Origin of the sequence: Desulfovibrio sp. ZJ369, from assembly GCF_011039085.1 — a bacterium.
GTDB lineage: Bacteria > Desulfobacterota > Desulfovibrionia > Desulfovibrionales > Desulfovibrionaceae > Desulfovibrio.
The window spans coordinates 1-57,671 of the sequence record NZ_JAAKEI010000015.1; the positions used below are offsets into that span (position 1 = coordinate 1).

The following is a 57,671-nucleotide window of genomic DNA, read 5'->3' on the forward strand; positions in this document are numbered from 1 at the left end:
GAAGGCCCGTACCCATGAAGAGCTTTATGCGGTAGTAGCGAAAGCCCTGAGCATGATCACACAGAATGATGCCCAGGGCTGGTTTGAATCGTGCGGGTATGAAAAAATTTAAAGTTAATCTGCTCTAAAAGCAATGGAGAAGACAGGCAAATGGCTTGCGCAAAACGTTGCCTCATGCAAAAATGTTTCTCTGGCCAGGACAAAACTGCCGACTGATCAGGCAGGTTTCTGTTCCTGCATCTGCGGTATGCCGCGAGAACCGTTCCGTTTTGGCATTGCTTGCAACCGTTTTTGCGGCGTCTGTATCCACAAGCGTCTCTGGACTAAACGCTTTTTCGCGGCAACCTGCCGAAAGGCGAACATTCTTCTGCACCGTCAGCAAGGAGCACTCATGAGTTACAGCAAAATTCTTTTGCCGGTGAGCGGCAAAACCCGCGGCGAACGCGCGAACAAAGCCTTGCAACATGCCATGCAGCTTTGCGCGGGCGAGATTATCCTTCTGCACGTCACGCAGCCGCTGTCGCAGATGGTGGGCGGCGAGGCCCATGCCCAGTTGAAGCGGGAAGAAAACGCCCAGGGCCAGACCTGCCTCGGCCCGGTGATCCAGGAGCTGGAAAAAGCCAAAATCCCCTTTCATGCGCGCGTGGAAGAAGGCACCCCCGCAGAAACCATTGTTCGCGTGGCTCACGAGGAAAACGCGGATCTGATTATCATGTTCACTGACGGACGGGACGGGCTTGAAGATCTGCTCATCGGCTCCATAACCGAACGGGTTCTGCGCAATACTGACACCGCGCTGCTGGTCGTGCGCCGTTAGCGGCCAGGCCGGGAGCGACGATCTTGCTGATCCTGCTGCTGGAAGTCCTGGGCCTGGTGGCCGTCCATGCCCTTTCCTGGGTGGCGGTGAGCCATGCGCTGTTGACCAAGCGCGATCCGCGCTCGGCGCTGGGCTGGACAGTCACGGCGCTGCTCCTGCCCATCCTTGGGCCCCTGCTCTATGTCCTGTTCGGCATCAGCCGGGCCGAGAGCCGCGCCAGCCGGATCATGCGCCAGCAGGCCGCCATTGAGCCGGAATACGCGCATCCTGTCTGCCCGGCGGAACCGCCGGAGTTTGTGCCTGACAATATTGCGCTTATGGAGCATCTGGGCCGCCGCCTGACGGATCAGCATCTGTGCGGCGGCAATGCCCTTACGCCCCTGCACAACGGCAACGAAGCCTACCCGGCCATGCTTCAGGCCATCCAGGAAGCCAGGCGGCAGGTTTTTCTCGCCACATACATTTTCAATGCCGGAACCACGGGCGCGGCCTTTGCCGAAGCCCTGGCCGCGGCGGCCGCGCGCGGCGTGGACGTGCGGGTGCTCGTGGACGGCATCGGCACGCTCTATTCCTGGCGCAAACCCTGGAAAAAACTCCCGGAATACGGAGTGCGGGTGGCTCTTTTTCTGCCACCCAAGCTTTTCCCCCCCAATCTGAGCATCAACCTGCGCAACCATCGTAAAGTCCTGGTGTGCGACGACATCGGCTTTACCGGCGGGATGAATATTTCCGACGACAATATCCTGAGCAATCGGAAAAACTGTGTGCAGGATGTGCATTTCCGCTGCCTGGGACCTGTTGTCAACCAGTTGCGCCGCGCTTTTCTGCTCAACTGGGGCTTTTGCACCGGCGAATATGGCTCGCTGCCCCCGTCTTGCCCCAGCCCCGTGGGGGACAGCCGCTGCCGCATCCTCATGGATGGCCCCGGCTCCCAGGCGGATATCCTGAATGATCTCTTTTGCGGGGTTATCAACGGCGCGCGGCGCTCCGTGCGGATTATGACGCCCTACTTTCTGCCCTCCCACGAGCTGATGTCCAGTCTGCGCTCCGCGGCCCAGCGCGGGGTAGACGTGCGCGTGGTGCTGCCCGGCAAGAACAATCTGCCCTATGTGCACTGGGCCACCTTCAGGATTTTGCCGGATCTGCTGTCCGCCGGAGTGCGCATCTGGTACCAGCCGCCGCCCTTTGCGCACACCAAGCTGCTCGCTGTTGACGGCTACTACAGCCAGATCGGCTCGGCCAATCTGGACGCCCGCAGCCTGCGCCTCAACTTCGAGCTGAATATGGAAGTCTTTGATCCCTCCTTCCACACTCTGGTGGCCGGGCATGTGAACAGCACCATTGCCCGCAGCCGCGAAATCTATCTGCGGGATCTGCAACGTCAACCCTTGTGGGTCAAGTTGCGCAACGCTGCCTGCTGGATTTTTTCACCCTATCTCTAGATGTAGAGCATATTTCTTTGCAACGCTCGCTCCGGCGCTTAACTGCGCAAGTAAATTGCTCCTGTGCCTGTCTCTGCTGTCGTCAGCCGTAAGGCGGCACAGCCGCCTTCTTATTCCACTGTCACGCTCTTGGCCAGGTTGCGCGGCTGATCCACGTCCTTGCCCAGATAATCCGCGGTTTCGTAGCTGAAGAGCTGGAGCGCGGGCAGTGCGACAAAAGCGGCCAGGGGCGCAGGCAGCGCGGGGATAATCCAGGGATCATCCACCGCCAGATCCAGCCCCTGGTTGGTCAGGGCAATGACTTTGCCCTGTCTGGCCTGCACTTCCACAATATTGGATTTCACCTTGGGAAAAAGCGCGTCGTCCAGGGCCAGAGCAAAGGTGGGAAAGGACGGGTCAATCATGGCAATGGGCCCGTGCTTCATCTCGCCTGCCGCGGAACCTTCGGCATGAATGTACGAAAGCTCCTTGAGCTTGAGCGCCCCCTCCAGGGCCAGGGGGTAGCAATGCCCGCGGCCCAGATAGAAGAAGTTGCGGGCCTGCGCGTACTTGCGCGAAAGCTCGCGCGCGCGTTCGTGCATGCCGGGCAGGGCGTCGCGCAACAGGGCGGGCAAAGATTCCAGCCGTCCGATCAACTCACGGCGCCGATCTTCGGACAGGGTAGTGTTGCGGCCGCTCCAATACAGGGCCATGAGCGAGAGCGTCAGCATCTGGCTGCTCATGGCTTTTGTGGAGGCCACGCTGATTTCCGGCCCGGCCTGGGTATAGAGCACGGCCGAAGCCTCGCGCGCTATGGACGATCCCACCACATTGCACAGCCCGAGCACGGTCACGCCCCGCTCCCGCGCAATGCGCAGGGCCGCCAGGGTGTCGGCAGTCTCGCCGCTCTGGCTGATCACGAGCACCATATCTTCCCTGTCCAGCAAGAGGGTCTCGCGATAGCGGAATTCCGAAGCGATTTCCACCTGCGTGGGCACGCCGGCCCAATGCTCCAGCAAATGTCGTCCCCAGAGCCCGGAATGAAAAGACGTGCCGCAGGCCACAATATGCAGGCGGCGCGGCACGGGGAGCCGATCCAGCTCAGGCAGGAGCACGCGGCCGTCGGGGGCGTTGATCCGCCCTGTGAGCCCGTCGGCAATCACGCGCGGCTGCTCGAAAATCTCCTTGAGCATAAAATGCCGGTAGCCGCCCTTTTGCGCGGCCTGCATATCCCATTGGATAGTCTGCGCCGCATGCTCCACCGGGCTCAAATCCGCAAGGCGCAGTATGTCATAGCCCGTGGCCGTGGCCCGCACCAGCTCGCCGTCCTCCAGAAAGACCACCTGACGGGTATAGGGCAGAAAAGCCGGGATATCCGAAGCCACAAAATTTTCGCCCGTGCCCAGGCCGAAAATCAGCGGCGCGGACATGCGCGCGGCATAGAGGCTTTCCGGCTCGTCGCGGCTCATCAGACAAACGGCATAGGCGCCGCGCGCTTCGCGCAGGGCCGCGGCAAAAGCGTGCAGCAGATCCGGCTCGCTCTTGCGCCGTTCGGCGATCAGGTTGATCAGCACCTCGGTGTCTGTCTCGGAATGGAAGACATAGCCTTTGGCCCTGAGTTCCGCCTTGATTTCCTGGTAGTTTTCAATGATCCCGTTGTGCACCAGGGCCAGGGAGCCGTCATTGCAGAGATGCGGATGGGCGTTGCGCTCGGCCGGAACCCCGTGCGTGGCCCAGCGGGTATGGCCCATAGCGCAGGTGGCTGTAATTGTGGCTTCCTGCGCGAGCTTTTCTTCCAGAGCCGTCAGTTTGCCCTCGGCCCGCACCACGCGCAGTCCGCCCTGCCGGAGAAAAGCCGCGCCCGCCGAGTCATAGCCGCGGTATTCCAGACGGCGCAGGCCCTCCACCACGACAGGCACTGCCGGGCGGTGCCCCGCGTAGCCGATAATTCCGCACATATTTCCTCCTGGAACAGAGCGCGTTGAACGTGCGGCAAAATCCCGATGCTGATGCCGCTCTCAGCCTTTGACGCGAAAAAAATCAAGGTCGCGGCACTGGAGCATTTAGCTCATTTCATGAGCAAAACGCTCTACATATCCTTGCGATCCACCACATCCTGATTGACCACTTCCACTTTGGCTTTGGAAACAAGATTCTGCAGAAAAGCCTGATAGAGGCCGTCCACCCGCTCACGGGTGACGCCGTTGAGCATCAGATCCTGCACGGTGTTCCATTCCGCGGCGTCCGGCGGCTGCACCGCGTCCACCCGAACGAGCAGCGCGCCCGGGCCCTCGGCCGTGCCGTTCACGGCAAAAGCCGCAGTCAGCCAGGTTCCCGGCCGGGCGGCAAACACGGCTTCAGCCAGGGCCGCATCCGGGGCGAAATCCGCCAGCGCGCCGCCCCGCTCCATTGCCGGAGCGGTCTTGCAATGCAAGCTCTTTTTGAGCGCTTCAGGCAATTCGCCGTCAGCAAGCTCCTTGCGGCGGGCCGCGGCATTTTCCATGGCCGCCTTGAGGGCTTTTTCCGAAGTCAGGGCGGCTGTGATCGTCTCCTTCACCGCGCCGAGCGGCCGGGTAGAAGCCGGCTCAGAGGTGATGACCCTGGCCACCAGGTATTGATCGCCGGCTTCAAGAGCGGTATCCACGGGCGCGCCCGCGGGCGTGGCAATCAGCATGGCCGCGGCTTCGGGGGCAAGGTTCAGTTTTTTCTCCAGCCCGGCCTGATCCGCAAGGCCCGTCCGCTGCGCCGCGAGGCCGAAGCGGGCCGCGCCGGCGCTCAGATCCTTGCCCAGAATATTGTCTTCAATCAGGCTGTCCAGCACATCGTGCAGTTTATCCACGCCCTGTTCCTGGGCCAGAGCCTGGCGCACCTCGGTTTCCACCTCCGTGAAGGGCCTGAGACCGGCGGGCTTCTTTGCTTCCACCTTGATCAGATGCAGCCCGAACGGACTGCGCACCGGCTCTGAAACCTGGCCGGGCGCAAGGGCAAAGGCCGCGTCTTCATAGGGCTTGACCGTTTTGCCGCGCGCGATCCAGCCCAGCTCGCCGCCGGGACCGGCGGCATTGGCTTTGTTATGGGCATCGGCAACAGTCGCGAAATCCTTGCCGCTTTTGAGCTCGGCCTGAATGGCGGCCATCTCTTTCTCGGCCTTTTTCACCTCATCGGCCGGAGCATCCTGGCGTAACGGCACCAGAATGTGCGCGGTCTTGACCTGCTCAACCTCTTCAAAGCGATTTTTATTGTCCGCGTACCATTTTTCGGCCGCCGCGCGGCTGATGCTCTCAGGCTTGACCAGGGCCTCAGGCTTCACTGCCACATACTCCACGTCCACCTTGCGCGGGATGGCAAATTCCTGCTTATGGCTTTCATAATAGGCCGCGACTTCCTGCTCCGTGGGCCTGGAGCCGGCCGCGAAATCCCTGGCCGGAATAAACAGATAGTCCACTACGCGCTTTTCCCGCAAAAAGTTATAACGGTTGCGGGCTTCGGACGGGTCCACCCAGGCCGGGGCCGTGACCAGGGCGAAGATTTTTTCCCGCAGCAGGCTGTTGCTGATGTCCTGCTCGTACTGGGCAGGGCTGATGCGCTGCGCGGCCAGAACGCGCTTGTATGCCTCGGGATCAAAACGGCCCTGCGCGTCCTGAAAAGCCTTGTTTTGGCCCACGGCATACCGCAGTTCCAGCGGGGTCACGGAAATGCCCGCGCGTTGGGCCTCCTGCGTGGTGAGCGCCTGCAGAACAAGATCCTGCAAAACACGGCGGCCCAAATGCTGTTCCTTGAGCTGCTCGCGGGTCACGCCGGGATTGTTGCGCAGGATGGATTCTTCCGCATTGCGATACGCCTGCTCAAACTGCTGAAAAAGAATGGGCTCCCCATTGACCACGGCCACCACATTGACTGCGCCCCTGTCGGTAAGGCTGCCCACGCCCCAGAACACAAACACCAGAATAATGATGCCGAACGCCAGTTTGACGCCAAAAGACTGGGCATTGGAACGGATATAATCAAGCATGCGCACTCCGGAATGCGAGATTTTCCCAGGAACTTTGTACAGATCCGGCCGCATTTTCGTCGGACCGGGGCAAGCCGGGCACAGGAACAGGTCATGCCCAGGACATGCCGCTTCCGGGAGAAGCTCTTCTTATAGGTGGAATTGCGCACAAACTCAAGAACGGGATAGGCATGTACAGGGCTGCCGCATAAGCTGCGTCAGCCCGGTCTCAGCCCCCGGAACGTTGCGTGGAGCGTTTTGCTCATGAAATGAGCTAAACGCTCTGGCATGTGCGGATCTTCATATGGGCATGGCTTGCCGTGAGGGGGCTGCCCGCAACATTGATGACCAGAATATAGACTTTGACTTTTAATAACGCTAAGACTATACTACATCCCAGCATGAGACTGCGCGGGCGGTTTTCAGAGAAAAATATTCTGAAGATTGTCGAGAGCAGCGGAATTATGAATTTAATCTTTGTGCAGGGAGACAGGCCATACACTGCGTTGCAGGTTTGTCCGCTGTTATTTGCAGTGCCGACGGCAAATTTTTGCGAGTGCCGCTTGTGGTTTTCGCAGGCGGTGTTGCCCCGGCGGCATTCTTGCCGGAGCCAACGCCGGCAACCAACGGAAAAATCCGCCAGGCTCCCGCGCACTGAAGACAAGCAAAAAAGAAGGAAAGTAAAATGGGCATTATATCATGGATCATTTTCGGCCTGGTGGCCGGGGCCATAGCAAAATTCATCATGCCGGGCCGCCTGGACAGCGGCATCATCCTGACCTCGCTGCTTGGGATCGTCGGCGCGGTCATCGGCGGCTTCATCGGCACCATGCTCGGTTTCGGCCGGGTGGACGGCTTTAACCTGCCGAGCTTCGTGATAGCGGTCATCGGCGCGCTTATCTTTTTGTTCGTTTATGGAAAACTGAAATCGCGCTAGAGCGTTTTGCCAGAGCGTTTTGCTAATGAAATTAGCTAAGCGCTCTGGCATGTTTTTTCTCAACGCCCCCGTAAGCGCCAGATGTGACCGTATCCACCAGGGCATGCCGGCCGGGCCGGAGCTTGCAGCCCGCGTATCGGCCCGCGCGTCAATCCACAGGATGCCCAAGAGAACGGTATTCGTTGAGCTTGTTGCGCAAGGTGCGCACCGAGATGCCCAGCAGTTCCGCAGCCTGGGTGCGATTGCCGGAAGTGGCTTCCAGGCCTTTGATGATCATGATCCGCTCCATTTCATGCAGCGGTATCACGGGCCCGGCAAAATGGCTTTGCCCGGCGGCAGTTGCCGCCATGCCCGAAGCGCCGCCCTGCGCCGGAGGCCGCGCCGGGGAAGAAGCTGTTGCCCCGGACTGCGCGGCCTGCTGCTCCGCGCCGTCCTCGCGGGCATTGTCTTCCTCAAACAAGGGCCAGTCTTCATTTTCAAGCAGAAAATGGCGGGGTTCGATGGGCTTGCCGTTCGCCAGGAGCACGGCGCGTTCCATGAGATTTTGCAGCTCGCGCACATTGCCGGGAAAATCATACCTTTTCAGCCAGGCTATGGCGGATTCCGAAAGCGGCGCGGGCGGCAGCGCATATTCGCGCACATACATGTCCACAAAAAAGCGGGCCAGATCCAGCACGTCGTCGCCGCGCTCGCGCAGAGAGGGCAGGCGCAGGGGGATGACATTCAGGCGGAAATACAGATCCTGGCGGAACTTGCCCTGCCTGACCCAGTCTTCCAGGTCGCGGTTGGTGGTGGCCAGCACCCGCACATCCACGCGCACGGTTTCCGCGCCGCCCACCCGGTCGATCTCGCCTTCCTGAAGCACGCGCAAAAGTTTGGCCTGCAGGGCCAAATCCATTTCGGAAATTTCATCCAGCAGAAGCGTGCCGTTGTCGGCCAGCTCGAACTTGCCCAGCTTGCGGGCAATGGCTCCGGTAAAGGCCCCCTTTTCATGGCCGAACAATTCGCTTTCCAACAAATGTTCGGGCAGGGCCGCACAGTTTACGGCCACAAAGGCCTTTCCGGCCCGCTTGCTCATGGCGTGCAGATAGCGGGCGAACATTTCCTTGCCTGTGCCCGATTCGCCGGTAATCAGCACTGTGGCCTTGGAGCCGGCCACCTGCCGGGCCAGTTGCAATACTCTCGCAATGGCCGGATGCCGCCCCACAATGCGCGGACCCGTCTGACCCTCCACAGGCTGCGGCCTGCGGCCGCCCAGCGTTGAGGAAGCCGGAACAGGCGCCGCTTTGCGCGGCTCGCGCGCCACAGCCATGATCCGTTCCACGTTCAGAGGCTCAAGCCAGTAGTCGCGCGCGCCAAGGCTCATCAGGCGCTCGGCCTCTTCCGGGCTGCCCTTGTCGGTGGTGACGATCACCGGCGGAAAGTCAGGGTCTCCCGCGCTCACGGCCAGCAGATCTTCCACCCGGAAACCGGGCAGCGTCGGGCGCGCGAAAATCACGCCGGGACCGGACTTGCGAATAAAGAGCGAAGCCCCTTTCAGGTTTTCGGCAATGCCCAGCTCGTATCCGGCATCGCGCAAAGGCGCAAAAACCGCGGTTACGGCCTGGGCCGGAGCAAGAAAAAGCAAACGGCGCGTTGACATGGTGCTTTTTGTACCGTGTCGCGCCTCACAATGCAACCGCGTCTTCCGTGGGCGTCAGGGCAAACGCACACAATGCGCCTGGCCCGAAGGAGATACAAAGTATTGCCCAGGCCTCAGGCTTCACGAGAAGGAAGTGCGGCATTTACCGGCCTTTCTGCCAACATGCCGCTCTTTTTGCCTGGATTTTTCCGTTGCCTCAGCCCTGCCGGGCGCATGAAAAAAGCTGACAACAGCATTGCTTTGCCCTATGCATAAACTCATGCAGAAAAGCAGTATTCGCCATATTCTGGATCTGGTTGCGCAAGGTCGTCTCGACGCGGACGAAGCTTTGGAGCGCATGAGTTTTGAAACCGCGCGGGACGCCCTGCACGGCCTGGATCTGGACCCGCAGCGCGAATTGCGCTCTGGTCTCGGCGAAGTGGTTTTTGCCCAGGGCAAAAGCGACGAGGTTCTGCTGGCCGCCGTGGAAGGGCTGCGCCCTCACGGGCCGGTGCTGGTCAGCCGTGTAGCCGCGGCACAGGACCGGCTGCTGCGCGCGCATTTTCCCCAGGGCCTGAGCTGGCCCCAGGCGCGGCTTTTCGTGGTGGGCGACGCGCCCCGATTGAAAGCAAACATGACGCCGCCCTGGCCCCGGCAGGGCGAGATAATGGTGGTTTCCGCCGGAGCCGCGGATATCCCCGTGGCCTTGGAGGCCTTTGGCGCGCTGTCCTTCTGGGATCATGACTGCGGCTGCGTCACGGACGTGGGCGTGGCCGGGCTGCACCGGCTGGCCCCGCATCTGGATGCCCTGCGCAAGGCCAGGGCGATCATTGCCGTGGCAGGCATGGAAGGCGCGCTGCCGGGCGTGCTGGCCGGTCTCGTGCCCTGCCCGGTGGTGGCCGTGCCCACCTCGGTGGGGTACGGCGTGGGCGCGCACGGTTTCGCAGCCCTTTCCACCATGCTTTGCACCTGCGTGCCCGGCGTGGCCGTGGTCAATATCGACAACGGCTTTGGCGCGGCGGCCTTTGCAGTCAAAATGCCGGGAAAACAATAAGGGACCCTGCATAGGAAAAAGCTTTTCTATTTCGCGCTCCTGGCGCGCTTTGCCGCTAAAGGCGCCTCCACGATAAACATTTACCCGTATGCGCTGATAATCGTGCCCATGCCCAGCATGTTTTCCGCCACGGCCCGCCATTCATCCTGCATAAAGGATCGCGTGCTGGCCGAATCCGTCAGTTGGGCCACTGCGGCCGTACTGTCGCTGAGCACTGAAGGCGGGTAGGAAATCACCGTGACCTGATCCGGGGGCGTCTTCTGAATGATCGCGGTTGTCTGTGAAATGGGATCATACAAGACCATATGGGCCTCCGCGGAGCGGGACGCAGCCCGCTCCGACCTGCCACGCGTTGGATGCTACGACGTACTCAACTCCGGCGGCGTTTTTTGCGCCGTTCCGGTTTCTGCTCTTTGCCGGTATCGGGCGCGTTTTCCGTGAGTGCGATTTTTTCCGGCACCACGCTGTCCACAGTATATCCGGCCAAAGCTTTCTGCCCTTTGAGATAGGCCAGCTCCTGGGCCATGACTTTTTCAAATTCAGCCCGGCGTTTTTTGGAAACCGGCGCGCTGCGCGGGTTGATGGCCTTGGTGGGATTGATGAACCTGCCGTTCTGGCGCAGGCGGAAGTCGAGATGAGGGCCGGTGGAAAGCCCTGTGCTGCCCACAAAACCAATGACCTGGCCCTGACGCACTTTCTGGCCCTGACGCAGCCCGCGGGCATAGCCCGAAAGATGCGAATACATGGATTCCAGTCCGGCAACGTGTTTGACAATGATCTGATTGCCGTACCCGCCGGCCCAGCCGCGCCTGGTCACCACGCCATCGCCGACGGCCTTGACCGGCGTGCCGGTGGGCGCGCCGTAATCCACGCCCATGTGCGGCCGGGTATGGCCCAGAATGGGATGCCTGCGGCGCATGGTAAAGCGCGACGTCAGGCGGGTAAAGGCCAGGGGGGCCTGCAACAGCGTTTTATGCAGGTTTTCTCCCTTGCGATTGTAGTACTGGGCCCTGGCATTGCCGTCGCGAAAGAGATAGGCCTCAAACGTTTTGCCCTTATTGGTGAAATGCGCGGCCAGAATGCGGCCGTAGCCTTTATATTCGCCGTCGCGGTAGCGTTTTTCAACCAGTACGGAAAAGCTGTCGCCTTCCTGCAGATCGCGGATGAAGTTAATCTCGGATCCAAAAAGCTCGGCCAGGTGCAGGGCCATCTGCGGGCTTTCGCCCGCATCGGCCACGGCCTGAAACAAATTGTCGCTGATCGTTCCTTCCACCGCGCCGAGCAGGGTAACGTAGTCAATGAGCTCCACCCTGGCCACGGGTTCTTCAATGCCTTCCACAACCAGCCTGCGGCTGTTGTCTATTTCGTATTCAAAGCGCTTGACCCGCCCTGAAGCAGAATCCGTGATGATCACATAGGGCTGACCTTCCCGGAAGGAACGCATGGAAAAAACCTGCCGCGCCGCGCTGACATACTGATAGACGCCCTCGCTGCCCGTGTTTTCCAGAATTTTGCTGACCGTGTCGCCCTTTTCCACCGTGCCTTTGACGACTTCCTCGCCCACGGCGGCAGCCGGATCGCTCAGGGCAGCAGCGGATTCGGCGGGCAGCGGCCGGGCAGTGGGCAGATCCTGATTTTTCTCCTCCGCGGCCGATGCTTCAGCTTGTGGCTGGGGCAGCCGCGCATGCGCGCCATCCCCGGCTGCGGCGGGCATCCGGCCGGGCACATTGCCCGGCACAGCCGCATGAGGTTCATGCGCATTGTCGGCCTTGGCCTCCAGGGACAAGGCCGGGACTTCTTGAGGATTGACTTCCTGGTTTTGCGAGGAAATATCCGTTTTTCCGGTATGCCTCACCAATACGACGCCCACCAGCAAAACCAGTAAAACCCCCACCAGACAGAGTCGTTTCATCGGCAACTCCATTTGATCACTATATCCGGCACTCCTGGCATTGTCCAGCGTGGCTCTTTTTACGACCAGGGCTACGCAGAAGATGCGTCAGCTCTGGCGGCAATGCGACAGCATCGCCCGAAGCCGCAGGCGAAATTTTCTTGCGCCATGAAGCGCCGGTACCTCATTCCCCCACTGGTTTGCATTCCGCTCTATCCACAGGCGTCCACAGGTCCGCGTCGTGCGCAATGTGGATGGGATCGCAGGGTCCGGTCCTGCGGCACTTGTTGAAAGCAATATTTTATGGTACATACATACCTTGTTCCCGCACTGCGGGAGGGAGGGAGCATCCGTTGCCCGCGTCTTCCGGACGCCCGGCCCCACTGTTTATCCACAGGACCACGCGAGGGCGCACGCCGCTGCCGAGGCCATGCTGAAAAACGTATTGCGGGACATACTCACGCCGGACAAAAACCGGGAACCGGAAGACTGGTTTGAATGTCTGATCCTGCGCGAAGAAGAAAACAGGCTGCGGGTCGTTTTCCCTCACGTTTTTTTTGCCGCCTGGTTCGCGCGCCACAAACGCGCCTTGTTTGAAGAAGCCGTGCGGCGGCATTTCGCAGGCAGGCCGCTGCCGGAAATCGTCTATGAGCAGGCTTTTTGCAAAACAGGTTGCGGCAATCCGGCTGAAGCGGCTCCCCCGGCTCTGCCCCGCTTCGGCGGCCAGGCACAAGGGCAGACAGTTTGTGACGGATTCCGGCCATCCGGGCCGCAGACAACGGAAAAACAGGATTTCAGCACCTTCATCTGTAACGGAAAAAACGCCTTTCCTCTGGCCGTAGCCAGAGAAATAGCCGAAAAAAAGGCGGGCGAGGCCTATAATCCCTTTTTGCTCTGCGGACGCAGCGGCACGGGGAAAACCCATCTTTTGCAGACCCTGGCGGCCGCTTTTGAGCAAAAAACCAAACCGGGCCGCGTGATTTGCCGCAGCGCGGCGCGCTTTTGCGCTGAAAACCCGCAGTGGCTGCGCTGCCCGGAAGCCTTCTGGCGACAATGCGACGTGCTTTTGCTGGACGACATGCAGGATCTGATCGGCCAGACACTGTGGCAACAAAAGATGATAGCCTGCATGGACGCCTGCCCCGGCGCAACAGCGGAACCGGGGCGCCAGATGGCTTTTGCCTTTGCCGGTTCCGCGCAGGCCCTGAAAGCCCTGGACGAACGCCTGCGCTCCCGGCTGGAAAGCGGCCTTGTGGTGGAACTCATGGAGCCTGATCTGGAAGTGCGCCTGCGGTATTTGCAGACCCTTTGCAGGCAACGGCATCTGAGCTTCAACAGGGAGCAGCTTCTTTTTCTGGCCCAGCGTTGCGCCCAGTTCCGGCTTTTACAGGGCCTGCTGCTGAAAGTGGAAGCCTTTGCCGCCATGCACGGCAGGCCCCTGACTCCGGCGGATCTGGAGAACATCCTGCGCACCGGCGGCGCCGAACGGCCGCCGGGTTGCCGGGAAATACTGACAGAAGTGGCGCGCGGGCTCAATCTCCGGCCTGAAGACATTCTGGGCGCCAAACGCCGGCCGGATCTGGTTCTTGCCCGGCAGGTGGCCATGTATGTATGCCGCCAGAAGCTTGGCCTTTCCTATCCGGAGCTGGGCAGGGCATTCGGGGGCAGGGATCACAGCACTGTCATTCATGCCATTAAAAAAATTAAGAAATTGCTCATTAGTGACAAAGCTGTGCAACGTTTGGTGACAGAGCTGGAAATCAAGACCGTCTGAGCCGGAAAAAAAGTTCGACTGCGGCCGGAAATGTGCGCCCCGTTCCTTTCCCGCGCGTCGGATCCGATCTAAAAAACGCTGTTTTTTCAAAAGGCTGGGGCAGTTGCTCACAAAGGAACAGACCTCAATAATATTAATATTCAAGGAAAAATGTATGAAACTTATTGTCAATAAAGAGCAAATCATTGAAGGCCTGCAAAAAGCCGCGGCGATTATTCCGGCCAAGGCAGGCGCGGCCTATTTGCGTTCCATCTGGCTCAAGGCCGAGCAAGGCAGTCTTTCTGTGATGTCCACGGACGCAAATATTGAATTCACGGGTCGTTATCCGGCTGAAGTGAGTCAGCCAGGGCTGATCGGCGTGCAGGGCAGGGCATTTGTGGATCTGGTGCGGCAACTGCCCGCGGGCGTGCTCAACCTCACTCTGGATGAAGCATCGGGCAATCTGCTGCTGGAGCAGGGACGCCGGGCCTACAAACTGCCGGTGAGCGGTTCCGAATGGTTTCAGAATTTTTCGGAATTCCCGGCGGAAAACATTGTCACCTGGTCCGGCGATTTTTTGCAGGACGTGCTGGACAAAGTGACCTTTTGCATCAGCGACGACGACGCCATGGACGCCATTGCCTGCCTGTGCATGAAGCCGCGCGAGAACGGCCGCATTGATGTCTGCGGCCTCAACGGCCATCAGTTTGCTCTGGTTTCCTTCACGCATGACGAATTGGCCGCGCGCCTGCCCGCCCAGGGCATTCTGATCCAGAAAAAATATTTGCAGGATATCAAAAAATGGCTGGGCCTGGACGAGATCGAACTTAATATTACAGAGAAGCGCCTCTACCTGCGCAGCCTGGACGGCGCTGAAACCCTGAGTCTGCCCCGCGCGGCGCATGAGTATCCCGATTACAATGTTTTTATGGATAAACTGAGCGGCGAGGGCGTGAGCGCCATGACGCTGGATCGCAAGGAAGGCATGGAAGCCCTGGGGCGCATCCTGATTTTCAATACGGAAAGTGATCGCTGCACCTACATGGATCTGCACGAAAACGAAGCCCGGCTTTCGGCGCAAGGCCAGGATGTGGGCTCGGCCTCGGAAAGTCTGGAAGTCAGCTACAAGGGCGAGATTTCGCGCATTGCTTTTCCGACCCGCAATCTTCTGGACGTGTTCGGGCATTTCGTTTCCGCCAGGGCGGATATGCTGCTGACCGGCGCGGAAGGGCCATGCGGCATCCGGGGCGCCGAAGATCCGGACTACACGGTGATCATCATGCCCATGAAGGTTTCCGAAACGACGTATTACAGCGAGGAAGACGTTTAGGGACTGATGAGACTGATTCCGGTTTGAAAACAGCCCCCAAGGCGTCCCGGCAACACTGATTGCAAAAGGAAAGATGAATGGTTCCCGAAACTTCCGGCAGCGGTAGCTATAACGCTTCTTCCATCACTATTCTGGAAGGGCTTTCGGCCGTGCGCAAGCGCCCGGCCATGTATATAGGCTCCACGGACAGCCGCGGCCTGCATCATCTGGTGTATGAGGTCGTCGACAATTCCATAGACGAGGCCATGGCCGGCTACTGTTCGCGGATTACCGTCATCCTGCATGCGGATAACAGCGTCACGGTTCGCGACGACGGCCGCGGCATTCCGGTGGACATTCATCCCAAGGAAGGCGTGCCCGCGGTGCAGGTGGTCATGACCAAACTGCATGCCGGCGGCAAGTTCGACAATTCCAGCTACAAGGTCTCCGGTGGGCTGCACGGCGTGGGCGTATCCTGCGTCAATGCGCTTTCCGAAGAATTGACCGTCACGGTGCGCCGCGACGGCAAGCGTTACCGTCAGCATTACGCGCGCGGCGTGCCGCTGGATCAACTGGTCGTGATCGGCGAGGATGTGGAAGGCCACGGCACAACAGTGCGTTTCAAGCCGGATGAGGAAATTTTCGAGGTTCTGGAATTTTCTTATGAGACGCTGAAAAAGCGTTTTGAAGAGCTGGCCTATCTGAACAAGGGCCTGAGCATCGAATGTGTGGACGAGCGCAGCGGCGAAACCCATATTTTTCACGCCGAAGGCGGCATTCGTCAATTTGTGACGGATCTTAATTCCGGCGAACAGGGCATTCACGGCATCATTTCCGGCGAAGGCGTGGTGGACAACGTCACTGTGGAATTCGCCCTGCAATACAATGCCGGCTACAAGGAAAATATTCTTACCTTTGCCAACAATATCCGCACCAAGGAAGGGGGCACCCATCTGGTGGGCTTTCGCACAGCCCTGACCAGGGCCATTAACGGCTACATCAAGGGCCAGCAGGATCTGACCAAAAAGCTCAAGGGCACCCAGCTTTCCGGCGATGACGTGCGCGAGGGCCTGACCTCGGTGATCAGCGTCAAATTGCCGCAGCCGCAGTTTGAGGGCCAGACCAAGACCAAACTCGGCAACAGCGAAGTGGCCGGGGTGGTGGCAGGCGTGATTTATGATCGCCTCACTGTTTTTTTTGAGGAAAATCCCAAGGATATCCGGCTGATTATCGATAAGGCCGTGGATGCGGCACGGGCCCGTGACGCGGCGCGACGCGCCAAGGAGCTGGTGCGGCGCAAAGGCGCGCTTTCGGACAATGCGCTGCCTGGCAAGCTGGCCGACTGCCAGAGCAAGGATCCCTGCGAATCCGAACTTTTCATTGTGGAGGGCGATTCGGCAGGCGGCTCGGCCAAGCAGGGGCGCAATCCCAAAAATCAGGCCATATTGCCTTTGCGCGGCAAAATTTTGAATACCGAGCGGACCCGCTTTGACAGAATGCTGGCCAACAAGGAAGTCAAGGCCCTGATCACGGCCATGGGCGCGGGCATCGGCCAGGACGACACGGATCTGGAAAAATTGCGTTACCACAAAATCATCATCATGACCGATGCCGATGTGGACGGCGCGCACATCCGCACCTTGTTGCTGACCTTCTTTTTCCGCCAGTATCAGGAAATGGTCAAACGGGGCTTTGTGTACATCGCGCAGCCGCCACTCTACCGCGTGCACAATGCGCGCATGGAAAAGTTCATCAAGGACGATCCCGAACTCAACGAGTTTCTGCTCAACAGGGTCAGCGAGGATGTGACCGTGGTGGCCCAGAACGGCAAAACCTTCACGGGCAGGGCTCTGATTGAGCTTATGGAACGTATTGAAAAACTTTCCGGCCGGGTGAACGACGCGGAAGGCAGCGGCACGCCGCGGGATCTTTTTCTGGCCCTGACCACCTACCCCGTGCGGGTGGAGGCAGGCATGCTGGAAGATCAGAACAGCGAATTTACGGCCTGGCTCAATGAGCACGGTTACCTTTTGACCCTGGAACATGAGCGCAGCGAGGAAGATGACGAGGATCGTCTTTTCGCAGTCTTTGAAAATACCGGCAGCCACCATACCCGGCGCGGCATGGAATTTTTTGCTTCCCGTCTCTATAAGCAGACCTGGCAGATGTTCCGGGACTTGCGCGACGAATGCGGCGGCCTGCGCTTCACCATGCAGCGCAAGGAAATTGAAATACCCGCGGGCGATGTCTTCAGCCTTATGCAGCTTGTGCTGGATGAAGCCCGCAAGGGCATTAACATCCAACGCTACAAGGGCTTGGGCGAAATGAATCCGGAACAACTCTGGGTGACCACCATGAACCCGGACAATCGCATTCTTCTCCAGGTTTCCGTGGAGGATGCCATTTCCGCCTCGGAGGCTTTTGAGGAATTGATGGGCGACAGGGTGGAGCCGCGCAGGGAGTTCATTGAGCGCAATGCCCTGGCCGTGCAGGATCTGGATATTTAGAGCAATTTCACTTTGAAATTGCTTTAGAGCGTTTTGCTCATAACAATCCGTGGCCGCGGAAGAAATTTCTCAAAGAATTTCTCTAATTTTTCCTCAGCAGCGAGGCAAACGTGTCAGAAGAACAGCCGCAAATCAACATCGAAAAAGAACTGCGCCAGTCCTATCTGGAATACTCCCTTTCGGTGATCATCGGGCGTGCCCTACCCGATGCGCGCGACGGGCTGAAACCCGTGCACCGGCGGATCATGTTCGCCCAGTATGAGCTGGGCAACAGTTATAACCGCCCGCATAAAAAATCCGCGCGCATTGTGGGCGACGTCATCGGCAAATATCATCCGCATGGCGATTCCGCGGTGTATGACGCGCTGGTGCGTCTGGCCCAGGATTTTTCCATGCGCGATCCCCTGGTGGATGGCCAGGGCAACTTTGGCTCCATTGACGGCGACTCGGCCGCGGCCATGCGCTATACGGAAGTGCGCATGTCGCGCCTGGCCGGGGAGTTTCTGGGCGATCTTGACAAGAATACCGTTGATTTCCGGCCCAATTACGACAATACCCTGCAAGAGCCCGCGGTGCTGCCCACCAAGGTGCCCAACCTGCTGCTCAACGGCTCTTCGGGCATTGCCGTGGGCATGGCCACCAATATTCCGCCGCACAATCTGGGCGAACTTTGCGACGCCCTGCAGCTTTTGCTGGACAATCCCCAGTGCAGCATCGACGACCTCATGGAGCATGTGCAGGGCCCGGATTTTCCCACCCGCGGCTTTGTCTACGCGGGCAAGGGTCTTTACGACGCCTATCACACCGGCCGGGGCACCGTGAAAGTGCGCGGCCGCCTGGAGGTGGAGGAGCGTAAAAAAGGCCTGCAAGCCATTGTGATCAAAGAAATTCCCTATGGATTGAACAAATCCTCCCTGGTGGAAAAAATCGCGGCTCTGGTCAATGAGCATCGGATCGACGGCATTGCGGATTTGCGCGACGAGTCGGACCGCAACGGCATCCGGATCGTCATTGATCTCAAGCGCGGGATGATTCCGGACATTGTGATCAATGCCCTGTACAAGTTCACACCCCTGGAAACCAGCTTCGGCATCAATATGCTGGCCGTGGTGGACAACCGGCCGCAATTGCTCAACTTGAAGACCGCCCTGACCTGCTTCACGGATCACCGGCGTGAAGTGGTCATCCGCCGCACGCGCTATGATCTGGAAAAGGCCGAAGCCAGGGCGCATATTCTGGAAGGCCTGCGCATTGCCATTGACAACATTGACGCCGTGGTGGCCCTGATCCGGGCTTCAGCCAATCCGGACGAGGCCCGCGCCGGTCTGATGGCAAAATTCTCGCTCTCCGAAGTGCAGGCCAGGGCCATTCTGGAAATGCGCCTGCAACGGCTGACCGGCTTGCAGCGTGAGGAATTGCTGGCCGAATACAAGGATCTTCTGCAGAAAATCGAATTTTTCAAATCCGTGCTGGACAATCCGGAAGTGCTGCGCAACGAAATGAAGCGCGAACTGCGCGAACTGCGCGAAACCTTTGCCACGCCCCGGCGCACGGAAGTGCTTGCCGAGGCTCTGACCGGCATCGACATTGAAGATCTGATCCCGGACGAGGAAGTGGTGATCACGCTTTCCCGGCGCGGCTACATGAAGCGCACCAATCTGGAGAATTACCAGCAGCAGAAGCGCGGGGGCAAGGGCATTGCGGCCCTGCATACCTCGGAAGACGATTATGTGCAGGAATTTCTGACCACCACCAATCATCAGTATCTGTGCCTGTTCACCAATAAGGGCCGCATGCATCAGCTCAAGGTCCATCAGGTGCCCGAGGGCAGCCGCACGGCCAAGGGCGTGCATATCAACAACCTTCTGCCCCTTGAGGAAGGCGAATGGGTGACCACGGTGCTGGCCTTGCGCGAGTTTGCCGAAGACAAATACTTTATGTTCGTGACCAGGCGGGGCATGGTCAAGCGTTCCTCGGCTTCGCTGTACGCTCGTTGCCGCAAAACCGGGCTGATGGCCGTTGGCTTGCGCGAGGATGACGAGCTTGTGCTGGTGCGCCCCATGCGGGAAGACAGCCATATCGCGCTGGTCACGGCCGACGGTTTTGCCATCCGCTTTCCGTGCGCCGACGTGCGGCCCATGGGCCGTGTGGCCACCGGGGTCAAGGGCATTGCCCTGCGCCGCCAGGACAGCGTGGTGGCCGGCGTGATTCTCAAAGACGTGGATCAGACCACAGAAATCATGTCCATTTCCGCCAAGGGCTACGGCAAGCGCACCAGAGTGGATCTCTACCGTTTGCAGTCGCGCGGGGGCAAGGGCATCATCAACTTCAAGGTCACATCCAAAACCGGGCCGGTGGTGGGCGCCATGCCCGTGCGCGACAATGACGGGCTGGTGCTTCTGACATCGACCAACAAGATTGTGCGCATCAGCGTGGACGAGGTGCGCAGCAAGGGCCGGGCCACCATGGGCGTCATGCTGGTGCGTCTGGATGAAGGCGCGCGCGTGGTGGGCTTTGACCGTGTGGATGAAGGCGGCCAGACGGGGCGCAGCCTGGAACTGGAAGTGGACAATGCCCTGAGTGAGAGCGCGGCGGCAGCATCCGCCGCCAGCATGCCCGTCCCGGACAGGGCGACTCCGGCGGAGAATGACGACCGGGATCGGGAAGATGAGGCGTAACGCAGGGGGTCTTTGAAATGTTCGGCATTTCAAAGATCCTGTTGTGCCGCAAGCCGCATATTCTGCCAGAATCCGCGCAGCCTTTGGGACTGGGTCCTTTGCGGGCGACACAACAACATTCCCGGAACAGGCGGCCCGCGGCCGCATGGCGGCTTGTCGCGCTTTGTTGCTCTCTGGTCCTGGCAGCTTTTGTCGGGGCGTGCAGTCAGGACTCCCTGATCAGCGACGATCTTGAAGCCGCACGCGCGGCCGTGGGCAAGCGGGACTGGCCCCTGGCCGAACGCCTGCTGGAGCGTTATCTGCGCGAAGAGCAGAAGCCGGACAAACGCTGGGAGGCCTGGCAACAACTGCTGACCGTCATCAACTTCTCAGGCGTGGAGCCCCGCGCAAGCCTGGAATATCTGGAAGCCATGCTGGAGGAGTTTGCGGACAACGACGCCCGGAACAAGGTCATTCTCAAGCGCATCGGCGAGCTTCATGAAAATCTGCGGCATTACGAACATGCCGCCGACGCCTGGAGCGCCTATATCGGGCTGGCCGGCCTGACTGCGCCGGAAACCGTGGAGGCGTACAGGCATCTGGCGGGCACGCAGTTCAGCCTGCGGCGCTTTGAAGCCGGGGAGGAAGCGTTGCAGCAATGCCTGGCGTTGCCGTTGCCGGATCATGACAAGATCATGTGCATGTATGATCTGGCGGATCAGAACATGGCCCGTGAGCGCTGGCAGGAAGTGGCGGATCTCTCCCAGCAGATCCTGGACAGCGAGCCGGATGTGAACGTGCGCGGGCTGGCCGGGTATCTGCTGGCCGATGCGCTGGAACAACTGGGGCAGAAAAAGGAGGCGCTCAAACAGTTTGAACTGGCGCGTGACGATTATCCCAATCCCGCGGTTATTGATAATCGCATTGCGCATTTGCGCAAAAAATTGAAACAATAGACCGCCGCGCGGCGGTTGAGGTTGAGCTGACATGATTCGGCATGAATGCGGTCTTTTCGGTATTTACGATCATGAGGATGCTGCCCGCCTGGCTTATTTCGGTCTCTACGCCCAGCAGCACAGGGGTCAGGAAAGCGCCGGCATCGTCACCCTGAATACGGACGGCGTGCACGAGCACAAGGGCATGGGTCTGGTGCCCGATGTTTTTTCGGAAAACATTTTGCGCGCGCTTCCCGGCCGGATCGCCGTGGGGCATGTGCGTTATTCCACCACCGGGCGATCCTCAAGCTGTAACGCTCAGCCTTTTCTGGCCCGCTACAAGGGCCGGGACATCGTGCTGGCCCACAACGGAAATCTGGTCAACGCCGCCGAGTTGCGCGCGGAGCTGGAAAACGAAGGGGCCATCTTTTCCACAGGCAACGATACGGAAATCTTCATACATCTTCTGGTGCGCTCCCTGCGCCGGAACAGCCTGCCCGAAGCCCTGCGCGAAGCCTGCTCCCGCGTGCGCGGGGCCTATTGCCTCCTTGTGCTGGCCGACTCGACCCTGATTGCCGTGCGCGATCCCTTTGGCTTTCATCCGCTGGCTCTGGGCCGTCTGGACGGCAGGCCGGTCTTCGCGTCCGAGACCTGCGCCTTTGATCTGCTGGAAGCCGAATACGAACGCTCGGTGGAACCCGGCGAAATGATCATTGTGGATGAAAAAGGCGAGCGCAGCGAGCAACTCCGCGGGCCGCTGCCGCAAAAACCGCGCCAGTGCATTTTTGAACTGGTCTATTTCGCCCGGCCCGATTCCTATGTCTTCAACGAGCAGGTCTATCTCTGCCGCAAGCAGATGGGCTGGCAACTGGCGCATGAATCCACGCCGGATGTGGATTTTGTGCTGCCTTTTCCGGATTCGGGCGTTTACTCGGCCGTGGGCTTTGCCCAATGCGCGGAGCTGCCTTACGAACATGCCATGATACGCAATCATTATGTGGGCCGCACCTTTATCCAACCGACGCAGAGCATGCGCAATTTCGGCGTGCGCGTGAAGATCAACCCGGTGCGGGCCATGATCCAGGGCAAGAAAATCTGTATTGTGGATGATTCCATTGTGCGCGGCACGACCATGATCACCCGGGTCAAAAAGCTGCGCGAACTGGGCGCCAAAGAAGTGCATATCCGCATTTCCTGCCCGCCGGTGAAATATCCCTGCCATTACGGCATTGATTTTTCCTCGCGCGGCGAGCTTATCGCGGCCCAGTGCAGCCTGCCGGAGATCGTCAGCCGCCTGGATGTGGATTCCCTGCATTATCTGAGCATTGACGGCTTGCTGCGTTCGGTCATGCATTCGGACAGTTATTGTCTGGCCTGCTTCACGGGTGAATACCCCGTGCCCTGCGGCGAGTGCGGCAAGTACCGCCTGGAGGGACAGCAGCCAAGCAATGTGGCGTGATGCCGCGCGGGGCAGGGAAGGTCTTTTCCGAGCGGGCTCCGGCTTCCCGCGCATTGCTTTCTTCCGGGCAACTTGACGCCCGCGCGCTTCCACGATAGAGGCCGACCCGGCTCCGGAACCGGTCGCGGCAGCAGAGGACAGTATGAGCAGCACAGGTTATACGCGCAGTAAAGGTTTTGCGGACATGTTTCCGCCGGAGAGCGACAATTTCACGCGCATGGAAAATTGCGCGCGGGAAATTTTCGGCCGTTACGGTTTTGTGGAATTGCGCACGCCGCTTGTGGAGTATACCGAGCTTTTCCAGCGCTCCATCGGCGCGGAAACCGATGTGGTGCAAAAGGAAATGTATACCTTTCCCGACCGCAAGGGGCGCTCCCTGACCCTGCGTCCCGAGGCCACGGCCGGGGTCATGCGGGCCTATATCGAAAGCGGCCTGCACGCCCGCGAGCCGGTAAGCCGCCTGTTCACCACCGGGCCCATGTTCCGCTATGAGCGGCCGCAGAAGGGCCGCATGCGCCAGTTTCATCAGATCAACTGCGAATGTCTGGGCACACAGAGCCCCCTGGCGGATGCCGAATTGATCGGCATGCTGATGTCTTTTCTGGGCGCTCTGGGGCTGAGGGAGCTGACCCTTAAACTGAATTCCCTGGGCTGTGCCGCGTGTCGCCCGCGCTTCACGCAGGCTTTGCTGGACTATCTGCGCAGCGTGGATCCGGCCGGGCTTTGCCCGGACTGCGCCCGCCGCGCGGAAAGCAATCCCTTGCGCGTGTTGGACTGCAAGCAGCCGGGCTGCCGTGCGCTCACCGACAATGCGCCCAAACTTCTGGAGTACATTTGCCCGGAGTGCAAAGCCCATTTTGAGACCGTGCTCGGCCTGCTGCGTGCCGAAGATCTGCCCCTGGAGCTGGATCACCGTCTGGTGCGCGGCCTTGATTACTATTGCCGAACCACCTTTGAGGTGGTAAGCGGGAACATCGGCGCGCAGTCGGCCGTGGCCGGCGGCGGCCGTTATGATGGCCTTGTCAAAAGTCTGGGCGGGCCGGATGTGCCCGGCGTGGGCTTTGCCTGCGGCATGGAGCGGCTGGCGTTGCTTCTGGGCGGGGCCCCGGCCCGTGGTTTGGATTTTTATGTGCTGGCCCTGGATGAAAGCGGGCAGGCGCAGGCTTTTGCCCTGGCGCGGAAGTTGCGGGCGCAGGGCCTGGCCGGGGAAATGAATTTCAGTACGGCGGGCTTTAAAAGCCGGATGCGTCAGGCCGGCAAGTCCGGCGCGCGTTTTTGCCTGATCATCGGGCCGGATGAAGCGGCGCAAGGCGCGGTGACAGTGAAAAATCTGAACAACGGCGAGCAGACGGGCATGCCGCAGGCCGACGCCATCCATTATCTTGTCAACGGGAAGAGCAATGACTGAACAAACGCAGGATGTACAGCAGGAACACCGGAAATTCATTGAAGATCTGGGCGGCTGGCAGCGCAGCCACAATTGCGGGGAGCTGACCCTGGCCGAAAACGGCGCGGAGGTCTGCCTGATGGGCTGGGTGCAGTACCGGCGCGACCACGGGGGCTTGATTTTTGTGGATTTGCGCGACCGCGAGGGCCTGACCCAGGTGGTCTTCAGCCCGGATATTGCGCCCGCGGCGCATGAAAACGCGCACATCCTGCGTTCCGAGTATGTGCTGGCGGTCAGGGGCAAGGTGCGCCCCAGGCCTGAGGGCATGGTCAATGCAAATATGGTCACCGGGGCCATTGAAGTGGTGGCCCATGAGTGGAAGCTCCTGAATACCTCCAAAACGCCGCCCTTTGCCATTGAAGACCGCTGCGAAGCCGGTGAAAATCTGCGTCTGGCCTGGCGTTATCTGGATTTGCGCCGCCCCCGCATGCAGGCTAATCTGCGTCTGCGTCACAAGGTCACCCAGAGCGTGCGCCGTTATCTGGATGAGGGCGGTTTTGTGGAAGTGGAAACCCCGGTGCTCACCAAATCCACGCCCGAGGGCGCGCGCGACTTTCTGGTGCCCAGCCGTCTGAATCCCGGCGAGTTTTACGCCCTGCCCCAGTCTCCCCAGCTTTTCAAGCAACTGCTGATGGTGGCCGGCCTGGATCGCTATTTTCAGGTGGTGCGCTGCTTCCGCGACGAAGACCTGCGCGCGGATCGCCAGCCTGAATTCACGCAGATTGATTTGGAAATGAGCTTTGCCGACGAAAACCAGGTCATGAGCATAGCCGAAGGCCTGATGGCCCGCGTGTTCAGGGAGGTCATGGATCGGGATCTTCCGCTGCCCTTCCCGCGCATGTCCTGGGACGAAGCCATGCGGCGTTATGGTGTGGACAAGCCGGATACCCGCTTTGGCCTTGAACTTGTGGATATTACGGACATTGTGCGCAACTCCGGCTTCAAGCTTTTTGCCACGGCCCGGCTTGTCAAGGCCATGAAGGTGCCGGGCGGCGAATCCCTGACCCGCAAGGAAATCGACGCCTTCACCGAATTTGTGAAAATTTACGGCGCGCAGGGGCTGGCCTGGATCAAGATTAAACCCGCGGAATGGCAATCGCCCATTGCCAAGTTTTTGTCCGAGGCCGAGCGCAACGGCATTGCGCAAGCCCTGGATCTGACAGCAGGCGATATTGTCTTTTTCCAGGCCGGGGAGCCGGAAATGGTCAATGCGGCCCTGGGCAATCTGCGCGTGCATCTGGCCGAACACCTTGACCTGATTCCCAAAAACAGCTTCAATTTTCTCTGGGTCACGGACTTTCCGCTCTATGAGTATGATCAGGAAGAAAAGCGCTATGTGGCCTGCCATCACCCCTTTACCGCACCCGCGCCGGGTCATCTGGAATTGATGCGCAGCGATCCTTCCCGGGCCAAAGCCCGGGCCTACGATATGGTGCTCAACGGCAGCGAGGTGGGCGGCGGTTCCATTCGCATCCATTCCGGCGAAACGCAACGGCGCATGTTTGAAGCCCTGGGCTTTACGCCGGAACAGGCCGAAAGTCAGTTCGGCTTTTTGCTTCAGGCCCTGGAACAGGGCGCGCCGCCGCACGGCGGCCTTGCCTTTGGTTTGGATCGTTTGGTCATGCTCTTGGCGGGAGCCTCCAGCATCCGCGATGTGATAGCTTTTCCCAAAACGCAGAAAGCCACCTGCCTGCTGACCGAAGCGCCCGCGCCCGTGGCGGCCAGGCAATTGCGCGAACTGGGGCTGCGTCTGCGCGAGCAGCCCGCCAGGGAGCCAGAAGCCGGCAGCGGGGCCAAAGCCCGGCCCGGCAGCGATCCAGTGCAGGCGTAGCGCAAGGAAGGGCGCATGATTCTTGATATTGTCACCTATCCTGATCCCCGTCTGCAACAGAAGTGCGAACCTGTTGCGGAGATAAGCGACGAGATCCGCCGCCTGGCCGCCGATATGCTGGAAACCATGTACGCCGCGCCAGGGGTTGGTCTGGCCGCGCCCCAGGTCGGGCGCAACATGCGTCTGCTGGTTATGGATCCTGCGGCCCAGGATGCCGAAAAACGCCCCCGCGTCCTGATCAATCCCGAACTGACCCTCAGCGGCGAGGATCTGCTCAGTGAGCAGGAGGGCTGCCTTTCCGTGCCGCTGAATTACCGTGCCGACGTGCTGCGCAAAAGTCGTGTTCTTCTTCGGGCAAGGGATCTGGACGGCAAGCTCATTGAGGAGGAGCTGACGGGTTTTCCGGCCATTGTGATCCAGCATGAGGCGGATCATCTGGACGGGATATTGTTCATTGACCGCATCAGCCGCTTGCGGCGCACCATGTATGACAGCAAGGTAAAGAAATGGCTCAGGCGCAAAAAAGTCGCATAGTCTTCATGGGCACGCCGGATTTTGCGGCGGCCATTCTGGACAGGCTTGCGCACTGGCCGCGCGGGGAGATCCTTGCCGTCTACACGCAGCCGGATCGGCCGGCCGGGCGGGGTCACAAACTCAGGCCCGCGCCGGTCAAACTGCTGGCGCAAAAGCTCGGCTTTCCCGTTTTGCAGCCGCAAAGCCTCACGCGCCCGGAGGCTCAGGCAGAGCTGGCGGCCTTTGCGCCCGACCTGCTGGTGGTGGCGGCCTATGGCCTGATCCTGCCGGATCCGGTGCTTGCCGTGCCGCGGCTTGCCCCGATCAATGTGCACGCCTCGCTCTTGCCGCGCTATCGCGGGGCTGCTCCCATACCGCGCGCCATACTGGAAAATTGGCAGGATAACGCGCGGACCGGGGTTTCGATCATGCGCATCGTCAGCCGTCTGGACGCCGGGCCGGTCTATGCCGAGGCCGCCATACCCATTGGCGAGCACACGGCCGGCAGCCTGCACGACGCTCTGGCCGACCTGGGGGCGCAGGCCCTGCTCGGCGTTCTGGACAGGATCGTGTCCGGCACGGCACGAGCCAAAGAGCAGGATGAATCATTGGCCAGCTATGCGCCCAAGATCGGCAAACAGGACGGCGCCATTGTCTGGGATCGGCCGGCAGCGGCGGTTCATGCGCAGATCCGCGCGGTTACGCCCTGGCCGGGCGCGCGGGCGCGTTTCGCCTTTCCGGGCCGGGAAGAGCCTGTTGTGCTGCTTTTGTCGCCCGGAACCGTGGGTAAGCCTCTGAGCGGAGAAGCGCCGGGCCTGATGCGCCGCGGCCCTGACGGCCTGAGCGTGGCCTGCGCGGATCGCTGGTATCGCCTGTCTTCGGTCCGACCGCAAGGGCGCAAGGATATGCCGGCACTGGATTTTGTGAACGGTTTTTTGCGCGGGCTCCCCGAAGGAATTTGCGCTTCGGCTCTGCCGGTTGATTAGAGCGGTTGCCGTTTTCAACAGCAAACCGCTCTAAGGGCGTTTGTCTGACGGATTGCAGCGGGCGTTGTGCGCCCTTTTTTTCTATTTAGCGCCATGCTCTCATCTCACCCGGAATTTGCTGCGAGGCCGTATGTTGTTGCGCAAATCTCCCCATTCCCTGCCGCCCGACCAGTACGGCGGCGCGCGCAAGCGGCTTTTCATCGGTCTGATGCTGGCCTCCTGCGTTTTGCTCTGCCTGGCGCTCTGCTTTTTTCTGATCCTTCCCTGGTCCTCGTTTGGCGCAGGCATGAGCTGGTTGCCGCTGATCAGCATGGGCGTGGGCATTGGCGGCATTGTTGTTCTGACCTGGATGTGCCTGACCCTGGTTTTTCATATCTATACCGGGCTGCGGCTGCCGGGCGTGCGCGGCGTGCGGCATGTGACCATTCGTTTGTTTTTCCCCCTTATGGAATTGCTGGCCAGGGCCCTGGGTCTGGATCGCAGAACGGTGCGCCGCTCCTTTGTGAAGGTCAATAATGAGCTTGTTCTGGCGGATCGCAAGCCTGTCGCGCCCCGGGATCTGCTTTTGCTCCTGCCGCATTGCGTGCAGCGCAGCGCCTGCCCCCGGCGTTTGACGCACAATGTGGAGTTGTGCGAGCGCTGCGGCCGTTGCCCGGTAGGCGCCTTGCTCGATCTGCGCGATACCTTGGGCATCCGGCTGGCCATTGCCAGCGGCGGAACCATAGCCCGGCGCATTGTGGTTGAAATCAAGCCCCGCTGCATTGTGGCCGTTGCCTGTGAGCGCGATCTGGCCTCCGGCATTCAGGACAGTTATCCTCTGCCGGTTTTCGGCGTGCTTAACGAACGGCCCTGCGGCCCCTGTCTGGACACGCTTGTGCCCCTGGAGCATCTGAAGGCCATGCTCCGGCTCTTTTTGCAGCGGCCGGAGGAAAAACCTTTGCCGCCAGCAGGGCCCCGCTGATGCCCGCCGCAGCGTCCCGCCAACCGCATCCGACGGCATCCGGTCAGACCCGCGCCGTGCTGCGCGCCTTGGAAAAACTGCCTGCGTCGGGCCGCGTCTCCGCCCTGGCGGCGATCATGCTGGTCGAGGCCGGGCGCACCGCGCAAGAGGCCCTTGCCGAGGTTCTGCGTGCCGGGCCGGACAGCAGGGAACTTGCCGCGCAGGATCGGCATCTTTGCGCTGAACTGGTTTACGGTTGTTTGCGCGCGGAACTTCGCCTGACGCATATTCTGGCCAGGGTTTTGCCAAACCCGCAGCGGCTTCCCCGGCCTTTGCTGCTTCTTCTCCATCAGGCAGTGTATGCCCTGCTTTTTCAGGAGCGCGTGCCGGATCACGCGGCAGTGCACAGCGCCGTGGAGCTTGCGCATCGCCTTTTCGGGCGGAAGCTGTCCGGAGTCGCCAACGGCGCATTGCGCTCAGTGCAGCGTTTGGGCAGGGACGTGCTCCTGCCGGAATTTTACGCAAGCAAAGGCAAAGGCAGCGCGCGGACCCACTGGGAAGCGCTCTGTCGCTATTACAGCCTGCCTGTATGGCTTGCAGACATCTGGCTGTCCGCCTATGGCCGCGAGGCTGCTCTGGCCTTGATGCGCCGCTCCTTTGAACGCCCGCGGAGCGCGGTTCGCGTCAATGCCCGGCATATTTCGGCCCTGGCCCTGCGCGCTGCTTTGCTGGCCTGTGAGGGCAGCGCCGCGGCAGGGGAGTGGGGCGTGGCTTTTGCGCCCGGGGCAGTGCCTCAAGCCGCGCTGGGCCAAAGCATGGCGCTTTGGCAGGAGCAGGGCGCTCTGTCCTTTCAGTCGGCCGGTTCTCAGGTAGTGCTGCATGAACTGGGCCTGACCCGCTGGCAAGGCCCGGTGTGGGATGCCTGCGCGGGCTATGGGGGAAAAAGCGCGGCCTTGCTTGAGCGCGGCGTTACGGTGGCCCTAAGTTCCGATTGTGCTTTTGCGCGCTTGCGGCATTTGCCTGAGCTCTGCCGTCGCTTGCGCCTGCCCGTGCCGGGCGTGTGCCTGGCTGATGCGGAAAAACCGCCACTGGCCCGCTGGCCCGGCCCGATTCTTGTGGATGCGCCGTGCAGCGGCCTGGGCGTGCTGGCCCGCCGCCCTGACATCAGACGCGGGGATCGGCGGGGACCGCAACAGCTTGCGCAACTTGCGGATTTGCAGCTTCGTCTGCTTCACGCGCTTGCTTCCCGTCTTGTGCCGGGTCAGGAACTGGCCTATCTCACCTGCACCCTTAACCCGCAGGAAAATGAGCAGGTTGTTGAGCGCCTGCTTGGCATGCGGCCTGAACTCCGGGCAGTGCGGCAGTGGCAGACCCCTCATGAGCATCCTTGGCTTGAGGGCATGTATGGGGCGCTTCTGGTCCGAATTTGAGATGGATCTGCCCCCGGCACATGCCCGTCGCCCAACTTCAGGCGGCGGCTGAAGCCACGCCGGGCCAGGCGCAGTTGCCCCCGCAGCGCGCTTTCTCTGTTGCCGTCCCTGTAAGTCTGGCAGCCGTGGCTGTCATTGCTTCCGCATGTGTGCGGGCCTTCCCGCGGCGGCTAGGCCTCGGGCAAACCTACGCCAAGCCGCTCAAGCAATGTTTGCAGCTCATCATGACTGGCGTACGACAGATTGATCCGCCCTGTATGCTCATCCCCGCTTATGGTGGCCTTGCAGGCAAGCTTTTGACTGAGATTTTTTTGCAGGTTGAGCAGTTGCGGCGTTTTTTTGCGGCCGCTTCCGGCTTTGGGGCGCGCCGCCGTCTTTTCACTTTCCGCCTGCTCTTGCCAGGGCAGAGTATGGGCGCTGCGCCAGTGAGCCACGGCTTCTTCCGCCTGGCGCACGGTCAGGCTGTGGCTGAGAATGCGTTGACGCAAGGCATCAGCCGCTTCGGCCATATCAATGCCCAGAAGGCAGCGGGCATGCCCCGCGCTGATCCGTCCCGCCTGAAGATCCTCTCTGGCGGCCGGGCTCAGTTGCAGCAATCGCAAGCTGTTGGCCACGGCCGGACGGCTTTTGCCAAGACGGGCGGCCACTTCTTCCTGCGTCAGTCCCAGGGTCTCTCGCAAACTTTGCAAGGCCAAGGCTTCTTCAATGGGATTTAAATCCTCGCGCTGCAGATTTTCAATCAGCGCAGCGGCCATGACTTCTTTATCGCTCAGAGCGCGCACGAACACCGGCACCTGTGCAAGCCCGGCAAGCCGGGCGGCTCGCCAACGGCGTTCGCCGGCCACGATTTGATAGCTGCCGCCGTCGCCCTGAGGACGCACCAGCAGGGGTTGGATGATCCCCTGCGCCTTAATGGAGTCGGCCAGCTCCTGTAAGGCTTCGGCGTCAAAATGCTGCCGGGGCTGGCTCGGATTGGGATGCAGGGCCGCAACCGGCAGCAGGCTTATCTCGCCGCCTTGCTGGCGCTGTGAGCCGGAACCGCTGAACAGGGCATCCAGACCTCGACCCAATCCTTTCTGTATATTGCTCATGCTTCCTCCTTAGAGCATTTTGCTTTTGAAATTATTCAATTTCAAAAGCGGCGCTGCCGTCATTTCGCCTGAAAAGCGTGGTTTTCAGGCTCATTCGGCGCGGGCGTTCGCTCCCGCGGTCGCCAGAGCGGTTGCTGTTTTCAACAGCAAACCGCTCTAATGACCGGTCTTGACAAGCGGCCTGCATGCGCGGCACCCTGTGCCGTGCAGTCTTGCGGCACGGGCGTGCGTTACTTTCGCATCCGGGCGCTTCGCATCCTGTTGCGGCCGAACTGCTTTTGCTGTGTCAGCGTTTTTGTTCCACGGCTCGGAGTTTTTCTGGTCCACTCTCTGTTTCACCAGACCGTCCACGCACGACGCAGCTTGAGCCGACGCCTGCTTTTTACGCAGTTCTGGAACCTGAGATGATCACCAGCCGGATCTCATTTCATGCATCACCTTAAGGATGGACCATGTCAGACGCAATGCAAATTTTCTATCTTCGGGATGCCGACGGGCATCTGCAGGCCGTGCAACTTTCCGCAACGCTCTGGAAAAAAGTGGAGCATGCCGTACAGCCTTTTCTGCAAGATGCAGACATTTCACAACCAGAGGCCGCGCCGCCGGAGCCGCTGGAAAGTTTTGCCGAGTTTTTGCAATTCTGGGATTTTGCCTATCCCTACAGTCCGGCTGTTTCCTGCCCGCATTGCGGCCAGTCTGTCAAAGATTGGCGCACTGCGCCGGATCATCCCTTTGTGCTGGTCAACGCCAACCTGGGGGGACTCCTGGTTTTTCATTGTAAAAACTGTCAGACAACCATTCGACAAAAACATTTTCGCGATCATGTGGCTTTGGAGCACAATACGCCTCATTACTAAAGCATTTTTTGATTGAAAATATTCATTTTCAATCACTTCACTGCCATCATTTCGCGTCCAGAACGCGGTCTGGACGCTCATTCGGCGCGGGCGCCAGCTAACGCTGTCGCCAGAGCAGTTAGCTAATTTCATTAGCAAACAGCTCTAAACCGGAACGCGCAGGTTCGATTGCTTTATGGCAATACCGTATTTTTTTTTGAAGGACGCCGCAAGACGACTTCTTTGGCCAGTCCCAGGTAGGCTTCCGCTCCTTTGGATTTGATATCATAATGGATGATGGATTTACCGTGGCTGGGAGCTTCCGAAAGGCGGACATTACGAGGGATCACGGTCTCAAAGAGATGATCCGGGAAACAGCGACGGACTTCATTTTTCACTTCACGGGTGAGCCTGTTACGGATGTCGTACATGGTCAGCACCACGCCGAGCAGCGACAACTCCGGGTTGAGCCGTTTTTTGACCTGCTCGTATGTTTGAAGAAGTTTTACAATGCCTTCGAGCGCAAAAAATTCACATTGCAGCGGTATCAGGAGTTCTTTTGAGGCGCAAAGCGCGTTGAGCGTCAACAGACCCAATGAGGGAGGGCAATCCAAAATTATGTATTCGTAGTCTGCGGCGATTCGTTTCAGACATTCATCCAGGTAGAACTCTCGCGCCATTTTGTCCACCAGCTCCAGTTCCACCGCCACCAGATTGGTGCTGGCCGGCAAAATATCCAGAAAAGGAGTGCGGGTTTTTGCGATGCTTTGCCGGATAGAGTCCGGCGAGTAGATGGCGCTGTACAAATCACCCTGCAAGTCTTCCAGGCTCAGGCCGATGCCGCTGGTGCTGTTGGCTTGCGGATCGCAGTCCACCAGCAGCACTTTTTTTTCCATAACAGCCAGTGCCGCGGAAAGGTTGATGGCTGTGGTGGTTTTGCCCACGCCGCCTTTTTGGTTGGCGATGGAGATGATGCGCGCCATTGATTACCTCCCTGTCCTCGCTCCGGCATGCTTTTGGTTCTGTCTTGCCATTTGCTTTTGAGTGAACTTGGGCCGCGCTTTTTTTGAAAGTTTCACATGAAACAGTCTTTACCAAGAAGCGGCAGCGTAGCGTTCATGCTGTTTGTAAAAGAGGGATCCAGGGGCGTCAAGGCGAAATTCTGCCATTGAACGGAACTTTTTATGGAGCTGCGGCTCATGCCCCATGAACCTGCGTGAAAGGCTGCTTGCCTGAAAGCAGCGAACTGGGTATGCATAGCAAGGCATGGAATGCGCACGCTTTTCTTGCCATGAAAAATGATGTGTTTGTCGCAGGAGGGCCTATGTGCCTGACACGAATTCTTTTGGTGGATGATGAAGAAGATGTTACGCGCATTTTATCCAAGCGCCTCAGCCGCCGGGGATATACATGCACCACGACTTCCAACGGATATGAGGCTCTTGAGGCTATGGCGCATGAGCCTTTTCCCATCGTGGTCATGGACGTGAAAATGCCCGGGCTTGACGGCATGGGCGCATTGCTGCAAATAGCCGAACGCTGGCCCGGCACGCAAGTTATCCTGCTTTCCGGTCATGCCGATATGCAGCTTGCTGTGCAGGCCATGAGCCAGGGCGCATTCGGGTATTTAATGAAACCAGTGGATTTTGAAGAGCTTCTCTTTAAGATTGAGGACGCTGCGGCGCAAAGCCGCTTAGAGCGTTTCAAAAGCAATATGCTCTAGAGCATTTTCTCTTTGAAAATGCTCTGCTGACGCGAAAGCGGCAGCCGCCGCAACGCGGCGTACATTCAGGCGAAAACCGCGTTTTTCGCCTGAATGCCACCTTTGACTTTCATAAAAAGTCAAAGGTAATCTGCTCTAGAGTCCAAGGGCAGCACGACGCGCCCGTGGTTGTAAACAAAATGAGGTACAGCGGAATGAAAGGCAAAAAGATTTCTTTTCCCCTGATGGTAACCCTGATGCTGAGCTTGGGAGCCGGGAGTTTTTTGTTCGGGTGGCAAGCTACGGCCAACGCTCAGGTAACGGAAGACAACTTTCCGCAAGTACTGGAAAAAGTATTGCGGGAGCATCCTGATATTGTCATGGATGTCTTGCGGCGGAACAGTGAAGCCGTACTGGACATCGCGCAGCAAGGCTCCAATCTGCGGCGGCAGCACAATCTTGAGGCGCAATGGCGTGAAGATATGAAAACGCCCAAGAGCGTGCATCTGAAGGGCAGGCCAGTGCTGGGCTCGCCCGACGCCAGGGTGCGGATTGTGGCCTTTTCCGATTTTACCTGCCATTTCTGCCGGCAGGCCTCGCATACAGTGGACGCCCTGCTCAAGGAATACGGCAAAAACGTCAGTCTGGTCTTTAAAAATCTGCCTCTGGATGAAAAGGGGCCGGGCGGCCAGGCCGGGGCATATTTTGTGGCTATTGCGCAGCAAGACGAAGAGAAAGCCTGGAAATTTTATAAAGCCATGTTCGCTGACCGGGACCGTCTCGTCAGTGAGGGCGAGGATTTTTTGAAAAAGACCGCCCAGGGTCTGGGCGTGGACATGAAGCGTCTTTCGCGGGACGTTCGCGGCAAAAAAGTCAGCGAAATTCTGGCTGAGGATCAGCAGGACGCGCAAAAACTGGGCGTGGAAGGGACGCCGTACTTTTTGGTCAACAATCTGGTTGTGCGCGGGGCGCTGCCGCTGGATCTGTTCAAAGGCGCCGTGGACATGGCCGCCAAACAGGCCAAAAAGTAAGATGCGGATCCGCATTGCGCGGCGGGCCGACCCTCCGGGCAGTCCTAGAGCAGATTACCTTTGACTTTTTATGAAAGTCAAAGGTGCATTCAGGCGAAAAACGCGGTTTTCGCCTGAATGTACGCCGCGTTGCGGCGGCTGCCGCTTTCTCGTCAGCAGAGCATTTTCAAAGAGAAAATGCTCTGGTCGTCAGATTGCTTCCGCATCGCTGACACGGTGTTGAATGACACGCGTCATCCAGCGGCGTAATTGTTCCAAATCCGCCTGCTGGTTTTTTTCAGATGCAAGCAAAAGAGTGCGCAAGGTTTCGACTTCTTTGTGCAAGCGCAGATTGTCTTCGGCCATTGCGGGCTCGGCGTCGGCCAGCGGCAGCCGCTCGACAACCAGACGCATGAGATCGGAAAGGCCTTCCAGGGCCAGGGTTTGACGTTCCAGCAACTGCAAAGCGGCGGTGGGGAAAAAATCCGGCACGGGATTAGGCAAGTGTTGCGCCGGCATTTCCGGGTTGGAGACAGCAAGCGCATTGCGGGGGAATCGGGCCTGCAGGGCTTCTTCCACAGCGGCGGCAGTGCGCGATTTTTGCATTTGCTCCAGAATGGCGGCGATCACGTCCAGCGTTTCCCGGCGATAACGTCGTCTGCGCCCTTCGCCGACGCTGGGAATGAACGCGGCAAAACGCTTGCAATAATAGCGGGTTGTTGATTCCGGCAGGGAAAAATGTCGGGAAATGTCCGCAATGCTCAACAAAGCTTCATTCATGGATGCCTTGCGCGTCATGTGTCCTCCTGCCTGCGTTAGACAGCATTGCCGTCCGAATCACTGTCGGACAAATATGCCAGGTTGCGCCGGACCGCAAATAGTATGCGATCCGGCGCTTGGCACAAACCATGGGAAGGCAAAACGCATACGCAACGGCTGATGCAAAACGGCAAAGTATAGTCTCACGCAGCCTGCTTTTTCGGGTATCGCCAGGAAAGGCTCTCCGTTGGCGCAGGTCGCGTTGCTATTGATTTTAGAGATACTCCCAAAAAACTGTAATAGCAAGCTGCGGTGTTGCGAAAAAAGGCTTGCGCCAATTTTCGCGCAAGCCTTCAAGATCATATAAGAATACCAGAGAATCGCCAATTCAGTAAACGACCCGGCGCACAGCGATCAGTTTTTTGCGCCAATAGGGTATGTTCATGCTTTCCATACGCACGCGCTCCCCGCGGCGAGGGCTGTGAATAAAAGCATTGCCACCGGCGTAAATGCCGGTGTGCAAGCCGCGCGGGCTTTGCCCTGTACGGAAAACCACAATATCGCCGGGCCTGGCCCGATTTTTGGGAACCGCATGACCGGCTTTCGCTTGTTCGGTCGTGATTCTGGGCACCTTGAGGCCGTTCTGGCGATAAACCCACCAGATCAGCCCCGAGCAATCGAAGCCCTTTTGCGGGGACGCTCCCCCAAGGCGGTATTTCTTGCCCATCTGGGCATATGCGGTATGAACGACTTTTTGCGCCTTGACCGGGGTAGGGCCGTTGCCGGCCGGTTTGAGCAGTCCGCAGCCTGAAAGCAAGAGGAGAAAGAACAACCCCAGAACGCATATGCGCGCGAAAATGTAATGTCTGACATATGTACCAGGCATATACTTTCTCAATAAAGTATAGAAAATTTTTTGCATTATATTAAACTTTGGGTAACGCCGCTTCTTTCGGTATATACGGCTTTCTGCCTGAAAACTTAAGGCAAAAAATGTACTGATGATGGTTATACCAGTCAATATATGCGTACCTCCGCAGTCCAAAAAGAATTTGTTGAAAAAAAGCCCCCGCATAGCGGGGGCTTCACTCACGGAAAAGCCTTGCAGCTTGCCTGAGTTTATTTTGTCGAGGTCAGCCGTTCCTGTCCGTCCCACGCCGCGTCGGCCTTGGGCAAAACAGGCAGCAACTGAAGCCAGGGATTGGTCTTCAGGTGTTCGGGGTCCTGTTGCAGCTTGCGGCTCATCTCCAGAATGGGCGGCACGATCTTTTTGATGTCGCCGGCAAGGGCCGGAGCAATGCCGTACTGCGTGGCCTGCGAGGCCAGATCAACGGCCTTCTGGCTGCATTCGGCAGAGGTCATCAGGGTATCCAGGGTCTTGGCCGGATTGTGGAAGCCCACGCTGTTCTCGGCCGAGACGTAATCCCAGAAGAGCTGGCCCTTGCGCACCATCTCGCGGGCTTCAGCCATCAGGGCGTCGTAGTCGGGCGCTCGTTCGCCCGTGTAATTGCTGGCCAGGCGCACAGCCTCATGCGCCTTGACAGAGAGGTCCTGGGCCTTGAGCAGCTGGTCAAAGGACTTCTTCTGGGTGTAAAGCACGCGCTCGCGCAGATAGTCGGCCGTCTTGTCCGCATGGCACTGGCGGCAGGCGCGCATTTCCTTGTCCTTCATGGGCGAGGTCATCCAATGGCTGGAAACCTTTTTGCCGTCCTCGCGCTGATACTGCATGTGACAGTCCGCGCAGGAAACCCCGGCCGCGCCGTGCGGGCCGTCCTGGAACATTTCGTAGTCGGGATGCTGCATCTTGATGATGCCCACCTTGGAAGCGCCATGCACAAAATCCACAAAGGGACCCGGCTTGCCGGCGGCGTCCTTCTTGCCGTGACCCTTGTAGTACTGGTACATGTCCTCGGGGTTCATGCCATTGTCCCAGGGAAAGACAGGACGCGCGGCCGGGCCGTTGTCCTTGTGGGTGAAGTAGTATTCCACATGGCACTGGGCGCAGACCAGACTGCGCTTTTCATTGCGGGACAGTTTGGCCCAGTCCTGGCCGGAGCGCTTCAGCCAGTCCTTGAGCGGCTCGGAATAGAGGCGCAGCTCCATCGTGGCGGGATTATGGCAGTTGGCGCAGCCGATGGTTTCGTCCATGGCGTCGATCTTGTCCTTGCCGCGGAAGGTGTTGACATCCATGGACCAGAACTTGTCGCCGTATTCCTTGATCCAGGTCATCATTTTGGGCGTCTTGCAGTTCCAGCAGGTGGCCGGCATCTTGCCCTTGCCGTCCGCGCCCCAGCGGTTGAGGCGGTCGATATGCACAAAGTCCTCCACCGCGTAGGTATGGCCGCGGGCTTCGTTGTATTCGTACATGAACGGGTAGCCCAGCCAGAGATTTTTCAGATAGGGCTGGGCATGTTTGAAGCCCTTGGGCAGAGGATTCACGTTGTCATTCTTGCGGTAGGGCACGGAGCCCTTGTACTCGGTCATCACCTCGGATTCGTTGTTTTTCTGATACGAGGCGTGCTGCGAGGGAAACTCGGCCTTGAACGCCGAGATGCGCGTTTCGTCTTCCTTGATGCCGGTTTTATAGGTCGGGGCCTTCAATGTCGTCGAAACATCGTCGCAGCCGCTGAGCAGCGCCGCTCCCAACAGCGCCGAGGCGGCGACCGCCAGGCTCAAGATCCGCTTATTCATACGCTACCGTCCTTGTGCTGATGGGCTTTTGGCGCATGTGGGCCACATTGCGGTGACAATCCACGCAATACGGTTTGGCGTCCATGCTGGCCACAGTGACATTTGTCCTGGCATGACAGGCCTTGCAGTTCTCGTTGACCACGTCGCGGGTGCTCGCGCTGGCCGGATAAGGCACGTCATTGCCCGCCAGGTTGCCCATGAAGTCGCGCAGGCCCTCCTGCGCCTTGAAGGGCAGTTTGGCCAGCAGATTGTGCGGGGCGTGACATTCATTGCAGGATCGGTCGCCGTGCGTGCCCATTTTGTGGGTCACCGCCGCCTCCTGCATGATATGACAACTGGCGCAGAACGGGCGCTGATCCGTTGCCGTCATGGCATAGGCCAGCACGCCGAAAAGCGCCGCGCCCGCCGCAACGCCGCCCAACAACCATTTGAGCCAGGGTCCATTGCGGGGTGTTCCCATAAAAAGCCTCCTTCACTCACTCCAGAACGTGCCGCCCCCATGACGGCAGTATCGACTTTGTGAATCAAGAAACATGCCAGGGAGCGTAAAAAAAAGATATTCATAAGAGTCAGCTGGTTTGAAAGATTTTTATAATGATTATCAATATCGCACTTGCAGGATTCAGAAAAAACAGACAAAAAATCAGAAAAAACAGACAGCAGCGGGCCCATGCCGCCTTCCGGAGATGTCATGCAACAGCTTTTTGGAAGCCGCTCTCTCCATGTGCTCTGGCTGCCCGTGCTTGCCTGCCTGCTCTGGCTGGGCCTGACTGTGGGCCTCTACAGGCATGCCGCGCAGGTGGAAGAAGCCCATCGCCTGGAGCTTGAGCACACCCGCCTGGCCACTGTGGCCCAACAGCATCTGGACGCGCGCAACTGGAACGCGGTTCACGGCGGCGTTTATGTGCCGGAAAGCGCGTACGACAAGCCCAACCCCTGGCTGCCCGTCAGGAAGCGCACCCTGCAAACCGTTGACGGGCGCACCCTGGTGCTCGTGAATCCGGCCTATATGAGTCGGCAACTGGCTGAGAGCAACAGTCAGCCGGGCATCCGCATCGCGGTGATCAGCAACAGGCCTCTGCGCCCGGAAAATCAGTCCGACGCATGGGAAAAGGAGGCCATCACCCAATGCGCCGAAGGGCGCGTGGAAATTTTCAGTCCCCCGGACGCCAACGGGCAGCGGCGTTTGCGGTTCTTGTCCGTGCTCATCGCCCAGAAAAGCTGCCTGCGCTGCCATGCCGACAGCCAGGAAGGGGAAGTGCTCGGCGGCATCAGCGTGAGCCAGGAGGCGGAACCGTATTTCCGCAACGCCGCAAGGCAGGAACGCAATATGCGCCTGGTCTATGTCCTGCTGGGCCTGACCGGCGTTCTGGGCATCGGCGGCCTGACGCTCAATCTGGCCCAGCGGCGCTGGCAGGCTGAGGAGACAAGCCGGATGAAGAGCGCGTTCATGGCGCGTTTAAGCCATGACATGCGCACGCCGCTCACAGCGATCCTGGGCATGAGCGAGCTGTTGCTCAAAGGCGGAGCTTCGCCCCGGGAAAACAAGCGCGCCCTGCGGTATCTGACGCAGGCAGGCGGCGCTTTGCTGGAAATGGTCAGCGACATAAGCGATCATGCCGCTCTGGAGCAGGGCGGCCTCACCTTGCGGGAAAAGGCTTTCGGCCTGCGCGAAACGCTTGCGCAATGCCTGGATATTTACCGCCCGGCCGCCGAGGCCAGGAACATTGAGCTCAGGCTGAGCGTGCCCGATGATCTGCCCGATGATCTGCTTGGCGATGCCTTTCGGCTGCGCCAGGCTCTCGGCAACCTGATCAGCAATGCGGTCAAGTTTACGGAGCAGGGCGAAGTGCGGGTCACTGTACGGGCCGGGAATACGCGCCATAGCCGTCTCACCTTGCAAATCAGCGTGCAGGACAGCGGCCCCGGCCTGCAACTTGAGGAAAGGGAGCGGATTTTTGAGAGCTTTCAGCGCGGTTCGCGCGCAGGCGGCGAACCGGGCACGGGCCTGGGCCTGAATATCGCGCGCACCATTGCCCGGCGCATGGGCGGGGATGTGCGGGTCGATACCAGGCCCGGGCCGGGCGCCTGCTTTGTGCTGGAAGTGGTGCTGCGGCAAAACACGGCGCAGCGCAAGGAAAATGCGGCCACTGGGCATACGGCAGGCAAAGGGGACGCGCGATCCGCGGGCCTGTTGCGCGGGCGGCGGATCCTGGCGGCCGAGGACAACGCGACCAGCCGTTCTTTTTTGGAGCACGTCTTGCAGGGCGAGGGCGCGCACACGCGTATGACCGCTGATGGCGCGGCCACCCTGGCCGCTCTGGCTGAAGGCCCGTGGGATCTGGTGCTGCTGGATGCGCGCATGCCCGGGCCGGACGGGCTGGAAGTTCTGAGGCGCATCCGGCAGGGTTTGGCCGGGGTGGCCCCGAACCAGCGGGTGATCATATATACCGCGGCTCTGGACGCCGCTGATCAGGAGCGCTGCCGCCGCCTCAAGCCGGACGGCATTCTGCTCAAGCCGGTGAGTTTCGCCAGACTTCGCAGCGAGCTGGAAAGTCTGCTGGATCCCAAGCCGGCAAAAGAATCCGGGGCACACGAAGACGGCGGCAAACAGCCGCGCAAGCAGGATCAGCCTGAGGATGCCGAGTCTGCCGCGAACGCGCTCCCCGTCTGGGATCGGGAGGCGGCTTTGGCGGCCGTGGATAATGACCGGGAGTTGCTGGAGCACTTGCTTGCGGTTTTGCGCGTGGATTTGCGTGAAACGGCCGCGCAACTGCGCGCAGCCGTTGCGGCCGGGGAAGTCATGACCATCAGGCGGCTGGCGCATTCCTGCAAAAATTCGGCCGCAACCCTGCGGCTTGTGCGCCTGCAACAGGCTGCGGCCAGGACGGGAAAAGCCGCATCCGCAAGCCTTGCGGCAGCGGCAGATGAGTTGCAGGCAGCAGTAAGCGAGGCACTGGCCCTGCTGCATGAGCTTGAGCAGGGGCAAGGAGGAGGCAACGGTGAACAGTTCTGAAAGCCCGCGGCAAAGAGCGCAAGGGCATGGCCGGGCAACGGCGCGCCAGGGCGGGAGAACATAGTGGCGCGCATACTGGTGGTGGACGATGAGGCGCTGATGCGCACCATGGTTGCAGTGGTCTGCAAGCGCATGGGGCATGATGTGCTTGCGGCGTCCACGCTCAGGGAAGGGCTCAGCCTGGGTCGCCAGGGGGCTGACGTGGTTCTGCTGGACGTCTGGCTGCCGGACGGCAACGGGCTGGAGTTTCAACGGGAGTTCGCGCAATTGCCGGGCGTGCCGGACGTGGTGATCGTCACCGGACGCGGCGACGGCGACGCCGCCGAGGCCGCGTTGCGCTCCGGAGCCTGGGAGTTTCTGACCAAACCCCTGCAAATCCGCGATATTGAGCAATCATTGCGGCATATTCTGGCCTTTCGCCAGGGGCGAACGCCCGGCCCGGAAGCGCTGCAAGTGGACAGCGGCCACATCCTGGGCTCAAGTCCGGGCATGAGCCAGGCCCTGAAGCATTTGGCGCAGGCTGCCCAGAGTGAGGTCAACGTGCTCATTCTGGGCGAAACCGGGGTGGGCAAGGAACTGTTCGCCAGGGCGCTTTTCCGCAACAGCAGCCGCGCGGCGCAACCTTTTGTGACCGTGGATTGTGCCTCCCTGCCGGAAACACTGGTGGAAAGCCATCTCTTCGGGCACAGCCGGGGCGCGTTCACCGGCGCGGAGCGAGCCCGCGAAGGGCTTTTGCTGGCTGCCCACAAGGGCACGCTTTTTCTGGACGAAGTGGGCGATCTGCCGCTGGCCATGCAGGGCGCTTTTTTACGGGCTCTGGAATTGCGGCGCTTCCGGCCGGTGGGCGAGGTGCAGGAAGTGGACAGCAATTTTCGCCTGGTGGCAGCCACCAACAGGGATCTGGAAACCATGGCGCGCACGGGCCAGTTCCGGGGCGATCTGCTCTACCGCCTCCAGGGCATTACCATTGTGGTGCCGCCGCTGCGCGAGCGGCGGGACGAAATCCCGGCTCTGGCCCGGCAGGCCGTGACCGGCTTTTGCCTGCGCAATGACCTGCCCGAAAAGGCCCTGGCCGAGCCTGTGCTGGACATGCTCCTGGAGTATCCCTGGCCCGGCAATGTGCGCGAGTTGATCCACGCCCTGGAACGGGCCTGCCTTGCAGCGGGGCAAGGGGATCTGATTTTGCCGCAGCATTTGCCCACGCAGATGCGGGTGGCTGTGGCCAGACGCCGCGTGGACAACGGCCGGGCGCAGGAAGCGCCGGTGCGCGACGAAATGCCGGGGTACAACAGCGGGCTTGGCGCCGGGCTCACGGAAAAAGCGGAACTGCCCAGCCTGCGGGCCTGGAAAGCGCAGGCCGAAGAGGAATATGTGCGGCGGGTTATGGCCGTAAGCGCGGGCGATGTGCGCCGGGCCGCGAGCATGGCCGGAATCTCGCGCGGCCATTGGTATGAGTTGATCAAAAAGTATCGGCTTTAGAGCATTTTTTGATTGAAGATATTCATTTTCAATCAAAAAATGCTCTAAAGCGGAAAGCGAATTCCGGAAGCCGCCCGGCGGGCAGTCATGGGGAAAAGCTCGTATGGCCCGTGATTGCAGCAATATCGTCCCTTGCCGCTTGCCTCACTGGCGAAAAGAGGCTATAGGCAAAAAAAACCGTGCGGAGCGTTGATGCTGTGACAATGCTCCGGTGTTGCAGAGCCGCGCTCCAGGCCTTGCCCAGGGGGCGTTGCAAACCAATCTGCTCTACAGAGGCGATGTCAGAGCGTATGAACAAGAGCCCTATTGTTGTCAAAGGCTATGTGACGGCAGTGCCGCGCGAGCTGGACGGCCGCCAGGCCCGCGTGGCGGTGGTGCAGGACGATGTGGAATATCGCGTGATGCCCAGGGGCGCCGGGGTGGACCTGGACGACGAGGTCAGCGTGCCCGTGGAGGCCACCGGCCTGCTGGAAGAGGCGGACGGCGTGTTCTACCTTACGGTGCGCGGCTATAAAGTGCTGGAAGACGATTCCTGGCTGGAAGAATAACAACGCTCAGCCTGGGGTCAGCCCTCATCAAGCCATGCAAAGCCGCTTTTTTACGTCCGGCGGCGTTGCAGGGCCAACATTGACCTTGCGGTATGTTCAATACAGCTTCGTCCAATGTTTGCCTTGCGCCTGCGCCTGTCTCTGCTGCCGTCATCCGTACGGCGGCACAGCCGCCAACGACTGACGCGCGCGGCGGGCATGGTTCCGCCCTGCCAGAGCGTTTTGCTGCTTTCATGAGCAAAACGCTCTAAAAGTGAAATCTCCCTCACCATCCTCTGCTTGCCATTGACGCCCGGAAAACGTAAATCAAAAGCTTCCCCCACGATTCCCCGTATACTCACGACAGCCATCCGCAGCATATTGAGGTAGATGATCATGCCCCATAAGGGTCCGCATATTTCCATTTCGCCCGATTATGTGGTTAACCGCATCCTGAAGATCAATATCGACGATTTCGCGGAATGGCCCGAATCCGTGCGCAATCTGGCCATTGCCATTGCCGAGGAGCTCTTTTTGGTGGCCTATAATCCCTTTATCGACGCCGATACCGTGCGCGGCAGCGTGCGCGAGAGCTTCGAGCGGGAATCCGTGGCCTTGGCGCATTATTATGCCACGGCCATCGGCGAGGGCATCACCATGTTCTGGTCCGCCTATGAGGCGGAGGCCGAATTCCGGGGCAGGCTCATTGACGCCCTGCGCCGCCACCTGCCGGAGGAATGTATCCTCACGGAGCCATCCGCCCTGGTGGAGACGGCCACGGACGCCACGGATCTGCGCATGGAGCTGCCGCTGCTGGTGGTGGAGCCGGATACCACCGAGCAGGTTGCCGGGCTGGTCAGGCTGGCCAATGACATGAAGTTCGCGCTGATCCCGCGCGGCGGCGGTTCGGGCATGACCGGCGGGGCCGTGCCCGCGCGCAAGCGCACCCTGATTGTCAGCCTGACCCGCCTGACCGGCATCGGCCCCATTGATTTGGAACAGATGACGGTCACCTGCCAGGCCGGAGCCATCACCCAGGACGTGATCAACGCCGTGGATGCGGCGGGCGCGCTCTTTACTGTTGATCCGGCCTCCAAGCAGGCCTCGTCCATCGGCGGCAATGTCTCGGAAAACGCGGGCGGTCCCAGCGCCTTTGAATACGGCACCACCCTGGACAACCTGCTCTGGTGGCGGATGGTCACGCCAACCGGCGAAATCATCACTGTGGAGCGCGAAAATCATCCCCGCCACAAGATCCTGCCCGATGAAACGGCCGTCTTTGCGGTCAAGGACGTCAGCGGCGGCGTGCGCAACGTGGTGCACCTGCGCGGCGACGAGATCCGCCTGCCCGGCCTGGGCAAGGACGTGACCAACAAAGCCCTGGGCGGCCTGCCCGGTATGCAGAAGGAAGGCGTGGACGGCATCATCACCGAGGCCTGTTTCATCATCCACAAAAAACCGCGACACAGCCGGGTCATGGTTCTGGAATTTTTCGGCCGCTCCATGCACCCGGCGGCCGTGGTGGTGCGCGAGCTGGTGGAATTGCGCAACCGCATCCGGCAGGAGGGGGACTACGCCCATCTTTCGGCCCTGGAGGAATTCAACGCCAAATATGTGCAGGCCATTGAATACAGGCGCAAGTCCGAAAAGTACGAGGGCCTGCCCATTTCCGTGATCATTCTCCAGGCCGACGGCGACGACCCCTATCTGCTGGATAAATGCGTGGGCGACATCGTCTGCGTGGTGGAGAAGCAGGACAACGTGGACATCATCGTGGCCCGGGACGACAAGGAGGCCGAGCGCTTCTGGGAGGATCGCCACCGTCTCTCGGCCATTGCCAGGCGTACTTCGGGCTTCAAACTCAATGAGGACGTGGTCATCCCCATGGAGCGCATCCCGGATTTCGCGCTCTTTCTGGAACAGCTCAACCTGGAGTGCACTGCCGCGGCCTATCGCTACGCCTTGCAGGAAGTGGGCCGCCTGCCGGGCTTTCCCCTGGAGGACAAGGATTTCAACCGCGAGTTTTCCCAGGCTTCCAGGGCGGCGTCCGGCGACGTGACGGCCACGGATCTTTCGGACAGCGAAATGACCGCGCGGGCCGAGGCCTTTCTGGCGCAACTGGCCGAAAAATATCCCCATCTGGCCGGAAAAATCGGCAAGATCCGCGAGTACATGGAGGCCAGCCGCATTGTGGTGGCCAGCCACATGCACGCGGGCGACGGCAACTGTCATGTGAATATTCCGGTCAATTCCAACGACGCGCACATGCTGGAGGAGGCCGAGGAAACAGCGGCGCGGGTCATGGCCGAATGTCAGGAAATGGGGGGCGAGGTTTCAGGCGAGCACGGCATCGGCATCACCAAGATCGCTTTTTTCGGCAAGGACAAAATGGATGCCCTGCGCGCCTTTAAAGAGCGCGTGGATCCCCGCGACGTGATGAACCCGGCCAAACTGGTGCACCGCGAGCTGCCGGTGCGCCCCTTTACCTTTTCCTTCAACCGTCTGATCCGCGACATCCGCGAGAGCGGCCTGCCGGACAAGGAAACCCTGATCAGCCTGCTCACGGCCATTCAGATCTGCACGCGTTGCGGCAAGTGCAAGCAGGTCTGCGCCATGTGCTATCCCGAACGCTCCATGCAGTACCATCCCCGCAACAAAAACATGGTGCTGGGCATGCTGCTGGAGGCGGTTTATTATTCTCAGGTCAACAAGGGCCGCATTGACGAGCGCCTGCTCAAATGGCTGCGTGATCTGGTGGAGCACTGCACGGCCTGCGGGCGTTGCATGGCCAACTGCCCGGTGAAGATCCCTTCCGGCGAAGTGGCCCTGAGCCTGCGCGCCATGCTGGCGCACGAAGGAGCGGGCGGCCACCCGCTCAAGGAGCGGGCCCTGGAATGGCTGGCGGGCGACGTTGCGCGCCGCGCGCCCAAGGCCGCCAAAATGGCTTCCCTGGGCCAGAAGATGCAGAACAAGGCTCTGGGCTTTGTGCCGGAGATCTGGAAAAAGCGGATGCAAAATCCACTCTTTTCCGGGCGCGGGCCCAAGATGGGCTACACCAATCTGTACGAGGCGCTCAAGCTGCACAGAGGCTCGCTCTTCACGCCCGGCGAGCCTCAGGCCAACATGCCCTGCGCGCTCTATTTTCCGGGCTGCGGGGGCGCGCTCTTTTACGATCGCATCGGCATGTCCTCGATCATGCTTATGCTCAAGGCCGGTTTCGCCGTGGCTGTGCCGCCCCGGCATCTCTGCTGCGGCTATCCGTTGCTGGCCGCGGGCATGGATACGGCTTTTGAAGACAATCTGGCCCGGAATCGCCAGTATCTGGCGGCCATGCTGCGCAATCTGGCCAAGCAGGGCTTTGCGTGCGGATATCTGGTTTCGGCCTGCGGCTCCTGCCGCGACGGCCTGGAACGTCTGCATCTTGAAGAGCAGTTCCCGGAACTGCGGCGGCGGGATGTGAGCCAGCTTGTGCTGCCCCTGCTGGATAAAAACGCAATCCTGCCCGGCGCGGCCGGAACCGAAGGGGGCGGCAGCCTGATCTATCATGGGGCCTGCCACTGCGAATGGGCGGACGTGCATAAAATCAAGGGTCAGAAACAACTGGTCAAGGCTCTGGCGGAGTTCAGCGGCCGTGCAATCAGCCTTAACCCCGGCTGCTGCGGCGAATCGGGCATGGGGGCCATGACCTCGCCGCAGATCTACAACCTGCTGCGTTCGCGCAAACAGGCCCGCCTGGCTAAAGCATTTGAAGAAGGCTGCCAGGGGCCGGTGGTGGTGGGCTGCCCCTCCTGCAAGATCGGCATTGCCCGCTGCCTGATCAAGATGCACGACAAGCGCCCGGTGCTGCATACGGTCGAATGGCTGGCCTCTTTGCTGGACGGCGAGGACCGGCGGCAGAGTTTTCGCAAAAAGGTCAATGAGACCCGCGGGGAAGTGCGCGTGATCGACATCTAGAGCATTTTCTCTTTGAAAATGCTCTGCTGACGCGAAAGCGGCAGCCGCCGCAACGCGGCGTACATTCAGGCGAAAACCGCGTTTTTCGCCTGAATGCTACCTTTGACTTTCATAAAAAGTCAAAGGTACTCTGCTTTTGCGCTTATGCAGGATCGACGTTTTTTTCAAGCATCTTTTGCCAGGGCAGGGCCTGGAGCACAAAGGTGACGGCGTGGAAAAAGGCGCTCGCCGTGGCTTTTGTCACCGGCCTGGGGTAGCTGGGCCATTCTTTGTACCAGGGCAGGGTGCGCAGCAGCGAGGCCGTCAGCATGGCAGGGTCGGGCCGCAGCAGATCGCCGGGCCGGAGGCGCGCCGGGTCCTCGCCGGGCGCGCAGGGCCGATCCAGAACCAGGTAACGGCGGCAGGCCAGAGGGCGCAGCGGATAAATCCGGCAGACATTTTCGGCCAGAAAGGGGCAGGGGCGCAGTTGCGGCGGCTGGTGTGCCGAGGCTTCAAACTGCCGGGCCAGGGCCATGCGCCGGGGCACGGGCACATGAAGCTGAAGCCAGGCCTCAATGACCAGGCTTTCCAGAGGCGTAACCGGGATAGGCTGGCAGCAGCAGACAGGGCAGCCCGTTTTGCAGGCAGGGCTGCGCCCGGCTTTGCGCGCTTTGTCCACGGCCTCGGCCACGCTCAAATCCACCAGGGCGCAGGCGTCCAGCACAAGCCTGGCATCGGGCAGAAGGCTTTCCAGGGCGCGATCCCGATGGCGGAAGCGCGCGGCTTCGCAATGCCGGCCGGGCATGATTTCTTTCCTCCTCTGACGATTATTGAGAGCGTTTTGCTGATTTCATTAGCAAAACGCTTTAAAGGCGGCCACGGCCCGGCCCTGCTTGAGCGCGATCCGCCCCAGGGGCAGATTGCGCCACCACAGCCCGGCCTCGCGGCCGCTCAGCCCGGTTTGTCGGCTTTGGCCGGAGAGCAGGGCGGCAATCTCCCGCACGTCTTCCAGCACCAGGCTGGAGGCGGGATCAGGCAGCGCGGGCATCAGTGCCCGCAGGCGCGGGCTTGTGCTCAGGCGGCCTGCGGCCAGGCGGCCCAGCAGCGCGCCCTGCCAGACAAGACGCGCCGGCAGGAGCGCCGCGGCCTGGGCCGGAATGAAGCGCACATGCTCGCCGTAGAGCGCCACCCGGCCCGGCGGCAGAAGCGTCGGATCGCAGCAGGGCCCGGCCAGAATTTCGGGCGCGAGTGTTTGCCCGCGCTCCCGCTCCGTTTCCGGCGCGCGCATGTCCGGGGCAGCCGCGTGGGCCGACGCAGGCCCAGCAAGCCCGGAACGCCCTTGCGGCCCCGGCGCGGCCGCATGCGTTTTGCGCAAAAGCGCCAGGTAAAAGCCCTGGGCGCCTGAGCGCGCCCCGTCCACCCGCAGCGTGCCCTGGCCGCCGGGGCGCTCCTCCCAGGCAAAGCCGGGAAAAGGCGGCAGAAATTCGCGCACAAGGCCCAGTTCCTGCTCCGCGAAACGGACCTGAGCCTCGTTTTCCGCCTCATTGGTGGTGCAGGTGGAGTAGACCAGCCGCCCGCCGGGTTTGAGCAGCGCGGCCGCGCTTTTGAGCAGGCATTGCTGCAATCCGGTCAGGCTTTTGAGTTTGTCGCCCTGCCAGAGCTTGAGCACGCGCGGATGCTTTTCAGCTGTGCCCCAGCCCGAGCAGGGCGGATCCAGCAGAATCGCGCCCCAGGATTCGGGATGCAGAGGCAGGGCCTGGCCGCCGCAGGAGCAGGTGGCGGCCTGGAGAAAGTTGCAGGCCTGCAGATTGGCCCGTAGCGTGGCGAGGCGCGCGGGCGCGGGTTCATTGGCGAGCACAAAACCCGCGGGCCCGGTCAGTTGCGCGAGAAAACCGGTTTTGCTGCCCGGACTGGCGCAGATGTCCAGCACGGCTTCGCCCGCTTGCGGGGCCAGGGCCAGGGGCGGCAGCATGGAGGAGCGATCCTGGATATAGATGTAGCCGAAAAAGGCGGCCGCTGACGAGCCCAGGGGCCGGGGCTCATGGCAGAGCCGACGGCAGAAGGGCGAAAAGGGCTCGGGCTCGAAGTCATACCCCTCGGCCCGCAGCAGGGCCTCCACCGCGGGGATGCGCTGCGGCTCGCAGACCAGGCGGAAAGAGCGGGCAAAGGATGTGGGCATGGCGCACTATAGAATCCGGTGCGGCGCGGCGGCAAGCTCTTTTTCGCCGCGCGCTTTTTTACATGGCCCGGCTTTGCCGGAAACAGGCCGCAACGCCTTTTCCCCGCCCGCAGAGAGCGTTTTGCTGATGAAATTAGAGCGTTTTGCTCATGAAATGAGCTAAACGCTCTGGCAGGCGAAGCCATGCCCGCCGCGGATGCAACGTATTGCGCGGCGGCGCAAGTATGCGTATAGTGTCTGGGATTGCGGGCTGAAGCTCCGCCATGCTTTTGAAAAATGCCCCAAGGAGTGCGGGATGAAATTTTTCATGCGACTGTCTCTCGCGGCGTGCCTGCTGATCTTCGCCGTGAGCCTGGCTCCGGCGGCGCAAGCCGCGTCCAAAACATTTGTGATTCTGCCGTTCACGGTCAATGCGCCGCAGAGCTATGCCTACCTTTCCAAAGCCGTGCCTGCCACCATGCAGGCCAAGCTCTACCGGCCCGGCGTGCTGGAGGGGCGCGTTGCGCAAGGCAAGGCCGCTTCCCAGGCTGAAGCCCGCAAGGCCCTGAGCTCTGCGGGCGCGGACTATGCTGTCTGGGGTTCGGTGAACGTCATGGGCAATGAGTGCACCATTGAGGTCAACTGCGTGGACAAGGCCGGCAAGATCTGGAGCAAGTCCGGGCAAGGCCCGTTGAGCGGCCTGACCGGCGTTGTGCAGAATGTGAGCGCCGCGCTGGGCAGCGAAGCCTTCGGCGTGGGCGGGGCGCGCACTCTGGGCGTCACCTCGCCTGTGGGCGGCCGCGCCGGCGGCATGAGTTCCGACATCGTGGTCAATGAGACGGGCCAGCAGCAGATGTACCTGAACCCGCAATTCCGCTACCAGGGCGCCGGGGCCAGCGACGGCTCGCGCCTGCGCAGCCAGCGGCTGCCCGGCAACATGGTGGACATGGCCGTGGGCGATTTCAACGGCGACGGCAAAAATGAAATCGCGCTGCTCGGCGATCACAAGCTGACCATCTATACATGGCCGCCCCAGGACAAGCTCAAGAAACTGGGCGAGATCTCCATTTCCAGGTCCAATACCAATTTTTCCATGCGGGCCATTGATCTGAACCGCGACGGCGCCAAAGAACTGGTCGTCGCCACGTTTGAGGAAGAGAGCAACCGCCCCTATTCCTATTTTTACAGCTTCAGGGGCAATACCTTCCGCGAATATGCGGATCGCTGCCCCTATTTCGTGAGCGTGCTCGCTGTGCCGCCGCACTTCACGCCCACGCTTGTGGGCCAGGGCTGGGATTCGCTCAAGCTTTTCGCGCCCGGCGTGCACGTTATGGTGAAAAACGGCAGCAAGTTCAGCCTTGGCTCGCGCCTGGATCTTCCGCCCGGGGCCTCAGTCTTCAATGTGGCCTGGCTGCCCGGCGGCAAGGACGGCAAGGGCGATCAACTGGTCATGCTCACGGACGACGAGCGGCTGAAGGTCTTCCAGGGGAACGGCAAGACTTTGATCCACACCACCATGGAGCGCTTCTCTGGCTCGGCCACAGGTATGGATCATTACAAGGGCATGCCCGGCCTGGGCGTGGATCGCAATTATCAACTGCCCAGCAAGTATTACGCGCCCATGCGCCTGATCGCCGCGGATCTGGGCCGCACCGGCGAGTATGTGCTGCTGGTCAACAAGCCCATTTCCACGGCTTCGCAGCTTTTTGACCGCTACCGTTTCTTCCCGCAGGGCGAAATCCACGCCCTGTACTGGGACGGCGTGGGCCTGGCCCTCAAATGGAAGACCCGGCGCATCAAGGGGTCCGTGGCGGAAGTGGATCTGGCCGATGTGAACAACAACGGCGTCCTGGATCTGGTGGTGGGGCTGAACACCTCGCCGGATCTCGGCATCGGCAGCCGCCAGAGCATGATTGTGGCCTATCCTCTGGATGTCTCGGCGACGGATCCCAATGTGCCCGCGGACATGAGCGACTTTGAAGTAAATCCCAACTAGTGTATGCTAATCGGCCCTCCATGTTTTTGTGGAGGGCCGTTTTTTGCAGTCAAAGGAGGCAATGTGCGCATCCTGGTGATCGGCTCCGGCGGGCGTGAGCACGCCCTGGTCTGGAAACTCGGGCAAAGCCCGCGGGTCAGTAAAATTTTCGCTGCTCCGGGCAATGGCGGCACGCATGGCGAAGGCGCCATCAACGTGCCCGTGGCCGCGGATGATCTGGACGGCCTGGTGGCTCTGGCGCAAAAGGAAAAGATCGATCTGGTGGTCCCCGGCCCGGAATTGCCTCTGACCCTGGGCATTGTGGATCGCATGCGCGAGGCGGGCATCCCCTGTTTCGGCCCGGACGCGCACTGCGCGCGTCTGGAGGGCAGCAAGGCCTTTGCCAAGGAAATGATGCTTCGGGCCAAGGTGCCCACGGCCCGCAGCGCGGTGTTCGCCGATGCGGAAATGGCCAAAAACCATGTGGTCAAGGTGGGCGCGCCCCTGGTCGTCAAGGCTGACGGTCTGGCCGCGGGCAAGGGCGTGGTGGTGGCCCGCGACTCGCAGGAGGCCCTGCAGGCCGTGGACGACATCATGAATGCGCGGGCTTTTGGCGCGGCGGGCGATCGCGTGGTGCTTGAGGAGTTTCTGGTGGGCGAGGAAGCCTCATTCCTCTGCCTCTGCGACGGCACGCGGGCCGTGCCCCTGCCCTCCGCGCAGGATCACAAGGCCGCCTGGGACAACGATCAAGGCCCCAATACCGGCGGTATGGGGGCCTACAGCCCCGCGCCGGTGCTGCCCGACGATCGTCTGGAAGAAATGGCGGATCTGACCATCCGCCCCATCCTCGCGGAACTGGCCAAAGACGGCCATCCCTTTGTGGGCGTGTTGTATGCCGGGCTGATGCTAACCGCCGACGGGCCCAGGGTTCTGGAGTACAACGCCCGTTTCGGCGACCCGGAATGCCAGCCGCTGCTCATGCGGTTGCAGGGCGATTTGGCGCAGATCATGCTGGATTGCGTGAACGGCAAGCTTGACCCCGCCAGCATCGGCAACAGCGGGCAGACGGCTTTGGGCGTGGTGCTGACGGCCAAAGGATACCCGCGCGCCTACCCCAAGGGCCTGGTGATCAAGGGCATTGCCGAAGCCGAGGCCCGTCCGGGGGTCAAGGTTTTTCACAGCGGCACGGCAGTCAAGGATCATGTGCTGATTTCCAGCGGGGGGCGGGTGCTCTGCGTGACCGCCCTGGGCGATGACCTTCCCGCAGCCCAGAAAGCCGCGTACGCGGCGCTGGAAGAAATCCGGATGCCCGACGGCTATTTTCGCAAGGATATTGGCAACAAGGGCATGCGCCGCCTGGAGCGGAAGTAGACTCCCTTTTGCCCGTGCCCCGCGCCGCAGGCCACGGGCTTTTTGCGCGCCTGCCGGGCCGCATCCGCAGAGTGTAGAGCGTTTTGCTCATTTCATGAGCAAAACGCTCTAAAGGCACAATGCGCTGTCACATGCGCCAGCGGAATGTCGGCCAAATGCTGCCCGCGCGGAATGTTCGTTCATGAAAAATGCAGCAATGGAAAATGCAAGGACTGAGAGTATGCCGCAAGTCGTCATTCTGATGGGTTCCAAATCCGATGAGGAAAAAGTCAGCCCCTGCGCTGAAATTTTGCAACGCCTGGGCATTACATATACGTTTACCGTAAGCTCGGCGCACCGCACGCCCGATCGCACCGAGGAACTGGTGCGCAGTTATGAGGCGCAGGGCGCGCGGGTCTTTATCTGCGCCGCGGGCATGGCCGCGCATCTGGCCGGAGCCGTGGCCGCGCGCACCACCCGGCCGGTGATCGGCATTCCCGTTTCCGGCGGCGGCCTGGCGGGCATGGATGCGCTTTTTTCTACCGTGCAGATGCCCCCCGGCTTTCCTGTGGCCACCGTGGCGCTGGACAAGGCCGGAGCGCGCAATGCGGCCTGGCTGGCCGCCCAGATCCTTGCCGTGGCCGATCCGGAGCTGGACCGCAAAATCGCGGCGGCCCGCGCCAAAATGCGCGAGGATGTGGCAAAAGCGGGCGAGGAAATCAGCCGCAAATACGGGGCATAGCTGTACAGCCCCCAGGCGCGAAGTTTCCCGCCATTCTCTTTGGCCGTGGCCGGATATCCGCGTGAGACTGCATACGCCAGCAAAAAGGCCGCCGGAAATCCGGCGGCTTTTGAGTTCAGCGTATTTCAGCCTTAGAGCAGATTACCTTTGACTTTTTATGAAAGTCAAAGGTGGCATTCAGGCGAAAAACGCGGTTTTCGCCTGAATGTACGCCGCGTTGCGGCGGCTGCCGCTTTCGCGTCAGCAGAGCATTTTCAAAGTGAAAATGCTCTAGAGCGTTTTAAGGAAGAGACTTTTATAAACTTTTATAGACTTGTCGCCCCCTTGTCAAGTTTCTGCCGCAGGCTTCACGGGAGCGCAGCGCGGCTCCGCCGCCGCGTCTCTGCGTGCAAAAGCCGACGGATGTCTCCGCCGGCTTTTGTCATGACGAACATGGTGGGGGCACGCTCAGGCGTTGCCGAAATAGGGGGGGCGGCGCGACTCGGCCCCGGCGCTGACCCGGAAAATCTGGACCGTATAATGGCCCTTGCCGCCGCACATGGGGCAGCCGTCCGTGACCAGCAGGCAGGAGGCGTCCAGTTCCAGCGGATCGATACCGGCCTGTTCCAGAAGATGGGTGGCGCGGCCCTGTTCCCACATGACAGGGGAGCCGCAGCGGCCGCATTCCACATAGAGCAGTTCGGGATCATAGCCTTTGCTCGAAATAATGTCGCGCTTGGGCGGTGCGATGGAGGCAGTGGTATTTTGCATGATTTTCTCCCGGCAGATTGCGCGCTTCACGGCGCGAAAGCGTAGCCGCGCGCGCAGTCTGCCTTTTTGAAAATAAGCACGCCGCGCGCCGAGGCAAGCTCTGCGGGGCCGCTTTTGCCGCTCCAGGGCCCGCTTGCCTTGCGCGCAGGGGGCGACTACACTGGCGTCATGTCCGAGAAAATTCGTCATATTCGTTTGTTACCGCCTGAGTTGTGCAATCAGATTGCCGCGGGCGAGGTGGTGGAACGCCCCGCCAGCGTGCTCAAGGAACTTGTGGAAAACAGCCTGGACGCTGACGCCGCGCATATTGACGTGCTTCTGGAAAACGGCGGCCAGGCCCTGATACGCGTGCAGGACGACGGCTGCGGCATCCCGGCCGAGGAGCTGGAACTCTCCGTCACCCGCCACGCAACCAGCAAAATCGTCGCTTTTGACGATCTTGAGCGTATCCGATCCTATGGCTTCCGGGGCGAAGCCCTGCCGAGCATCGCCTCGGTCTCCCGCTTGAAAATCGTCTCCGCCGTGTGCGGGCCGGACGGGCAGAGCGCGGCCCATTGCCTTGAAGTGGAGCACGGCCGCCTCGTGACGTCAAGCCCGGCGTCTCTGCACAAGGGCACAGTCGTGGAGGTGCGGGATCTGTTTTCCAACATACCTGCGCGGCTGAAATTTTTAAAGACGCCGTCCACGGAATTCAAACGCGCCCAGGAGTGGCTGGCCCGCCTGGCCCTGGCCCGCGCCCGGACGGGTTTCACGCTGCGATCGGGCGAGCGGGAAGTTTTGCGTTTTCTGCCGCAGCAGAGCTTGCGCCAACGTCTCGGCCAGCTCTGGCCGCGACTGATTGTGGAGGCCCTGCGCCCCTTTGACGGGGAACGTCACGGCATCCGCGCGCACGGCCTGGCTGCCCTGCCCACAGTGAGCCAGCCGCGTGGGGATCGCCTTCTGCTCTATGTCAACGGCCGCTCCGTCACGGACAAACGCCTGCTGGCCGCCGTGCGCGAGGCCTACAAGGGCCGGCTGACCAGCAGGGACTACCCGCAGGTAGTGCTTTTTGTGGAAATGCACCCGCGCGAGGTGGATGTCAATGTGCATCCGGCCAAGTCCGAAGTGCGCTTTCGCGACGAGTCCGCTGTGTTTTCCGCGGTGCTGCACGCTGTGCAAAGCGCGCTTGTGACCCCCTTCAGCACAGGGCTGGAAAGCGGGGAGCAGACGGATGCCGCTGCGGCAGGCGTCGGGAGTTCCGGGGGCGAGGGTTTCGCCGGGGCACAGCCTGGGTCACGGTCCGATACGCAATCCGGCCCGGCCGCACAGAGCCACGCGCCACGGCCCCAGGGCTTCTGGGGCAGTCTGGACAATCCGCCCCTGCTCAAGAGTTCGCAAGCCGCCGCCCCCCGCTCCGAGGCCCCGGCGGAAGAGGATTGGCAGGTCGGCGTGCCTTGCGGCGGTCTGCGCCTTCATGCGGCTGCGGAAGAGCCCGCTGCCGGGTACGGCGCGGCTCAGACGGCGCAGGGCGCGGATGCGCGGGCTGGCGCGCCGGAACCCGGCGCGTCCGGGCCGCAGGGGCTTACGGACGCGCAATCCTCCCCGGCTGAAAAGCCGCCCGTTTCCGAGCCCGGCGGCGCGGCGCTTTTTGACGACGCGCGCGCTTTCCCCACGACTTCCGACAACGGGGAAGGGCCGCGGGCCCGGGATCCGCTGCGGATAGGGCCGCTGCGCTATCTTGGGCAGGTGGCCCGGACTTATCTTGTGTTGTGCGACGAGCACGACGCCCTGTTGCTTGTGGATCAGCACGCGGCGCATGAGCGCGTGCTCTATGCACGCCTGCGTCGGGGCGGTTTTGCCGGTACGGGCCAATGTCTGGCCCTGCCCGTGGAACTGAACCTGCATCCCGCGGAAAAAGAGCGCTTTTACCAATTGCGCGAGCGTCTGGAATCCCTGGGTTTCGAGCTGGAATGCGCCGGGGATGCGTTGCTCATGCGGGCCATGCCGCCCGTGCTTTCGCGCGCCGAGGCCCGTGATTTTCTGCGCGAGGCCCTGGCCGGGCGCAAGGATGATCTGGCTGGCCTGTTCATCTCCATGTCCTGCAAGGGAGCCGTCAAGGCCGGGCAGCGGCTGACCGACGACGAGGCTGCCGGGCTGCTGCGGCAATGGCTGGCCGTGCCGGAACGCGAGTACTGCCCGCACGGCCGCCCCTGCGTGCTGCGTTGGGAGGCCGGGGATCTGGAGAAATTGTTCAAGCGCAGGCAATGAGAGGCCGGAGGGGCCGCGGCTCAGGGCAGGCAGGCCGTAGTAGCCGCGGGCGCAGCCGCCGGAGCAATCCAAAGCGGAATTTTAATGCCCGGAATAGTCCAGCACATTGTTCAGGGGCGCGGCGCTGACGCGGATGTTCCCCTCCGCGAAAACGTGGCGAATCAGCCGCCAGTTTTCCAGATCCAGCACATCCAGTTTGCCCTTGTGTTCCGGCCGCAGATGCCGGGTCACCACAGCCAGGGTTTCCTCCACAGGAAAATACACGCCTTCAAAGGAAAAACGCGCCAGATCCCCCTCACGCGCCAGCACGGGCTCGGCCGCGTCGTCAGGCAGGGCGCTTGCGCAGGCCTGCGCCAGATCAGCGAAAAAATCATCACATACAGGGTAAACGTGACCATACACCTTGAGCAGGGGCGAGCGGCTCATACGCCGGGCTCCTGCGCCGGAGGGCCCGGCAGGTCGCGCGGGCTGAGCAGGAACGCGGGGGGCAACGCGGCCGGGGGCCGCGAGCGTGAACCCATGTCTTCCGCTGTGTCGGCGGCGCGGCAATAGTTTTGCGCGCGCGCCACGGCAAGGCCCTCGCAGTCGCCCAGGGCGCACGCGGCTGCAAAGTCCTCGCACATGCCGTCATAGTTGCGGCGCAAGAGGCGCACGGCCCCGCGGGCCCGCAGCAGCCGCGCGCGTTCAATGCCCCGGGACGGCGGTTTGGAGCGGGCGGCCAGCGCGCTGCTCAAATCGTCTTCGGCAAGAGCCAGTTGCTGCAACCGCCAATGCGCCAAACCGCGGATATGGCGGGCCCGCCCCAGGGCCGGGTCCAGGCGCAGAGCCTCATTGCAGGATTCCACGCATTGTTGCGGCAGGCCGCTCTGGAGTTGGGCCTCGGCCAGCAAAAGCCGGACACTGGGGCTGTCGGGCGCCAGGCGGGCCGCCTTTTCAAGCGCCGGCAGAGAGTCCGGGGCCGCCAGCCAGCCGCCGGGAGTCGGCTTCAACGCGGCCTGAGCCAGCCAGAGGCCGTCCAGCCGTTCGCCCATGCGGGTCCAGTCCGCGCTGGTCCATTGTGCGCCTGTGCAGGCAGAAAGCCGGGCCTTGGGGCTCTCCGCTTCGGGAGGGGCAGCAGGCGAGCCTCCGGGCCAGCGGCAATTCATGCTGTGCAGCGTTGCCCTGGTCTCCGCCAGGAGCCTGCGCCGGAGTTCAAGCAGTTCCGCATGGCGCAGCGCCATGCGTATTTGCTGCTCAGGCCGGGGGCGCGGCTCCAGGGTGACCATTGCTTGCAGGGGAGCAGCCTTTTTTGCGTCCGGGGACGAAGCCACTGCGTTATAGAGTTGCGCGGCCAGGGCCAGGCGTTCTTCCGGGGATACGGCTCCCATCCGTATTTCACGCCGTTGGGGCAGACTGTCTGCGGCCTTGCGCACAGCCGTGAGCCAGGCCGTTGCGCGGGCATGCGCATAGGCCGCAGCCCAGGGCAGGGATGCGGGAATCTGGCGCATTGCCGCTTCTGTAATCGGCGTGAGCCGCAATGCGGACCGGGGGGGAGCCTTTTCAGCCGCGGCCTGATCCGTGTCGCGGGCAGACTCGCCAGAGACCGCTGCAGTGGCCTCCCGGCCGCCCGGGAGGAGCTGGCCTGACCAGAGCAGGGCCACACACAAGGTCAGCGCCGCAAGCCGGGCCAGGGCCGGAAAGGGAAAGCGTGAGGCCTTCATGGCCCTTTATTTTTTGGCTTCAATGGCCTGGACGATTTTGCGGGTCATGGGCTTGACCAGATCCCGCAGGGTCTCCAGCAAAAGGTTTTCCGCCGCGCTTCCCGATGGCAGGCCGGTGCGGCTCTGTCCCGAATTGAGCGTTTCGTGCAGGATGCGGCCCTGACGGTTGGCCAGCACATAGTTGACCCGCAGACCCGTGGAAAGTT

At 60.9% G+C, this 57,671-nt stretch carries 46 protein-coding genes (1 of these 46 running past the window's edge); 27 read left to right on the top strand and 19 right to left on the bottom strand.

Features of this window, described 5'->3' with window-relative positions; all coding sequences use genetic code 11:
• Nucleotides 1–172: 172 nt before the first annotated feature.
• A complete protein-coding gene (locus G7Y51_RS06860; RefSeq protein ID WP_165175879.1) occupies nucleotides 173–382 on the bottom strand; it encodes a hypothetical protein in 210 nt (69 codons plus the stop codon).
• 9 nt (nucleotides 383–391) lie between these two features.
• Between G7Y51_RS06860 and G7Y51_RS06865 the strand changes: the two genes are divergently transcribed.
• Nucleotides 392–817 (top strand): universal stress protein, encoded by a 426-nt coding sequence (locus tag G7Y51_RS06865; RefSeq protein WP_165175880.1) that lies wholly within the window; start codon nucleotides 392–394, stop codon nucleotides 815–817.
• 26 nt (nucleotides 818–843) lie between these two features.
• Complete coding sequence (gene cls, locus G7Y51_RS06870; RefSeq protein ID WP_165175961.1) at nucleotides 844–2,259, top strand: cardiolipin synthase; 1,416 nt, start codon at nucleotides 844–846, stop codon at nucleotides 2,257–2,259.
• 110 nt (nucleotides 2,260–2,369) lie between these two features.
• Here cls and glmS read toward each other — a convergent pair whose 3' ends face one another.
• Nucleotides 2,370–4,196, bottom strand: a complete 1,827-nt coding sequence (glmS, locus tag G7Y51_RS06875) for a glutamine--fructose-6-phosphate transaminase (isomerizing) (protein WP_165175881.1) — start codon at nucleotides 4,194–4,196, stop codon at nucleotides 2,370–2,372.
• 131 nt (nucleotides 4,197–4,327) lie between these two features.
• Nucleotides 4,328–6,250, bottom strand: a complete 1,923-nt coding sequence (locus tag G7Y51_RS06880) for a SurA N-terminal domain-containing protein (RefSeq protein WP_165175882.1) — start codon at nucleotides 6,248–6,250, stop codon at nucleotides 4,328–4,330.
• A gap of 664 nt (nucleotides 6,251–6,914) precedes the next feature.
• Between G7Y51_RS06880 and G7Y51_RS06885 the strand changes: the two genes are divergently transcribed.
• Nucleotides 6,915–7,166, top strand: a complete 252-nt coding sequence (locus tag G7Y51_RS06885) for a GlsB/YeaQ/YmgE family stress response membrane protein (RefSeq protein ID WP_165068792.1) — start codon at nucleotides 6,915–6,917, stop codon at nucleotides 7,164–7,166.
• 148 nt (nucleotides 7,167–7,314) lie between these two features.
• Here the strand turns inward: G7Y51_RS06885 and G7Y51_RS06890 are convergent, their stop codons facing one another.
• The gene (locus G7Y51_RS06890; protein WP_165175883.1) at nucleotides 7,315–8,808 is read right to left on the bottom strand and encodes a sigma-54 dependent transcriptional regulator; all 1,494 of its coding nucleotides are present in this window, start codon (nucleotides 8,806–8,808) and stop codon (nucleotides 7,315–7,317) included.
• A 259-nt stretch (nucleotides 8,809–9,067) separates the two neighbouring features.
• On the opposite strand from G7Y51_RS06890, the gene larB reads away from it, so the two are divergent.
• A complete protein-coding gene (gene larB, locus G7Y51_RS06895) occupies nucleotides 9,068–9,841 on the top strand; it encodes a nickel pincer cofactor biosynthesis protein LarB (RefSeq protein ID WP_165175964.1) in 774 nt (257 codons plus the stop codon).
• 80 nt (nucleotides 9,842–9,921) lie between these two features.
• On the opposite strand, the gene G7Y51_RS06900 is transcribed toward larB, so the two are convergent.
• Both G7Y51_RS06900 and G7Y51_RS06905 read right to left on the bottom strand, forming a co-directional pair.
• A complete protein-coding gene (locus G7Y51_RS06900; protein WP_165175884.1) occupies nucleotides 9,922–10,146 on the bottom strand; it encodes a hypothetical protein in 225 nt (74 codons plus the stop codon).
• Nucleotides 10,147–10,211: 65 nt separating this feature from the next.
• Nucleotides 10,212–11,753, bottom strand: a complete 1,542-nt coding sequence (locus tag G7Y51_RS06905) for a M23 family metallopeptidase (protein ID WP_165175885.1) — start codon at nucleotides 11,751–11,753, stop codon at nucleotides 10,212–10,214.
• A gap of 409 nt (nucleotides 11,754–12,162) precedes the next feature.
• Here G7Y51_RS06905 and G7Y51_RS06910 point away from each other — a divergent pair, with 409 nt between their 5' ends.
• The 12 genes from G7Y51_RS06910 to G7Y51_RS06965 all read left to right on the top strand — a co-directional run bounded on the left by G7Y51_RS06910 (nucleotide 12,163) and on the right by G7Y51_RS06965 (nucleotide 29,499).
• Entirely contained in the window at nucleotides 12,163–13,506 is a 1,344-nt protein-coding gene (locus G7Y51_RS06910) for a DnaA/Hda family protein (protein ID WP_165175886.1), read from the top strand.
• Nucleotides 13,507–13,660: 154 nt separating this feature from the next.
• Nucleotides 13,661–14,815, top strand: coding sequence for a DNA polymerase III subunit beta (gene dnaN, locus G7Y51_RS06915; protein WP_165175887.1), 1,155 nt, complete (start codon nucleotides 13,661–13,663; stop codon nucleotides 14,813–14,815).
• Nucleotides 14,816–14,892: 77 nt separating this feature from the next.
• Nucleotides 14,893–17,301 carry a DNA topoisomerase (ATP-hydrolyzing) subunit B gene (gene gyrB / locus G7Y51_RS06920; RefSeq protein WP_165175888.1) on the top strand — a complete coding sequence of 803 codons (2,409 nt, stop codon included), beginning with the start codon at nucleotides 14,893–14,895 and terminating at the stop codon, nucleotides 17,299–17,301.
• Between the two features lie 110 nt (nucleotides 17,302–17,411).
• Complete coding sequence (gene gyrA, locus G7Y51_RS06925; RefSeq protein WP_241160162.1) at nucleotides 17,412–19,979, top strand: DNA gyrase subunit A; 2,568 nt, start codon at nucleotides 17,412–17,414, stop codon at nucleotides 19,977–19,979.
• Between the two features lie 17 nt (nucleotides 19,980–19,996).
• Complete coding sequence (locus G7Y51_RS06930) at nucleotides 19,997–20,914, top strand: hypothetical protein (protein ID WP_241160163.1); 918 nt, start codon at nucleotides 19,997–19,999, stop codon at nucleotides 20,912–20,914.
• Between the two features lie 31 nt (nucleotides 20,915–20,945).
• The gene (gene purF / locus G7Y51_RS06935; RefSeq protein WP_165175890.1) at nucleotides 20,946–22,352 is read left to right on the top strand and encodes an amidophosphoribosyltransferase; all 1,407 of its coding nucleotides are present in this window, start codon (nucleotides 20,946–20,948) and stop codon (nucleotides 22,350–22,352) included.
• 142 nt (nucleotides 22,353–22,494) lie between these two features.
• Entirely contained in the window at nucleotides 22,495–23,760 is a 1,266-nt protein-coding gene (gene hisS, locus G7Y51_RS06940; protein WP_165175892.1) for a histidine--tRNA ligase, read from the top strand.
• Nucleotides 23,753–25,630, top strand: coding sequence for an aspartate--tRNA ligase (gene aspS / locus G7Y51_RS06945; protein ID WP_165175894.1), 1,878 nt, complete (start codon nucleotides 23,753–23,755; stop codon nucleotides 25,628–25,630). Before hisS ends, aspS begins: the two co-directional genes overlap by 8 nt.
• Before the next feature lie 15 nt (nucleotides 25,631–25,645).
• A complete protein-coding gene (gene def, locus G7Y51_RS06950) occupies nucleotides 25,646–26,164 on the top strand; it encodes a peptide deformylase (protein WP_165175896.1) in 519 nt (172 codons plus the stop codon).
• Nucleotides 26,137–27,129, top strand: a complete 993-nt coding sequence (gene fmt / locus G7Y51_RS06955) for a methionyl-tRNA formyltransferase (protein ID WP_165175898.1) — start codon at nucleotides 26,137–26,139, stop codon at nucleotides 27,127–27,129. Before def ends, fmt begins: the two co-directional genes overlap by 28 nt.
• Before the next feature lie 130 nt (nucleotides 27,130–27,259).
• The gene (locus G7Y51_RS06960; RefSeq protein WP_165175900.1) at nucleotides 27,260–28,090 is read left to right on the top strand and encodes a DUF116 domain-containing protein; all 831 of its coding nucleotides are present in this window, start codon (nucleotides 27,260–27,262) and stop codon (nucleotides 28,088–28,090) included.
• Entirely contained in the window at nucleotides 28,090–29,499 is a 1,410-nt protein-coding gene (locus G7Y51_RS06965) for a transcription antitermination factor NusB (protein WP_165175902.1), read from the top strand. Before G7Y51_RS06960 ends, G7Y51_RS06965 begins: the two co-directional genes overlap by 1 nt.
• 170 nt (nucleotides 29,500–29,669) lie before the next feature.
• Here the strand turns inward: G7Y51_RS06965 and G7Y51_RS06970 are convergent, their stop codons facing one another.
• Entirely contained in the window at nucleotides 29,670–30,590 is a 921-nt protein-coding gene (locus tag G7Y51_RS06970; protein ID WP_165175903.1) for a ParB/RepB/Spo0J family partition protein, read from the bottom strand.
• Between the two features lie 452 nt (nucleotides 30,591–31,042).
• On the opposite strand from G7Y51_RS06970, the gene G7Y51_RS06975 reads away from it, so the two are divergent.
• Nucleotides 31,043–31,447, top strand: coding sequence for a hypothetical protein (locus tag G7Y51_RS06975; RefSeq protein ID WP_165175905.1), 405 nt, complete (start codon nucleotides 31,043–31,045; stop codon nucleotides 31,445–31,447).
• 173 nt (nucleotides 31,448–31,620) lie between these two features.
• Here G7Y51_RS06975 and G7Y51_RS06980 read toward each other — a convergent pair whose 3' ends face one another.
• A complete protein-coding gene (locus G7Y51_RS06980) occupies nucleotides 31,621–32,409 on the bottom strand; it encodes a ParA family protein (RefSeq protein WP_165068899.1) in 789 nt (262 codons plus the stop codon).
• Nucleotides 32,410–32,642: 233 nt separating this feature from the next.
• Here G7Y51_RS06980 and G7Y51_RS06985 point away from each other — a divergent pair, with 233 nt between their 5' ends.
• On the top strand, nucleotides 32,643–33,149 hold the full coding sequence (locus G7Y51_RS06985) for a response regulator (RefSeq protein ID WP_346773694.1): 507 nt from the start codon (nucleotides 32,643–32,645) through the stop codon (nucleotides 33,147–33,149).
• Nucleotides 33,150–33,343: 194 nt separating this feature from the next.
• Nucleotides 33,344–34,159: a thioredoxin domain-containing protein gene (locus G7Y51_RS06990; protein ID WP_241160164.1), complete on the top strand. Its 816-nt coding sequence runs from the start codon at nucleotides 33,344–33,346 to the stop codon at nucleotides 34,157–34,159.
• 189 nt (nucleotides 34,160–34,348) lie between these two features.
• Here G7Y51_RS06990 and G7Y51_RS06995 read toward each other — a convergent pair whose 3' ends face one another.
• The 4 genes from G7Y51_RS06995 to G7Y51_RS07010 all read right to left on the bottom strand — a co-directional run bounded on the left by G7Y51_RS06995 (nucleotide 34,349) and on the right by G7Y51_RS07010 (nucleotide 38,048).
• Nucleotides 34,349–34,936 carry a MerR family transcriptional regulator gene (locus tag G7Y51_RS06995; RefSeq protein WP_165175909.1) on the bottom strand — a complete coding sequence of 196 codons (588 nt, stop codon included), beginning with the start codon at nucleotides 34,934–34,936 and terminating at the stop codon, nucleotides 34,349–34,351.
• Nucleotides 34,937–35,285: 349 nt separating this feature from the next.
• Nucleotides 35,286–35,990, bottom strand: a complete 705-nt coding sequence (locus G7Y51_RS07000; protein WP_241160165.1) for a C40 family peptidase — start codon at nucleotides 35,988–35,990, stop codon at nucleotides 35,286–35,288.
• Nucleotides 35,991–36,016: 26 nt separating this feature from the next.
• On the bottom strand, nucleotides 36,017–37,588 hold the full coding sequence (locus G7Y51_RS07005) for an ammonia-forming cytochrome c nitrite reductase subunit c552 (protein ID WP_165175911.1): 1,572 nt from the start codon (nucleotides 37,586–37,588) through the stop codon (nucleotides 36,017–36,019).
• On the bottom strand, nucleotides 37,581–38,048 hold the full coding sequence (locus tag G7Y51_RS07010; RefSeq protein WP_165175913.1) for a NapC/NirT family cytochrome c: 468 nt from the start codon (nucleotides 38,046–38,048) through the stop codon (nucleotides 37,581–37,583). The genes G7Y51_RS07005 and G7Y51_RS07010 overlap by 8 nt, the downstream gene beginning before the upstream one ends.
• A gap of 231 nt (nucleotides 38,049–38,279) precedes the next feature.
• Between G7Y51_RS07010 and G7Y51_RS07015 the strand changes: the two genes are divergently transcribed.
• From G7Y51_RS07015 to G7Y51_RS07025, 3 genes are all read left to right on the top strand, one after another.
• The gene (locus tag G7Y51_RS07015) at nucleotides 38,280–40,604 is read left to right on the top strand and encodes an ATP-binding protein (RefSeq protein WP_165175915.1); all 2,325 of its coding nucleotides are present in this window, start codon (nucleotides 38,280–38,282) and stop codon (nucleotides 40,602–40,604) included.
• Between the two features lie 63 nt (nucleotides 40,605–40,667).
• On the top strand, nucleotides 40,668–42,083 hold the full coding sequence (locus G7Y51_RS07020) for a sigma-54 dependent transcriptional regulator (RefSeq protein WP_165175917.1): 1,416 nt from the start codon (nucleotides 40,668–40,670) through the stop codon (nucleotides 42,081–42,083).
• A 290-nt stretch (nucleotides 42,084–42,373) separates the two neighbouring features.
• The gene (locus tag G7Y51_RS07025) at nucleotides 42,374–42,631 is read left to right on the top strand and encodes a hypothetical protein (protein ID WP_165069940.1); all 258 of its coding nucleotides are present in this window, start codon (nucleotides 42,374–42,376) and stop codon (nucleotides 42,629–42,631) included.
• A gap of 50 nt (nucleotides 42,632–42,681) precedes the next feature.
• On the opposite strand, the gene G7Y51_RS07030 is transcribed toward G7Y51_RS07025, so the two are convergent.
• Nucleotides 42,682–43,008 carry a hypothetical protein gene (locus tag G7Y51_RS07030; protein WP_165175919.1) on the bottom strand — a complete coding sequence of 109 codons (327 nt, stop codon included), beginning with the start codon at nucleotides 43,006–43,008 and terminating at the stop codon, nucleotides 42,682–42,684.
• Here G7Y51_RS07030 and G7Y51_RS07035 point away from each other — a divergent pair.
• Nucleotides 43,007–46,564: an FAD-binding and (Fe-S)-binding domain-containing protein gene (locus G7Y51_RS07035; protein WP_165175921.1), complete on the top strand. Its 3,558-nt coding sequence runs from the start codon at nucleotides 43,007–43,009 to the stop codon at nucleotides 46,562–46,564. The two genes, G7Y51_RS07030 and G7Y51_RS07035, sit on opposite strands and share 2 nt — an antisense overlap.
• Nucleotides 46,565–46,706: 142 nt before the next feature.
• Here the strand turns inward: G7Y51_RS07035 and G7Y51_RS07040 are convergent, their stop codons facing one another.
• Both G7Y51_RS07040 and G7Y51_RS07045 read right to left on the bottom strand, forming a co-directional pair.
• Nucleotides 46,707–47,348, bottom strand: coding sequence for a YkgJ family cysteine cluster protein (locus G7Y51_RS07040; protein WP_165175923.1), 642 nt, complete (start codon nucleotides 47,346–47,348; stop codon nucleotides 46,707–46,709).
• Nucleotides 47,349–47,396: 48 nt separating this feature from the next.
• Nucleotides 47,397–48,722 (bottom strand): RsmB/NOP family class I SAM-dependent RNA methyltransferase, encoded by a 1,326-nt coding sequence (locus G7Y51_RS07045; RefSeq protein ID WP_165175925.1) that lies wholly within the window; start codon nucleotides 48,720–48,722, stop codon nucleotides 47,397–47,399.
• 295 nt (nucleotides 48,723–49,017) lie between these two features.
• On the opposite strand from G7Y51_RS07045, the gene G7Y51_RS07050 reads away from it, so the two are divergent.
• The 3 genes from G7Y51_RS07050 to purE all read left to right on the top strand — a co-directional run bounded on the left by G7Y51_RS07050 (nucleotide 49,018) and on the right by purE (nucleotide 52,768).
• Complete coding sequence (locus G7Y51_RS07050) at nucleotides 49,018–50,697, top strand: VCBS repeat-containing protein (protein ID WP_165175927.1); 1,680 nt, start codon at nucleotides 49,018–49,020, stop codon at nucleotides 50,695–50,697.
• A gap of 63 nt (nucleotides 50,698–50,760) precedes the next feature.
• The gene (purD, locus tag G7Y51_RS07055; RefSeq protein WP_165175929.1) at nucleotides 50,761–52,047 is read left to right on the top strand and encodes a phosphoribosylamine--glycine ligase; all 1,287 of its coding nucleotides are present in this window, start codon (nucleotides 50,761–50,763) and stop codon (nucleotides 52,045–52,047) included.
• A 220-nt stretch (nucleotides 52,048–52,267) separates the two neighbouring features.
• A complete protein-coding gene (gene purE, locus G7Y51_RS07060) occupies nucleotides 52,268–52,768 on the top strand; it encodes a 5-(carboxyamino)imidazole ribonucleotide mutase (protein ID WP_165175931.1) in 501 nt (166 codons plus the stop codon).
• 447 nt (nucleotides 52,769–53,215) lie between these two features.
• Here the strand turns inward: purE and G7Y51_RS07065 are convergent, their stop codons facing one another.
• A complete protein-coding gene (locus G7Y51_RS07065) occupies nucleotides 53,216–53,518 on the bottom strand; it encodes a hypothetical protein (protein WP_165175933.1) in 303 nt (100 codons plus the stop codon).
• A gap of 168 nt (nucleotides 53,519–53,686) precedes the next feature.
• Between G7Y51_RS07065 and mutL the strand changes: the two genes are divergently transcribed.
• Nucleotides 53,687–55,765, top strand: coding sequence for a DNA mismatch repair endonuclease MutL (mutL, locus tag G7Y51_RS07070; protein ID WP_165175935.1), 2,079 nt, complete (start codon nucleotides 53,687–53,689; stop codon nucleotides 55,763–55,765).
• A gap of 81 nt (nucleotides 55,766–55,846) precedes the next feature.
• Here mutL and G7Y51_RS07075 read toward each other — a convergent pair whose 3' ends face one another.
• The 3 genes in view from G7Y51_RS07075 to G7Y51_RS07085 are tightly spaced (at most 6 nt apart) and all read right to left on the bottom strand, a layout consistent with a single transcriptional unit that may run on beyond the window.
• The gene (locus G7Y51_RS07075; protein ID WP_165175937.1) at nucleotides 55,847–56,191 is read right to left on the bottom strand and encodes a hypothetical protein; all 345 of its coding nucleotides are present in this window, start codon (nucleotides 56,189–56,191) and stop codon (nucleotides 55,847–55,849) included.
• A complete protein-coding gene (locus tag G7Y51_RS07080) occupies nucleotides 56,188–57,465 on the bottom strand; it encodes a tetratricopeptide repeat protein (RefSeq protein ID WP_165175939.1) in 1,278 nt (425 codons plus the stop codon). Before G7Y51_RS07080 ends, G7Y51_RS07075 begins: the two co-directional genes overlap by 4 nt.
• 6 nt (nucleotides 57,466–57,471) lie before the next feature.
• A protein-coding gene (locus G7Y51_RS07085; protein WP_165175941.1) for a hypothetical protein crosses the window boundary here: on the bottom strand, nucleotides 57,472–57,671 show its 3' portion. It continues 391 nt past the right edge of the window; only the last 200 of its 591 coding nucleotides appear in the window; its start codon lies beyond the right edge, outside the window; the stop codon is at nucleotides 57,472–57,474.

Bases quoted from the DNA above. Each gene is read 5' to 3' on its own strand.
- G7Y51_RS06975 (WP_165175905.1), top strand. From the start codon at position 31,043: ATGTCAGACGCAATGCAAATTTTCTATCTTCGGGATGCCGACGGGCAT.
- gyrB (WP_165175888.1), top strand. From the start codon at position 14,893: ATGGTTCCCGAAACTTCCGGCAGCGGTAGCTATAACGCTTCTTCCATC.
- G7Y51_RS06905 (WP_165175885.1), bottom strand. From the start codon at position 11,753: ATGAAACGACTCTGTCTGGTGGGGGTTTTACTGGTTTTGCTGGTGGGC.
- G7Y51_RS07050 (WP_165175927.1), top strand. From the start codon at position 49,018: ATGAAATTTTTCATGCGACTGTCTCTCGCGGCGTGCCTGCTGATCTTC.
- dnaN (WP_165175887.1), top strand. From the start codon at position 13,661: ATGAAACTTATTGTCAATAAAGAGCAAATCATTGAAGGCCTGCAAAAA.
- G7Y51_RS07045 (WP_165175925.1), bottom strand. From the start codon at position 48,722: ATGCCCACATCCTTTGCCCGCTCTTTCCGCCTGGTCTGCGAGCCGCAG.
- G7Y51_RS06880 (WP_165175882.1), bottom strand. From the start codon at position 6,250: ATGCTTGATTATATCCGTTCCAATGCCCAGTCTTTTGGCGTCAAACTG.
- aspS (WP_165175894.1), top strand. From the start codon at position 23,753: ATGACTGAACAAACGCAGGATGTACAGCAGGAACACCGGAAATTCATT.
- G7Y51_RS06910 (WP_165175886.1), top strand. From the start codon at position 12,163: ATGCTGAAAAACGTATTGCGGGACATACTCACGCCGGACAAAAACCGG.
- G7Y51_RS06980 (WP_165068899.1), bottom strand. From the start codon at position 32,409: ATGGCGCGCATCATCTCCATCGCCAACCAAAAAGGCGGCGTGGGCAAA.
- def (WP_165175896.1), top strand. From the start codon at position 25,646: ATGATTCTTGATATTGTCACCTATCCTGATCCCCGTCTGCAACAGAAG.
- purF (WP_165175890.1), top strand. From the start codon at position 20,946: ATGATTCGGCATGAATGCGGTCTTTTCGGTATTTACGATCATGAGGAT.
- hisS (WP_165175892.1), top strand. From the start codon at position 22,495: ATGAGCAGCACAGGTTATACGCGCAGTAAAGGTTTTGCGGACATGTTT.
- purE (WP_165175931.1), top strand. From the start codon at position 52,268: ATGCCGCAAGTCGTCATTCTGATGGGTTCCAAATCCGATGAGGAAAAA.
- G7Y51_RS07005 (WP_165175911.1), bottom strand. From the start codon at position 37,588: ATGAATAAGCGGATCTTGAGCCTGGCGGTCGCCGCCTCGGCGCTGTTG.
- G7Y51_RS07025 (WP_165069940.1), top strand. From the start codon at position 42,374: ATGAACAAGAGCCCTATTGTTGTCAAAGGCTATGTGACGGCAGTGCCG.
- G7Y51_RS07065 (WP_165175933.1), bottom strand. From the start codon at position 53,518: ATGCAAAATACCACTGCCTCCATCGCACCGCCCAAGCGCGACATTATT.
- G7Y51_RS06865 (WP_165175880.1), top strand. From the start codon at position 392: ATGAGTTACAGCAAAATTCTTTTGCCGGTGAGCGGCAAAACCCGCGGC.
- glmS (WP_165175881.1), bottom strand. From the start codon at position 4,196: ATGTGCGGAATTATCGGCTACGCGGGGCACCGCCCGGCAGTGCCTGTC.
- G7Y51_RS06930 (WP_241160163.1), top strand. From the start codon at position 19,997: ATGTTCGGCATTTCAAAGATCCTGTTGTGCCGCAAGCCGCATATTCTG.
- fmt (WP_165175898.1), top strand. From the start codon at position 26,137: ATGGCTCAGGCGCAAAAAAGTCGCATAGTCTTCATGGGCACGCCGGAT.
- mutL (WP_165175935.1), top strand. From the start codon at position 53,687: ATGTCCGAGAAAATTCGTCATATTCGTTTGTTACCGCCTGAGTTGTGC.
- G7Y51_RS07035 (WP_165175921.1), top strand. From the start codon at position 43,007: ATGCCCCATAAGGGTCCGCATATTTCCATTTCGCCCGATTATGTGGTT.
- G7Y51_RS06885 (WP_165068792.1), top strand. From the start codon at position 6,915: ATGGGCATTATATCATGGATCATTTTCGGCCTGGTGGCCGGGGCCATA.
- G7Y51_RS07075 (WP_165175937.1), bottom strand. From the start codon at position 56,191: ATGAGCCGCTCGCCCCTGCTCAAGGTGTATGGTCACGTTTACCCTGTA.
- G7Y51_RS07030 (WP_165175919.1), bottom strand. From the start codon at position 43,008: ATGATCATCTACCTCAATATGCTGCGGATGGCTGTCGTGAGTATACGG.
- G7Y51_RS07080 (WP_165175939.1), bottom strand. From the start codon at position 57,465: ATGAAGGCCTCACGCTTTCCCTTTCCGGCCCTGGCCCGGCTTGCGGCG.
- G7Y51_RS07015 (WP_165175915.1), top strand. From the start codon at position 38,280: ATGCAACAGCTTTTTGGAAGCCGCTCTCTCCATGTGCTCTGGCTGCCC.
- G7Y51_RS07040 (WP_165175923.1), bottom strand. From the start codon at position 47,348: ATGCCCGGCCGGCATTGCGAAGCCGCGCGCTTCCGCCATCGGGATCGC.
- G7Y51_RS07010 (WP_165175913.1), bottom strand. From the start codon at position 38,048: ATGGGAACACCCCGCAATGGACCCTGGCTCAAATGGTTGTTGGGCGGC.
- G7Y51_RS06990 (WP_241160164.1), top strand. From the start codon at position 33,344: ATGAAAGGCAAAAAGATTTCTTTTCCCCTGATGGTAACCCTGATGCTG.
- larB (WP_165175964.1), top strand. From the start codon at position 9,068: ATGCAGAAAAGCAGTATTCGCCATATTCTGGATCTGGTTGCGCAAGGT.
- G7Y51_RS06890 (WP_165175883.1), bottom strand. From the start codon at position 8,808: ATGTCAACGCGCCGTTTGCTTTTTCTTGCTCCGGCCCAGGCCGTAACC.
- G7Y51_RS06900 (WP_165175884.1), bottom strand. From the start codon at position 10,146: ATGGTCTTGTATGATCCCATTTCACAGACAACCGCGATCATTCAGAAG.
- G7Y51_RS06995 (WP_165175909.1), bottom strand. From the start codon at position 34,936: ATGACGCGCAAGGCATCCATGAATGAAGCTTTGTTGAGCATTGCGGAC.
- G7Y51_RS06965 (WP_165175902.1), top strand. From the start codon at position 28,090: ATGCCCGCCGCAGCGTCCCGCCAACCGCATCCGACGGCATCCGGTCAG.
- G7Y51_RS06960 (WP_165175900.1), top strand. From the start codon at position 27,260: ATGTTGTTGCGCAAATCTCCCCATTCCCTGCCGCCCGACCAGTACGGC.
- G7Y51_RS06970 (WP_165175903.1), bottom strand. From the start codon at position 30,590: ATGAGCAATATACAGAAAGGATTGGGTCGAGGTCTGGATGCCCTGTTC.